The sequence below is a fragment of the Marinobacter sp. CHS3-4 genome, from assembly GCF_030053415.1.
In the GTDB taxonomy this organism is placed as follows: Bacteria; Pseudomonadota; Gammaproteobacteria; order Pseudomonadales; family Oleiphilaceae; genus Marinobacter.
This window is the reverse complement of record NZ_JASGBJ010000001.1, coordinates 1262729-1317055: the sequence shown is the minus strand read 5'-3', so window position 1 is coordinate 1317055 and position 54327 is coordinate 1262729. Positions and strand designations below refer to the sequence as shown.

60 protein-coding genes (2 of these 60 only partly in view) are annotated in these 54327 nt (G+C 55.9%); 29 read left to right on the top strand and 31 right to left on the bottom strand.

Annotated features, from left to right (window positions below; all coding sequences use genetic code 11):
- On the bottom strand, positions 1-294 hold the 5' end (the start) of the coding sequence (locus tag QLQ17_RS06160; RefSeq protein WP_283208666.1) for an alpha/beta hydrolase. It extends 732 nt beyond the left edge of the window; 294 of the gene's 1026 nt are visible here — the first part of the coding sequence; it begins with the start codon at positions 292-294; its stop codon lies beyond the left edge, outside the window.
- Between the two features lie 105 nt (positions 295-399).
- Here QLQ17_RS06160 and QLQ17_RS06155 point away from each other — a divergent pair, with 105 nt between their 5' ends.
- Positions 400-1314: an alpha/beta hydrolase gene (locus QLQ17_RS06155; protein ID WP_283208665.1), complete on the top strand. Its 915-nt coding sequence runs from the start codon at positions 400-402 to the stop codon at positions 1312-1314.
- On the opposite strand, the gene QLQ17_RS06150 is transcribed toward QLQ17_RS06155, so the two are convergent.
- The 3 genes from QLQ17_RS06150 to QLQ17_RS06140 are packed head-to-tail and all read right to left on the bottom strand — an operon-like array spanning position 1268 to position 3325.
- Positions 1268-1555 (bottom strand): GIY-YIG nuclease family protein, encoded by a 288-nt coding sequence (locus QLQ17_RS06150; RefSeq protein ID WP_283208664.1) that lies wholly within the window; start codon positions 1553-1555, stop codon positions 1268-1270. The genes QLQ17_RS06155 and QLQ17_RS06150 overlap by 47 nt on opposite strands.
- Positions 1552-2454 carry a DMT family transporter gene (locus QLQ17_RS06145; RefSeq protein WP_283208663.1) on the bottom strand — a complete coding sequence of 301 codons (903 nt, stop codon included), beginning with the start codon at positions 2452-2454 and terminating at the stop codon, positions 1552-1554. The genes QLQ17_RS06150 and QLQ17_RS06145 overlap by 4 nt, the downstream gene beginning before the upstream one ends.
- A gap of 22 nt (positions 2455-2476) precedes the next feature.
- Positions 2477-3325: a 23S rRNA (adenine(2030)-N(6))-methyltransferase RlmJ gene (locus tag QLQ17_RS06140; protein WP_283208662.1), complete on the bottom strand. Its 849-nt coding sequence runs from the start codon at positions 3323-3325 to the stop codon at positions 2477-2479.
- Between the two features lie 175 nt (positions 3326-3500).
- Between QLQ17_RS06140 and QLQ17_RS06135 the strand changes: the two genes are divergently transcribed.
- Entirely contained in the window at positions 3501-4814 is a 1314-nt protein-coding gene (locus tag QLQ17_RS06135) for an MFS transporter (RefSeq protein WP_283208661.1), read from the top strand.
- Here the strand turns inward: QLQ17_RS06135 and QLQ17_RS06130 are convergent, their stop codons facing one another.
- From QLQ17_RS06130 to QLQ17_RS06115, 4 genes are all read right to left on the bottom strand, one after another.
- Positions 4815-5186 (bottom strand): DUF4870 family protein, encoded by a 372-nt coding sequence (locus QLQ17_RS06130; protein WP_283208660.1) that lies wholly within the window; start codon positions 5184-5186, stop codon positions 4815-4817.
- Between the two features lie 45 nt (positions 5187-5231).
- Positions 5232-6887: a methyl-accepting chemotaxis protein gene (locus QLQ17_RS06125; RefSeq protein ID WP_283208659.1), complete on the bottom strand. Its 1656-nt coding sequence runs from the start codon at positions 6885-6887 to the stop codon at positions 5232-5234.
- A 142-nt stretch (positions 6888-7029) separates the two neighbouring features.
- A complete protein-coding gene (locus tag QLQ17_RS06120) occupies positions 7030-7290 on the bottom strand; it encodes a hypothetical protein (protein ID WP_283208658.1) in 261 nt (86 codons plus the stop codon).
- Positions 7291-7356: 66 nt separating this feature from the next.
- On the bottom strand, positions 7357-9159 hold the full coding sequence (locus QLQ17_RS06115; protein WP_283208657.1) for an acyl-CoA dehydrogenase: 1803 nt from the start codon (positions 9157-9159) through the stop codon (positions 7357-7359).
- A 107-nt stretch (positions 9160-9266) separates the two neighbouring features.
- Here QLQ17_RS06115 and QLQ17_RS06110 point away from each other — a divergent pair, with 107 nt between their 5' ends.
- Positions 9267-10268: a GlxA family transcriptional regulator gene (locus QLQ17_RS06110; RefSeq protein WP_283208656.1), complete on the top strand. Its 1002-nt coding sequence runs from the start codon at positions 9267-9269 to the stop codon at positions 10266-10268.
- 128 nt (positions 10269-10396) lie between these two features.
- Complete coding sequence (locus QLQ17_RS06105) at positions 10397-10561, top strand: hypothetical protein (RefSeq protein WP_283208655.1); 165 nt, start codon at positions 10397-10399, stop codon at positions 10559-10561.
- Here QLQ17_RS06105 and QLQ17_RS06100 read toward each other — a convergent pair.
- Both QLQ17_RS06100 and QLQ17_RS06095 read right to left on the bottom strand, forming a co-directional pair.
- The gene (locus tag QLQ17_RS06100; protein ID WP_283208654.1) at positions 10545-11570 is read right to left on the bottom strand and encodes a CNNM domain-containing protein; all 1026 of its coding nucleotides are present in this window, start codon (positions 11568-11570) and stop codon (positions 10545-10547) included. The genes QLQ17_RS06105 and QLQ17_RS06100 overlap by 17 nt on opposite strands.
- Before the next feature lie 9 nt (positions 11571-11579).
- Positions 11580-13634: an NADPH-dependent 2,4-dienoyl-CoA reductase gene (locus tag QLQ17_RS06095; RefSeq protein WP_283208653.1), complete on the bottom strand. Its 2055-nt coding sequence runs from the start codon at positions 13632-13634 to the stop codon at positions 11580-11582.
- Positions 13635-13743: 109 nt separating this feature from the next.
- Between QLQ17_RS06095 and QLQ17_RS06090 the strand changes: the two genes are divergently transcribed.
- The 9 genes from QLQ17_RS06090 to QLQ17_RS06050 all read left to right on the top strand — a co-directional run bounded on the left by QLQ17_RS06090 (position 13744) and on the right by QLQ17_RS06050 (position 22589).
- On the top strand, positions 13744-14556 hold the full coding sequence (locus QLQ17_RS06090) for a crotonase/enoyl-CoA hydratase family protein (protein ID WP_283208652.1): 813 nt from the start codon (positions 13744-13746) through the stop codon (positions 14554-14556).
- Positions 14557-14684: 128 nt separating this feature from the next.
- Positions 14685-17531, top strand: coding sequence for a monovalent cation/H+ antiporter subunit A (locus QLQ17_RS06085; protein ID WP_283208651.1), 2847 nt, complete (start codon positions 14685-14687; stop codon positions 17529-17531).
- Complete coding sequence (locus tag QLQ17_RS06080; RefSeq protein WP_283208650.1) at positions 17531-17896, top strand: Na+/H+ antiporter subunit C; 366 nt, start codon at positions 17531-17533, stop codon at positions 17894-17896. The genes QLQ17_RS06085 and QLQ17_RS06080 overlap by 1 nt, the downstream gene beginning before the upstream one ends.
- On the top strand, positions 17893-19410 hold the full coding sequence (locus QLQ17_RS06075; RefSeq protein ID WP_283208649.1) for a monovalent cation/H+ antiporter subunit D: 1518 nt from the start codon (positions 17893-17895) through the stop codon (positions 19408-19410). The genes QLQ17_RS06080 and QLQ17_RS06075 overlap by 4 nt, the downstream gene beginning before the upstream one ends.
- A complete protein-coding gene (locus tag QLQ17_RS06070) occupies positions 19410-19898 on the top strand; it encodes a Na+/H+ antiporter subunit E (protein WP_283208648.1) in 489 nt (162 codons plus the stop codon). Before QLQ17_RS06075 ends, QLQ17_RS06070 begins: the two co-directional genes overlap by 1 nt.
- Positions 19895-20164 (top strand): K+/H+ antiporter subunit F, encoded by a 270-nt coding sequence (locus tag QLQ17_RS06065; protein ID WP_283208647.1) that lies wholly within the window; start codon positions 19895-19897, stop codon positions 20162-20164. Before QLQ17_RS06070 ends, QLQ17_RS06065 begins: the two co-directional genes overlap by 4 nt.
- A 31-nt stretch (positions 20165-20195) precedes the next feature.
- Positions 20196-20528 carry a Na+/H+ antiporter subunit G gene (locus QLQ17_RS06060; protein ID WP_283208646.1) on the top strand — a complete coding sequence of 111 codons (333 nt, stop codon included), beginning with the start codon at positions 20196-20198 and terminating at the stop codon, positions 20526-20528.
- 65 nt (positions 20529-20593) lie between these two features.
- Positions 20594-20875, top strand: coding sequence for a pyrimidine/purine nucleoside phosphorylase (gene ppnP, locus QLQ17_RS06055; protein WP_283208645.1), 282 nt, complete (start codon positions 20594-20596; stop codon positions 20873-20875).
- A gap of 67 nt (positions 20876-20942) precedes the next feature.
- Positions 20943-22589, top strand: a complete 1647-nt coding sequence (locus tag QLQ17_RS06050) for a fatty acid--CoA ligase (protein ID WP_283208644.1) — start codon at positions 20943-20945, stop codon at positions 22587-22589.
- Here QLQ17_RS06050 and QLQ17_RS06045 read toward each other — a convergent pair.
- The 5 genes from QLQ17_RS06045 to QLQ17_RS06025 all read right to left on the bottom strand — a co-directional run bounded on the left by QLQ17_RS06045 (position 22586) and on the right by QLQ17_RS06025 (position 26351).
- Positions 22586-22942, bottom strand: coding sequence for a translation initiation factor Sui1 (locus QLQ17_RS06045; protein WP_283208643.1), 357 nt, complete (start codon positions 22940-22942; stop codon positions 22586-22588). The genes QLQ17_RS06050 and QLQ17_RS06045 overlap by 4 nt on opposite strands.
- Positions 22943-22944: 2 nt before the next feature.
- On the bottom strand, positions 22945-23478 hold the full coding sequence (locus QLQ17_RS06040) for a DUF4136 domain-containing protein (RefSeq protein ID WP_283209052.1): 534 nt from the start codon (positions 23476-23478) through the stop codon (positions 22945-22947).
- Positions 23479-23559: 81 nt separating this feature from the next.
- Positions 23560-24171: a YigZ family protein gene (locus tag QLQ17_RS06035; RefSeq protein WP_283208642.1), complete on the bottom strand. Its 612-nt coding sequence runs from the start codon at positions 24169-24171 to the stop codon at positions 23560-23562.
- A gap of 174 nt (positions 24172-24345) precedes the next feature.
- Entirely contained in the window at positions 24346-25668 is a 1323-nt protein-coding gene (locus tag QLQ17_RS06030; RefSeq protein WP_283208641.1) for a sensor histidine kinase, read from the bottom strand.
- On the bottom strand, positions 25665-26351 hold the full coding sequence (locus tag QLQ17_RS06025; RefSeq protein ID WP_283208640.1) for a response regulator transcription factor: 687 nt from the start codon (positions 26349-26351) through the stop codon (positions 25665-25667). Before QLQ17_RS06025 ends, QLQ17_RS06030 begins: the two co-directional genes overlap by 4 nt.
- A 165-nt stretch (positions 26352-26516) precedes the next feature.
- Here QLQ17_RS06025 and QLQ17_RS06020 point away from each other — a divergent pair, with 165 nt between their 5' ends.
- Positions 26517-27701: a GNAT family N-acetyltransferase gene (locus QLQ17_RS06020; protein WP_283208639.1), complete on the top strand. Its 1185-nt coding sequence runs from the start codon at positions 26517-26519 to the stop codon at positions 27699-27701.
- 48 nt (positions 27702-27749) lie between these two features.
- The gene (locus QLQ17_RS06015; RefSeq protein ID WP_283208638.1) at positions 27750-28409 is read left to right on the top strand and encodes a hypothetical protein; all 660 of its coding nucleotides are present in this window, start codon (positions 27750-27752) and stop codon (positions 28407-28409) included.
- A 52-nt stretch (positions 28410-28461) separates the two neighbouring features.
- Here the strand turns inward: QLQ17_RS06015 and QLQ17_RS06010 are convergent, their stop codons facing one another.
- Positions 28462-28677: a dodecin gene (locus tag QLQ17_RS06010; protein ID WP_283208637.1), complete on the bottom strand. Its 216-nt coding sequence runs from the start codon at positions 28675-28677 to the stop codon at positions 28462-28464.
- Positions 28678-28849: 172 nt separating this feature from the next.
- Between QLQ17_RS06010 and QLQ17_RS06005 the strand changes: the two genes are divergently transcribed.
- Positions 28850-29623: a DUF3750 domain-containing protein gene (locus tag QLQ17_RS06005; protein WP_283208636.1), complete on the top strand. Its 774-nt coding sequence runs from the start codon at positions 28850-28852 to the stop codon at positions 29621-29623.
- Here the strand turns inward: QLQ17_RS06005 and QLQ17_RS06000 are convergent.
- From QLQ17_RS06000 to QLQ17_RS05990, 3 genes are all read right to left on the bottom strand, one after another.
- Entirely contained in the window at positions 29614-29922 is a 309-nt protein-coding gene (locus QLQ17_RS06000; RefSeq protein WP_283208635.1) for an AzlD family protein, read from the bottom strand. The genes QLQ17_RS06005 and QLQ17_RS06000 overlap by 10 nt on opposite strands.
- Positions 29919-30659 (bottom strand): AzlC family ABC transporter permease, encoded by a 741-nt coding sequence (locus QLQ17_RS05995; RefSeq protein WP_283208634.1) that lies wholly within the window; start codon positions 30657-30659, stop codon positions 29919-29921. Before QLQ17_RS05995 ends, QLQ17_RS06000 begins: the two co-directional genes overlap by 4 nt.
- 68 nt (positions 30660-30727) lie before the next feature.
- A complete protein-coding gene (locus tag QLQ17_RS05990) occupies positions 30728-31582 on the bottom strand; it encodes an NAD-dependent protein deacetylase (protein WP_283209051.1) in 855 nt (284 codons plus the stop codon).
- 187 nt (positions 31583-31769) lie between these two features.
- Here QLQ17_RS05990 and QLQ17_RS05985 point away from each other — a divergent pair, with 187 nt between their 5' ends.
- Together QLQ17_RS05985 and QLQ17_RS05980 are read left to right on the top strand one after the other, a co-directional pair.
- Positions 31770-32219, top strand: coding sequence for a MarR family winged helix-turn-helix transcriptional regulator (locus QLQ17_RS05985; protein ID WP_283208633.1), 450 nt, complete (start codon positions 31770-31772; stop codon positions 32217-32219).
- A 102-nt stretch (positions 32220-32321) separates the two neighbouring features.
- A complete protein-coding gene (locus tag QLQ17_RS05980) occupies positions 32322-32750 on the top strand; it encodes an organic hydroperoxide resistance protein (protein WP_283208632.1) in 429 nt (142 codons plus the stop codon).
- A 60-nt stretch (positions 32751-32810) separates the two neighbouring features.
- On the opposite strand, the gene QLQ17_RS05975 is transcribed toward QLQ17_RS05980, so the two are convergent.
- Together QLQ17_RS05975 and QLQ17_RS17160 are read right to left on the bottom strand one after the other, a co-directional pair.
- The gene (locus QLQ17_RS05975) at positions 32811-33422 is read right to left on the bottom strand and encodes a LysE family translocator (RefSeq protein WP_283208631.1); all 612 of its coding nucleotides are present in this window, start codon (positions 33420-33422) and stop codon (positions 32811-32813) included.
- Between the two features lie 2 nt (positions 33423-33424).
- Positions 33425-33703 (bottom strand): DUF1127 domain-containing protein, encoded by a 279-nt coding sequence (locus QLQ17_RS17160; protein ID WP_502867354.1) that lies wholly within the window; start codon positions 33701-33703, stop codon positions 33425-33427.
- Positions 33704-33860: 157 nt separating this feature from the next.
- Between QLQ17_RS17160 and QLQ17_RS05965 the strand changes: the two genes are divergently transcribed.
- The gene (locus QLQ17_RS05965) at positions 33861-35279 is read left to right on the top strand and encodes an aminotransferase-like domain-containing protein (RefSeq protein ID WP_283208630.1); all 1419 of its coding nucleotides are present in this window, start codon (positions 33861-33863) and stop codon (positions 35277-35279) included.
- Here the strand turns inward: QLQ17_RS05965 and QLQ17_RS05960 are convergent.
- Positions 35243-35794 (bottom strand): DUF1415 domain-containing protein, encoded by a 552-nt coding sequence (locus QLQ17_RS05960; RefSeq protein ID WP_283208629.1) that lies wholly within the window; start codon positions 35792-35794, stop codon positions 35243-35245. The two genes, QLQ17_RS05965 and QLQ17_RS05960, sit on opposite strands and share 37 nt — an antisense overlap.
- A gap of 104 nt (positions 35795-35898) precedes the next feature.
- Here QLQ17_RS05960 and QLQ17_RS05955 point away from each other — a divergent pair, with 104 nt between their 5' ends.
- The gene (locus QLQ17_RS05955) at positions 35899-36804 is read left to right on the top strand and encodes a haloalkane dehalogenase (RefSeq protein ID WP_283208628.1); all 906 of its coding nucleotides are present in this window, start codon (positions 35899-35901) and stop codon (positions 36802-36804) included.
- Between the two features lie 58 nt (positions 36805-36862).
- Here the strand turns inward: QLQ17_RS05955 and QLQ17_RS05950 are convergent, their stop codons facing one another.
- The gene (locus QLQ17_RS05950; RefSeq protein ID WP_283208627.1) at positions 36863-38449 is read right to left on the bottom strand and encodes an ABC-F family ATPase; all 1587 of its coding nucleotides are present in this window, start codon (positions 38447-38449) and stop codon (positions 36863-36865) included.
- 201 nt (positions 38450-38650) lie between these two features.
- On the opposite strand from QLQ17_RS05950, the gene QLQ17_RS05945 reads away from it, so the two are divergent.
- From QLQ17_RS05945 to QLQ17_RS05935, 3 genes are read left to right on the top strand one after another with little or no spacing between them, the layout of a single operon-like run.
- The gene (locus tag QLQ17_RS05945) at positions 38651-38929 is read left to right on the top strand and encodes a peptidylprolyl isomerase (RefSeq protein ID WP_502867353.1); all 279 of its coding nucleotides are present in this window, start codon (positions 38651-38653) and stop codon (positions 38927-38929) included.
- Positions 38929-39921, top strand: coding sequence for a VanZ family protein (locus tag QLQ17_RS05940; RefSeq protein ID WP_283208625.1), 993 nt, complete (start codon positions 38929-38931; stop codon positions 39919-39921). Before QLQ17_RS05945 ends, QLQ17_RS05940 begins: the two co-directional genes overlap by 1 nt.
- Before the next feature lie 10 nt (positions 39922-39931).
- Positions 39932-40777 carry a substrate-binding periplasmic protein gene (locus QLQ17_RS05935; RefSeq protein WP_283208624.1) on the top strand — a complete coding sequence of 282 codons (846 nt, stop codon included), beginning with the start codon at positions 39932-39934 and terminating at the stop codon, positions 40775-40777.
- 10 nt (positions 40778-40787) lie between these two features.
- Here the strand turns inward: QLQ17_RS05935 and QLQ17_RS05930 are convergent, their stop codons facing one another.
- A complete protein-coding gene (locus QLQ17_RS05930; RefSeq protein ID WP_283208623.1) occupies positions 40788-41966 on the bottom strand; it encodes a M24 family metallopeptidase in 1179 nt (392 codons plus the stop codon).
- Positions 41967-42015: 49 nt separating this feature from the next.
- Positions 42016-42834, bottom strand: a complete 819-nt coding sequence (locus QLQ17_RS05925; protein WP_283208622.1) for a DUF2059 domain-containing protein — start codon at positions 42832-42834, stop codon at positions 42016-42018.
- 62 nt (positions 42835-42896) lie between these two features.
- On the opposite strand from QLQ17_RS05925, the gene QLQ17_RS05920 reads away from it, so the two are divergent.
- Positions 42897-43595 carry a transglycosylase SLT domain-containing protein gene (locus QLQ17_RS05920; RefSeq protein ID WP_283208621.1) on the top strand — a complete coding sequence of 233 codons (699 nt, stop codon included), beginning with the start codon at positions 42897-42899 and terminating at the stop codon, positions 43593-43595.
- Positions 43596-43611: 16 nt separating this feature from the next.
- Here the strand turns inward: QLQ17_RS05920 and QLQ17_RS05915 are convergent, their stop codons facing one another.
- A complete protein-coding gene (locus QLQ17_RS05915) occupies positions 43612-44505 on the bottom strand; it encodes a LysR family transcriptional regulator (RefSeq protein WP_283208620.1) in 894 nt (297 codons plus the stop codon).
- 148 nt (positions 44506-44653) lie between these two features.
- On the opposite strand from QLQ17_RS05915, the gene QLQ17_RS05910 reads away from it, so the two are divergent.
- Complete coding sequence (locus QLQ17_RS05910; protein WP_283208619.1) at positions 44654-44839, top strand: hypothetical protein; 186 nt, start codon at positions 44654-44656, stop codon at positions 44837-44839.
- A gap of 105 nt (positions 44840-44944) precedes the next feature.
- On the opposite strand, the gene QLQ17_RS05905 is transcribed toward QLQ17_RS05910, so the two are convergent.
- Positions 44945-46627, bottom strand: a complete 1683-nt coding sequence (locus QLQ17_RS05905; protein ID WP_283208618.1) for an AMP-binding protein — start codon at positions 46625-46627, stop codon at positions 44945-44947.
- 435 nt (positions 46628-47062) lie between these two features.
- Between QLQ17_RS05905 and QLQ17_RS05900 the strand changes: the two genes are divergently transcribed.
- Positions 47063-47986 carry a glutathione S-transferase family protein gene (locus tag QLQ17_RS05900; RefSeq protein WP_283208617.1) on the top strand — a complete coding sequence of 308 codons (924 nt, stop codon included), beginning with the start codon at positions 47063-47065 and terminating at the stop codon, positions 47984-47986.
- On the opposite strand, the gene QLQ17_RS05895 is transcribed toward QLQ17_RS05900, so the two are convergent.
- Positions 47958-49205 carry a DUF5610 domain-containing protein gene (locus tag QLQ17_RS05895; RefSeq protein ID WP_283208616.1) on the bottom strand — a complete coding sequence of 416 codons (1248 nt, stop codon included), beginning with the start codon at positions 49203-49205 and terminating at the stop codon, positions 47958-47960. The genes QLQ17_RS05900 and QLQ17_RS05895 overlap by 29 nt on opposite strands.
- An 84-nt stretch (positions 49206-49289) precedes the next feature.
- A complete protein-coding gene (locus tag QLQ17_RS05890; protein ID WP_283208615.1) occupies positions 49290-49718 on the bottom strand; it encodes an Lrp/AsnC family transcriptional regulator in 429 nt (142 codons plus the stop codon).
- A gap of 114 nt (positions 49719-49832) precedes the next feature.
- Here QLQ17_RS05890 and QLQ17_RS05885 point away from each other — a divergent pair, with 114 nt between their 5' ends.
- From QLQ17_RS05885 to QLQ17_RS05875, 3 genes are all read left to right on the top strand, one after another.
- Positions 49833-50972, top strand: coding sequence for an arginine N-succinyltransferase (locus QLQ17_RS05885; RefSeq protein WP_283208614.1), 1140 nt, complete (start codon positions 49833-49835; stop codon positions 50970-50972).
- Positions 50962-51768, top strand: a complete 807-nt coding sequence (locus QLQ17_RS05880) for a DUF1338 domain-containing protein (protein WP_283208613.1) — start codon at positions 50962-50964, stop codon at positions 51766-51768. The genes QLQ17_RS05885 and QLQ17_RS05880 overlap by 11 nt, the downstream gene beginning before the upstream one ends.
- A 70-nt stretch (positions 51769-51838) precedes the next feature.
- Entirely contained in the window at positions 51839-52624 is a 786-nt protein-coding gene (locus QLQ17_RS05875) for a ZIP family metal transporter (protein WP_283208612.1), read from the top strand.
- Positions 52625-52631: 7 nt separating this feature from the next.
- Here QLQ17_RS05875 and QLQ17_RS05870 read toward each other — a convergent pair whose 3' ends face one another.
- Together QLQ17_RS05870 and QLQ17_RS05865 are read right to left on the bottom strand one after the other, a co-directional pair.
- Positions 52632-53420, bottom strand: coding sequence for a sulfite exporter TauE/SafE family protein (locus QLQ17_RS05870; protein ID WP_283208611.1), 789 nt, complete (start codon positions 53418-53420; stop codon positions 52632-52634).
- 41 nt (positions 53421-53461) lie between these two features.
- Positions 53462-54327, bottom strand: the 3' portion of a protein-coding gene (locus QLQ17_RS05865; RefSeq protein WP_283208610.1) for a peptidoglycan -binding protein. The gene runs 202 nt beyond the window's last position; the window shows 866 of its 1068 coding nt (coding positions 203-1068); its start codon lies beyond the right edge, outside the window — the gene reads right to left on this strand; it ends in the stop codon at positions 53462-53464.

Genomic DNA, 54327 nt, shown 5'->3' with positions numbered 1-54327 from the left:
GACATGGTCAAAGTATCCGTGAAAAATGAACACCGTGCCTTTGTTGCCCTGAGGACTACCCTCTGGAAGTCGAAAATAGTGCACCATTACCTGGTGTTTCTCGGCGGAAATGTAACCCTGATGGTACTCCACGTCCGGATACTCCACCCAGAGATCCAGGCCATAAAACCGGCAGTAAGCCACCAGGTCTTCATCCAGCTCCTGAGTACTGGCCGGGTCGAAATCGGCCACTTTCTCCAACAGGGACGCTCTGTCCCAATTCGGTATTTCTATGGTATCTGTTTTCCAGTACACGTAGAGTAAAACGCCTGTCGAAAGAGAGTAAAAATACGGTAAAGACCCGTAGCACGATCAGGCGATAAGGTTAGCACACCACAACCCGAACGAACGGATAATCTGATGAATCAAGCCGCCCTTGAGTTCTCCCTGCGCCAAACCATGCGATGGGTCGTCAGCCCGATGCTGAATACCTCAATCCCGGTCAAGGTTCAGCGCCAGCTAATCAGCAAAGCCTACCTCACATCAATACCCCCGAAAGCTTGTCAGTTCCAGGACATTCAGGCTGAAGGGATGGCCATCACCCGAGTCAGTTGCTCTGAGGAGCCCCGAGGAATCGTATTGTACCTGCATGGTGGCGGTTACATTGTGGGCTCTCCCACCACTCATCGTGGGCTGACGGGCCATTTGGCGCGAGCCAGCAATACGATGGTGATCGTGCCCGACTACCGGCTGGCGCCAGAGCATCCGTTTCCGGCCGCCCTCGAGGACGCCGAGAATCTCTATCGCGCATTGCTGGACGAAGGACACCCACCCAGCGCCATCTCAGTAGCCGGGGATTCGGCCGGGGCCGGTCTGGCCCTCGCGATGGCCATTCGACTGAGGGACAAGGGCATTCCCTTGCCGGCTTCTTTGTCGCTGCTGTCACCGTGGACAGACCTGTCCAACGATCAGCTGTACTCTCCGGAAAAAGAGCCATTACTCAACAAGCCCTGGATCGACCGGGCGGCGCGCCTTTACTGCGGCCCTGAAAGCCGCTCGAATCCTCTGATATCGCCCGTACATGGAGATCTGTCAGGGCTGCCGCCCATGCTGATTCAAGTGGGCAGTGAAGAAATACTGCTGAACGACTCCATGCGCTTCGCGAACCGCGCAATGGACGCGGGTTGCGATGTAAGGCTCGATATTTACAACGGCCTATGGCATGTGTTCCAGGTGCACGCGGGCCAGCTGGATCGGGCGACCGAGGCTTTGAAGGATGTCGCAGAGTTCATTCAACGCCATCAGACAATTGAGGAAGAGGACGCTCTCCCCTGATCAAGGCTTCCTTGTCTGCGCGGGGCCATTGCTTAATGGCCCATTCCAGCCGCGATGCCACCGCACGATTCATGGCCGGAGCCTGAAATTCCAGGGTCAAAGGCCCCTTCCCTCGAAGACTCCGGGCGCCTTTTGGCGCCCCAGCCTGGTGTTCCGCGAATCGTCGCTCAACGTCCGTGGTGATACCGGTATACAGAGCACCACTGGCCGTCCTTATCAGATAGACATACCAACAGCTCACTGCTGAGCCGCCTCCATTTTCTGTTTGGCCTTGAGCTGTTGAACCCACAACCCGGCCACGATCAACACCAGGCCCACGTAGGTCGAAGGCAAAATGATCTCGCCGAGAATAAAGTAGATAAACACCAACGACAGGAACGGAGAAATAAAGATCAGGTTGCTGACCCTGGACGTGTTCTCGGCTTTTTTCATGGCGAACGACCAGAGCACGAAGGCAATGCCCATTTCGAACACGCCCACGTAAACCGCCGCTCCCAAACTCAGATTAAGGCTGAAATCGAAACCATCGGTTAAGCCGCAAGCTACCGCTATAAACGGCAGACCACAAAGGAAATTCAGGAACAGACCCACAATCGGGTCCCGCTCATCACGGGTGGCGATAATCCAGTAAGACGCCCAGACCACCGTGCTGCCGATGGCATAGGCAACACCCAGTGGATCAGAAAACGTCAGCGACAGCACATCGCCCCGTGTCGCAATGACCACCACACCGCTATAGCAGATCAGCCCGGCTACAATGTCAGCTGCACGCAAACGCTGCCCCAGAAACGGCACAGACATGTATGCCAACACCAGAGCCCAGGTGTAGTTCAACGGCTGAGCTTCCTGCGCAGGCAGGCGATCAAAGGCGCCGAACAGCAGAAAGTAATACAGGCAAGGGTTGATCAATCCCATTCCGACCGACTGCACGTACTGGTATCTGGACAGGGAAAACACCAGATGCCAACGCCCAAGGATCACCAGAATCAACCCCATCACCACAACCGATGCGGTACAGGCGATCAACAGCATCTGCACCGGTGACAGGCCATTAAGCGACAGTTTGAAGGCTGTCGCCACGGTAGACCACAACAGGACGGTGCCGAGACCAAAAAGCATGGCCTGTTTCTGATTTGCCAAAACGTTTACTCCCTAAATCCTGCTATTCCGGAACCAGCCATTCATCCGACACAGACATGTCGGGGGCCTCCGCCCCGGATAATTCACTCATCATCCTGTTCAAGCGTTCATCAAACCCCCAGGGTGGGTTTACAACCAACAACCCGGACCCCTGCATGCCGCGCTCGGGCACTTGTTCAAGCCTGACCTCATGACAATAAACCTTCCGAATCGGGCTGCTTACGATCGCTTGTTTCAACGTGCGATAGGCAGCACTGGGCAGAATCGGATACCAGATCATGAAAACCCCATGGCGGCAGGCCTTCCAGGCGCGGATCAGCGTCTCCGCGACGGATTCGTAGTCCTGCTTGACCTCATAGGACGGATCAATCAGCGCCAGAAGCCTGGGCTGGGCAGGTGGCAGTCGGCCAATCAGGCCGCCAAGGCCATCTTTCTGAATAACTCTTACGCCTTTCCTGTTGGCCGCCCAATCTGCCAGAGACTGCCCCTCGGAGGGATGCAGTTCCCAGGCACAGAGTTGATCCTGCTCTCTCAGGTAATGATGCATCAATGCGGGTGATCCCGGATAGATTTTGACCCGATCTCCGGGGTCACCAGAATTTACCGAGGTAAGAGGTTCGAGCAACCCAGCCCAGTCATCGGACGTCAGCTGCGATCGGAACTGCCACACCTTCTGAATACCACTGTCTGACTCACCTGTTTTGCGAGCCCTTTCATCATCAAGATGGTAGCTGGCACTGCCGGCATGGGTATCAAACATGGCGATGGCAGACGGCTTTACCTGCAGCATCCTGAGCACAAGTGTCAGTGCGGCATGCTTCTGAATGTCTGCAAAATTACCCGCATGAAACCCGTGTAGATAACTCAGCATAGTCGCCTCCGTGAAATGATCGCCCATTGGGCACCAGGCCATCCCATTAGGCAAGCACCCGCGACCATTACGCGCAAACTCGTGCTCTGGCTGGACGGCCTCTGCGTAATTCGGGGTTCAGGGATAGCCAGCCCCACTGTTATCCTTGCTTCAAAAATGCCCTGAGGATACCGGTTTGGCCAACAAGAACCCCGAAACCATTGAACAGCTCTACAACCTCATCGCCAACGAGGAAGACGCTCGTGCCTGCGCGGACATTCCTGAGCAGGCCTGCCGCGAAGTACCCAGGAATTTCTTTCTGATTCTTGCCAGCAACGTACTGACCAAGCTGGGCGACCTTCTGGTCAACCCCAAGACGGTTCTGGCATGGATGGTCAGCGCCGTGGGCGCCCCTGCTCTGGTCGCCTGGCTGGTGCCGATTCGCGAATCCGGCTCGATGATTCCGCAGATGGTCATCGGCGCATGGGTTCGCAAGAAGCCGGTGCGCAAATGGTTCTGGACACTGGGCAGTATCGGCCAGGCTGTGAGTGTACTTGCGATGGCTGCCAGTGTCTGGTTTATGGAGGGCTACCCAGCCGGTGCTGGCGTTGTGGCGGCACTGATTGCTTTCTCGCTGGCGCGTGGATTCTGCTCGGTTTCGATGAAGGATGTACAGGGCAAGTGCATTCCGAAAAAGCGCCGGGGCCGGTTATCCGGGTTGGCTTCCACCATCGGCGGCACTCTCACCGTGATTCTGACGGCCATTCTGTTTTTTGATCGCGGTGATCCAGGCATCGGGTTTTACGCAGTGCTTCTGATACTGGCGGCAAGTCTCTGGGTGATTGCCGGGGTTCTCTTTGCCTCGGTGGACGAATATGCCGGTGAAACCGGGGGCGGTGGCAGTGCATTGACTCAGGCCATTGAAAGCCTCTCGCTGCTGCGTGACGATGCACCCTTTCGACATTTCGTCATCACCCGCGCGCTGTTACTTTGCTCCGCACTGGCGGCACCCTATTTCGTGGTGCTGGCCCAGACATCCAATGACAGTGGTTGGCTGCTCGGAGTGTTTCTGTTGGCCAGCAGCCTGGCCAGTTCGCTCAGTGCCAGTGTCTGGGGCTGGATGGCTGATGCATCCAGCCGCACGGTCATGATTCGCGGCGCGCTGATTGCCAGCGGTGCCTGTCTGGTCGTTGGCATGGTGGCATGGATACTGGGCGACGCAAGCTGGGTGGGTTGGTTCTATCCGTTCGGCTTTTTCGTGCTGAGCATTGCACATGCAGGCGTTCGGCTTGGGCGAAAAACTTACCTGGTCGACATGGCTGGCGGCAACAAGCGAACCGACTACACGTCCGTTAGCAACACGGTCATTGGCGTGATTCTGTTGCTGACCGGTGCCATGACCGCCGCCATTTCTCTGATATCCGAAGTGGCCGTCATCTTCACACTTGGACTGATGGGCCTGGCTGGCGCCATCAGCGCCACACGGCTCAAAGATGTGACCAACGAATGATCAGAGCGGCTCTGGCGGCAACCCGTCGTTCAGGGCCAGCGCGCCTTTTACAATGCGGTAAATGACCCAGATCGAGATGGCAAGCAGTATCAGCCAGCCGATTAGAATAAAGATAGTCATCAAGCCGATCACCCCCCATAGAAGCCCAATCCAGAAGGTGCGAATCTGCCAACGAAAATGGGGTTCAATCCAGGTGTCACGAACATCATCCAGTTTGATGTAGTTAACGATGACGCCCGCAAGTCCGGTAACACCACCGACAAAAAAAGACAGAGCCTGGAGAATATAGACCGCCACCGCCAGATTGCGCATAGGGTCCTTACGGCGGTTTTCGGGATTGCTGTCAGCCGGTATGTACTCATGTTCAGCCAATGTCCTGATCCTCCCAGGCAAATAGGTGCCTGACTATAACGCGTCTCAGTTCTGTACAGAATGTCCCTCTTGAGGACGGTATCCCAATCGGAATCCTCCCCAGTGTTTCCCATTCACGTAAACCGGCACTGACAAATCGTGCATGATTTCTCCGGTGTCCCGGCGATAAGTCTGCAACAGCATATCCTGGGTATGGCTCCCACAGCGTCTGCCTGTGCGGTCATTGAACAGCCGCTTGCTTCGACTCTTGACCAGATCCACCTCCGGATCACCGACTGGGCGATTGGCAAACTCCTTGTTGTGCGTGGGTACATAGCCGTCGGGGCGAGTGGAAATCGCAAACACCATGGATGGATGAAAACGTTTAACAGCTTCCTGAATTTCCGGCAGACGGTGATCCGTGAAGTCATCAAACCGCGAGGAGTACTGCTGTGGATGGGTATTGGGAATCGGAGTGCGGGAATCGTCAAAAAGATCCCGCTCGGTGATTTCACCCGATTCAATGGCGGTCTCGAACAACCGCCCAATATCATCCGCGCCCCGACGGGCCTGTTCATAGAAAGCCCTGTGATAGCTATTGTCACTGTGCAGGGCAAAAGTCGCATTACTTTTTTCGGCCAGTTCCATCAATAGAGCCGACATTTCCGCCAGAGAAGCCAATCGCTCGTCACTCTCACGCATCTGCGCACTCATGGTTTCGATGGCAGAAAACATCTGCTTGAGCTGCTCGCTGTTGGATTCTCCCTTTTCCGCAATCTGAGTGACCTGTTGATTCAACTGGCCGGAATGGTCATAAATCTGGTCCAACTGCTGTCCCACCGATTCCACGGATTCCAGACCCTGTTCAACCACCTCCCCCAGCTGCTCGATGCGTTCGAGAATATGGGTGGTATCTGTTCGCACCTCGGTCAGAGTCGTTTCTACGTCCTTGGTTGCCTCGGCAGTGCGAGCAGCCAGTTGGCGCACTTCATCTGCCACGACCGAGAACCCGCGCCCCTGCTCTCCGGCTCTTGCTGCTTCTATGGCGGCATTCAACGCCAGCAGGTTGGTCTGTTCAGCAATGGTCTGGATAGTGGTAGTAACGTTTTGAATCCGATTCGATTTTTCATTAAGCGCCTGAATCAGGCTAAGGTTCTGCATCGATTCTTCGTGGATATGGCGCACCCGGTCGATGGCACTGCGCAGCGCTTCCCGACCTTGCTCGCTGGCCTGGCTGGTCTCGCTGGCCAGCCGGGAGGCATCACTGGCCTGCTCTGATGACTCTTGCACCGTCTCGGTGATCTGGCCAGCGTAATTACTAATCCGGCTGACCTCTTCAACCTGCTCGTCCAGGCGTTGCTTGAGCTCGTCTGCAGCGAAGGATACCCGGGCCGCCGATACGGCGTTTTCGTCCGCCGTGCCAGACAGCGAGTCCATAAGCACGTCGCCTGCCCTGACCTTTTCCATGGCGGGCTTCAGCGTATCGGCCATGGGGTCGTCAGGCTCAAGGGTGCCGTCGTTCAAGCGTAGAAGAGCATTTTCCAGAGGAATGAGCGCCCGCAGCATCATGCTGCCGCCGGCAACCAGTAGGCCTATCAGGACGCCGATGCTCACCGACACCCAGTCCAGGCCGTAAAAATAGGAAAGCAGTGCGGCAACGACCAAGGTCGCAACGCCAAGCAGGACACCACTCCGGATCATCGACTGACTAAGCAATCCCATCTGCACCTCACTGAATAAATGCATCTTTCAGGAGTTTAGCAGTCTCTGGGCTCAAAACCCGTCCTTTGGATCGCTCCAGGGTCGTACTTTAGTTCAACAGTTTCAGAACGCGATTTACCCGTCATTCAGATTTCAGGTGCTATCAGTAGCCACCGCCAATCAGGCGACCGTCAAGAGTAAGGACATGATCCAGCCGCAGCATTTGTCCACGGCTGAGGTAAATAAAGTCCTGACCCGCCCGACTGAACAGGTCGCGGACAACATCGTGTGTGGTTTGGATCTGTCCGGCATCGTCTCGATAGACAATTTCAGCCAGTTGAGAAGAGGTCAGATATTGCCTGAGCAACGTCTGTATTTCACAGGAAACCGGCTGGCCGGCGCCATCTGAAGACAATGAGGACATGACAAACACCCGCTAGCGACTGGCATGCCCTCAAGTCTGGTTCAGTTTCGGCTGGTTCGCCAGCTATCAGAACCAGTCTGCTTTCATGTTCAGGCAGGTGTCGTCCTCATTCCTCAGCAGCACAAGATCCTGAGCCACCGTTGGAAGCTCCCAGTGGAAGAAGTACTGGGCGGCCTGAAGCTTGCCCTGATAAAAGTTTCGCTCGTCATCGCTGTTGGCCGAGCTCAGCGCCTGCGCTGCTGCGTTAGCCTGGCGCAGCCACATCCACGACACCACAATATGTCCGAACAAATGCAGGTAACAGGAGGCGTTGGCCAACACCCGGTCTGGGTCTTCTGACATCAGTGATTTACCAAGGCCTTGGGTCACCTTCACAGCCTGTTGAAGTGTCTCGCTTAATGACAGAGCCCATTGCTGGCAGCGCTCGCTGGTTGCTGCTTCCAGGTCCACCTGCATTTCCTGCATCAACAGTTGCAAACCGTGGCTCTGATCCTGCCAGATTTTGCGGCCCAGCAGATCCAGGGCCTGGATGCCGTTGGTGCCCTCGTGGATCGGATTCAGGCGGTTGTCACGCCAGCATTGTTCCACCGGATACTCCCGTGTATAGCCAGCGCCGCCATAAACCTGAATAGCCAGATCATTGGCTTTAGGGCCGTACTCGGAAGGCCAGGCCTTGATGACTGGCGTCAGAAGGTCCAGCAGCTTGCCCGCTTCCATGCGCTTCTGTTCGTCTGGATGGGTGTGCTGATCGTCCATCAGACGGGCACCATAAAGGCAAAGCGCCAGACCACCTTCGCTGTAGGCTTTCTGGGCCAGCAACATGCGCCGTACGTCGGCGTGTTCAATGATCGGAATTTGCGGTGCTTCCGGGTTTTTCTCAGACGCTTTGCGCCCCTGCAAACGATCTTTCGCGTACTCCAGGCTGTGCATGTAACCACGATAGCCAATCAGAGCCGCGCCAAAACCTACGCCAACGCGGGCCTCATTCATCATCTGGAACATGTACTTCAGTCCCCGATGAGGCTCCCCCACCAGATAGCCATGGCACGGAGCATCGTCCCCGAAACTCAGCGCGGTGGAGGTGGTGCCACGATAGCCCAGCTTGTGGATCAACCCGGCCAGGTTCACGCCGTTGCGTTCGGTCGGGTTACCATCCTCGTCCACCACATACTTGGGCACGATAAACAGCGAGATACCCTTTACGCCGGCGGGCGCGCCTTTGATCTTGGCCAGGACCATGTGAACGATGTTGTCGGTAATGGACTGCTCGCCACCAGAAATGTAGATCTTGGCGCCCTTGATGAGATAGTCCCCGTCATCGGTCGGCGTCGCGGAGGTGCGAATGTCCGCCAGCGAGGAACCGGCATGGGGTTCGGTGAGCGCCATGGTGCCACTGAAGCGGCCGCTCAGCATGTGCGGCAGGTATGTGGACTTCTGCTGCTCATTGCCAAAAACACGGATCAAGTTAGCGGCGGCCGTGGTCAGGAACGGGTAACCCGCCGTTCCTGGATTGGCTGCAGTAAAGAATCCGTTGCAGGCGGCCATCACGGATTCTGGCAGCTGCATCCCCCCCAATTCATAATCGTAGCGCCCGGCGATAAAGCCCGCGTCTGCGTAAGCGTCGAAGGCTTCTTTCACCTCAGGAAGCATCTCAACCTTGCCATCCACAAATTTTGGTTCGTCTTTGTCGGCCAGGGAGTTGTGGGTGGCGAATTTTTCCCGCGCGATTTTGTCAGCGGTCTCGATAACCGCGTCGAACGTTTCGCGATTATGCTCACTGAAACGCTCTCGCTCGCTCAGGCTCTCGGTATCAAATACTTCATAAAGCTGAAATGCCAGATCACGGCGATCGATCAGAATATCGGTCATGTGGGGTCTCCTGTTGATTGCCGCTAGCCTCTCACAGGTTGTGTTCTCTGCAAACCGGCGTTTATGACATAATCATGGCCAAAATTGACATTTAAGCAGGCAATGCTTTGAATCAGACTATGCAGACAGTCTCCATCATCGGTTTCAACGGCGCTCTGGCCAGCGCCATCACGGGAATCATTGACCTGTTCAGGCTAGCCGGTGTGACCTGGGCTCGCATCCATGGACAGCAACCGGAACCCCGCTTCACCACACGCCTTCTGACCGCTGACGGGCAGCCGTTTCGCTGCATCAACGGCATCACTTTGATGCCAGACGGGGCGCTGGAGGATGCATCACTCGAACGATCCAGCCTAGTCATGATCCCGACCATTGGCGCCCCGATCGGTCAGGTACTGGCGGACAATCAGGCGCTCATCGGTTGGCTCTCTCGATCTGACCTTCAGAATGATGGCTCGGTCAGATTGGCGAGTAACTGCACCGGCGCTTTCCTGCTCGCTGAGGCGGGCCTGCTCGATGGTCGCCAGGCCACCACCCACTGGGGGTTTAGTCAGCAGTTTCGACAGCGCTATCCAGGGGTAAACCTGCAGCCTGAAAAGCTGATGACCGTCGATGAGCCTATCGCCTGTGCAGGCGGGGGCATGGCCTGGTGGGATCTTGGAGTCTATCTGGTCGAGCGCTACGCCGGCACTCAGACGGCCCGGGAATTGGCTAAATCGTTTGTGATTGATGCAGGCCGGACCAGTCAGGCGCCCTACTCGGCGATGCAGTCCCGCCGCTACCATTCGGATCAGGCAGTACTTCAACTGCAGGAATGGCTGGACCAACATTACCCGGAGCCCATCAGCCTGCACTCCCTGGCCGCTTTAAGCGGATTGACCGAGCGATCACTGATTCGCCGTTTCAAGGCCGCGACCGGGGACACGCCCACCAGCTACCTGCAAATTCTCAGAATCGAAGCCGCCAGGCAGGAACTTGAAAAATCCCGGGCGTCGATTGAAACCATTACACAGCGGGTTGGCTACGATGACGTCAGTTCCTTCAGCCGCCTGTTCCGCAAACACACCGGGCTGGCTCCCGGTGCCTATCGTTCCCGTTTCGGAGTTTGAGACCCAGCACACATGGCGTTGGCTCAGGTTATGCATCAAACAGGATAAGAAGGCCGCTAGAGCCTCAAAGTGTAAAGAACATCGACAGGTTTATGCGACGTATACCGTTTTTCGGTGGAGAGAAAGCCATGAACGCACCCATTCAGCAGAGCCAAGCCGACATTCTGAGTCGTCTGTACGACATGAAACAGAAGCAGCTTGAACGCGCCATTCAGCAGGATAATCCTTTTCGGTGTCAGGTGCTTACAGCAGAAGCTGACGCCATTTCAAACGCGCTCAAGAGTCTGCGCTGAGTTTTCTGAGTCGTCGACTCCAGCGCTGCTTCGCATAACGTCGAAGATTGGACACATTGTCGGTCTCGTCCATGATTTCGGTGCCCAAAAGTGTCTCTAATATGTCCTCCAGCGTCACTATTCCCATCCAGGTGCCCAGTTCGTCATAGACAACGGCCAGATGCTGCCGCTCTCGCAGCATATCGGCAAACACAAACTCGATGTTGGAATTGCCTTTAACCCGCTTAACTTCCCGAAGTATGTCGCTAAGCCGGGTATCGTCGGAGATGCCGATCAGGTCACTGCGATGAATGTAGCCCAGAGTCTCGCCTTCTTCGTCCAGCATGGGATACCGGGAAAAAGGCCCCGACTTCACCATTTCCCGAAAAGCCTCCACCGAGGTATCAGGGGATATGGTTTTGCAGACGGTGCGGGGCGTCATCACACTACTTACTTTGATTTCGTGAAACCTGAGTACGTTCTGGATCATCCGGCGTTCATCATTATCCAACGCCTGCTGGTCTCTTCCGATTTCTGCCAGCGCACTGATTTCCGCCCGAATGTCCGTATCCGGCTCACTCGAACCGATCCTGCGGGTAACCTGCTTCGATAGCCAGATAAAGGGCAGCAATGCCTTGATCATGACCCCCAGAATGGTGGGTAAAGAGGGAGCAATGCCGCGCCAGTATTTAGCACCGATGGTCTTCGGGATGATCTCTGAAAAAATCAGAATGGCCAGGGTCATAAGACCGGAGGCAAGCCCCAGCCACGCTTCACCGAAGACGACCGCAACCTGAGCCCCAACGCCCGTTGCGCCGATGGTGTGGGCAATGGTGTTGAGGGTCAGTATCGCCGACAGCGGATCATCAATGTCGTCCTTCAGTTTTCTGAGCCGCGCAAACAGTTTCGGCCGCTCTTTTTTAAGCGACGCAATATAACTGGGTGTGATTGACAGCAGAGATGCTTCAAGCACCGAGCACAGAAACGAAAAGCCAATTGATAAAACCGCAAAGGCGATCAGTAGCGCCATAAATCCTTCTTAAACCCCTGCTGCCACTTCGGTGCCCTGGCGAATCGCTCGTTTGGCGTCCAATTCTTCGGCAACGTCGGCACCACCGATCAGATGCGTTTTCACACCCTGGGCGGCAAGGTCATCAAACAGCTCCCGGAAGGGTTCCTGTCCTGCACAGATCACCACGTTGTCGACGTCCAGAACTCTGGACTCAATTACCTTACCCTCTTTGTCCGACAGCGTAATGTGGAGCCCCTGATCATCGATGCGGTCATAGCTGCATCCCCCGATCATCTCTACGTCACGATGCTTCAGGCTGTTGCGATGCACCCAACCTGACGTTTTCCCGAGGCCGCCGCCTACTTTGCTGGTTTTCCGCTGCATCAGGTAAATCTTGCGCGGCGTCGAAGTCGGCTTGCGCTCGGCAAGTCCACCGGGCCCTTCATAATCTGGCTGGACACCCCACTCGGCCTTCCAGTCTTCGAAGTCCGCCTGCTGACCTTCAGGATGATGGCTGAAATCGTGTGTCAGGAACTCGCTGACATCAAAGCCGATACCTCCGGCACCAATAACGGCCACGGAGTTGCCGACCGGTTTGTTGTGCCGAAGAACATCCAGATATCCCAACACCTTGGGATGATCGATACCGTCAATGCCGGGCGTCCTTGGTTTGACACCGGTGGCAATAATCACGTCATCGAAGCCATCCTGCTTCAGTCGATCAGCATCCACCCGGGTGTTCAGTTGCAGATCAATGTCCAACAGTTCGATCTGGCGCTGGTAATAACGCAGAGTTTCGTAAAACTCTTCCTTCCCTGGGATGCGCTTGGCGTAGTTGAACTGACCGCCGATCTTGTCGTCTGCTTCGAACAGAGTGACATTATGGCCGCGCTTCGCCGCGGTTGTGGCTGCAGCCAAACCTGCGGGGCCAGCACCGACCACGGCAACGCGACGGCTGACCGGGGCGACGGTAAGCACCAGCTCGGTCTCATGGCAGGCTCTGGGGTTGACCAGGCACGACGCCCGCTTCAACTGGAACACGTGATCCAGGCAGGCCTGGTTGCAGGCGATGCAGGTATTGATTTCGTCGCTGCGGTTTTCCTGGGCCTTGCGGACAAATTCGGAATCCGCCAGCAGGGGCCTTGCCATGGACACCATGTCGGCTTTGCCACCCGACAGAATTTCTTCGCCTTTTTCGGGCGTGTTGATCCGGTTAGTGGTGCACACCGGTATGTCCACCTCGCCATAAAATTTGGCCGTCACTTCTGAGAAGCCGCCGCGAGGCACAGACGTCACGATGGTCGGCACCCTTGCTTCGTGCCAGCCAATACCGGTATTGATGATGGTCGCGCCTGCCTTTTCGATAGCCTTGCCGAGCTTGACCACTTCGTCCCAGGTCTGGCCGCCTTCCACCAGATCCAGCATCGACAGACGATAGATAATAATGAAATCTGGCCCAACGGCCTCACGCATACGGCGCACGATCTCCACCGGCAACTGCATCCGGTTCTCAAACGGGCCACCCCACTTGTCCTTGCGCTTGTTGGTGCGTTCGCACAGGAACTGGTTGATGAAGTAACCTTCCGAGCCCATCACCTCAACGCCATCGTACCGCGCCATTTTTGCCAGCTTGGCGGCACTGACGAAATCGTCGATCTGCTTATCGACCGCTTTGGTAGACAGCGCCTTGGCCTTGAACGGAGTAATGGGCGCCTTGGTCGCTGACGCCGATACGCTGAACGGATGATAGCTGTACCGGCCGGCGTGGAGCAGCTGCAGGCAGATTTTGCCGCCAGCATCGTGTACTTCGCTGGTTACGTGCCGGTGCAGCATGGCCGTTCCGCGATTGTTCATGGTGGAAGCAAAGGGCGACAGCTGACCCACCATATTGGGTGAAAACCCGCCGGTGACCATCAGGCCTATACCGCCTTCGGCGCGTTCGGCAAAATACCGGGCCAGTTTGTGGATATTCCAGAAACGATCTTCCAGGCCCGTGTGCATGGACCCCATCAACACGCGGTTTTTCAGTTCCGTAAAACCAAGATCCAGTGGTTTGAGAAGATTGGGATAGGCTTGCGACATGTTGGTCTCTCTTGTCCTTTTTTCCATTCAGTGGAGCGGGCGTTCTCATCAGGGTTCAACATGGTAGCATAGCGGGCTTAGACCAATGTATGACGCGGAAACGATACTTATGAGCAGCTCCAACTCCGACCGGGTAAAGATCAGTATTGAAAATGGCATTGCCATGGTTACGCTCAATCGCCCGGAAAAGTACAACGGTCTGGACATGCCCATGTTCAGGGCCATTGCCGACGCCGCCAAAACCCTTAAGAAAGATCGCAGTGTGCGGGCCATTATTCTCAGCGGCGCTGGCGAAGCCTTCTGCTCAGGCCTGGATGTAAAAACCGTATCCAAGAACCCCACCAACTTCCTGAAGCTTCTGTTCAAGCCAGGCCGAAAGATCAGCAACCTGGCCCAGGACGTGGGCTATCTGTGGCGCGACGTTCCCGCCCCGGTGATCGCTGTTACCCACGGCTATTGTTTCGGCGGCGGTTTTCAGATTGCTCTGGGCGCGGATTTCCGATTCTCTACCGCAAGCTGCGAGTTTTCGATTATGGAAAGCAAATGGGGGCTGATCCCGGACATGAGCCTGGGCGTTACCCTGCGGGAACTGATCCCCATCGATCTGGCCAAGGAGCTGACGATGACGGCCCGAAGATTTACCGGCGCCGAAGCCCGTGAGATGGGGCTGGTCAGCCGAGTTTGTGATGATCCCATGGCCGAAGCCAAAGCCTTTGCCGAAGAACTGGCCAATCGCTCCCCCGATGCGGTGGCAGCTAGCAAACTGTTGTTCAACCGAACCTGGACAGCCACCGACAAGGTCGCCCTGGACTGGGAAACCCGACTCCAGAAAAAAGTGATCGGCCGCGCCAATCAACGCATCGCCATCGCCCGCAATTCCGGCGAGCCAGAGAAGCCCTATCAGGATCGCAGAAGTCTTTGATCTGCCCGCAAGCTCACGACGGCTTGCAGCTGGCTACATGGCAGTCTTGACCTGTTCCGCCGGCCACGTATGATCAGATCGTTGATCGCCTCTCCATCCATGAAAGAAAAACGAATAAAGAGGTTGCGATGTCGCTACCGCTGGTTGTTTTACTGCCTTTTCTGGGTGCTCTGGCAGCACCATTGTTTGCGCAAGGTGGCCGCACGGCGATTGCCATAGCATCGTCCACGCCAGCCATCATCGGCCTGGCAGCACTGTTCCCTCATTGGAAGACCCTGGCCAGCGGCGGCATCGTTGAGAACAGTTTCGCCTGGATGCCCTCTCTGGGGCTTTCCTTCAGTTTCAGGCTTGATGGCCTGTCGCTGCTGTTCGCATTGCTGATCCTGATCATCGGCATACTGATCATCGTGTATGCGCGCTATTACCTGAAGCCCCATGAAAACATAGGCAAGTTCTACGCGATGCTGCTGTGTTTTAAAGGCTCAATGCTGGGGATCGTATTGTCCAGCAACCTGCTGCTTATGCTGATTTTCTGGGAATTGACCAGCCTGACTTCGTTCCTGCTGATCAGTTTCTGGAACCATAAACAGGATGCCAGACGCGGTGCGCGTATGGCCCTGGCCGTCACCGGAGGCGGTGGCTTGGCCCTGCTGGCTGGCATACTGCTGATCGGGGACATTGTCGGCAGCTTTGAACTGGCCGATGTGCTCGCGTCGGGCGAGCTGATCAAAAACCACAGCATGTACCCTGTCGCTCTCACGCTGATTCTACTGGGCGCATTCACCAAATCCGCCCAGTTCCCGTTCCACTTCTGGCTCCCCCACGCCATGCAGGCACCGACACCCGTCTCGGCTTACCTGCACTCTGCCACCATGGTGAAAGCCGGTATTTTTCTGATGGCGCGTCTTTACCCGGCGCTGGCCGGCACCGAGCAATGGTTCTACATGGTCAGCTTCACCGGCATGGCCACCCTGTTGATCGGCGCCTACGTGGCCATGTTCAAACACGACCTGAAAGGCCTGCTGGCCCATTCCACCGTCAGTCACCTCGGCCTGATCACTCTGCTTTTTGGTATGGGTACCGAATTGGCGGCGGTGGCGGCCGTCTTCCACGTGATTAACCACGCCACGTTTAAGGCATCTTTGTTTATGGCGGCCGGTATCATTGATCACGAAACCGGCACCCGGGACATGCGACGGATCAACGGCCTTTGGCGTTACATGCCCCATACGGCCACGCTTGCCATGGTGGCCGCTGGCTCGATGGCTGGTGTGCCACTACTGAATGGCTTCCTGAGTAAGGAAATGTTCTTTGCCGAGGCCCTCGAACTCAACTTGCCTGGCATCTGGGCGTACCTTCCACCGCTGGTGGCGACCCTGGCCGGCATATTTGCGGTGGCCTATTCGGCACGTTTTATCCACGACGTTTTCTTTAACGGCAGACCCAAGAATCTACCGATCTTCCCGCCTCATGAACCTCCCCGGTACATGAAAATTCCGGTGGAGATTCTGGTATTCGCCTGTCTGGCGGTGGGTATGTTCCCAGCATTTTCCGTTGGTCCGCTGTTGTATGCTGCAGCGTCAGCTACTCTGGGCGGCAACGTTCCCGATTACACCCTCGCCGTAGCCCATGGTTTCAATTTGCCCCTGCTGATGAGCTTTGTTGCCTTCGCCGGTGGCCTGTTCATGTACACCCAACGTAAGAAATTCTTCGCCTTTCACGAACGGTTCAAAGAAATCGATGAGAAGGCCATTTTCGAGGCGTTTGTCAGCCGGACATCCGACATCGCCAACCGCATGACCGGCGCCATTGAAAACGGTTCTTTGCAGCGCTACGCCATGTTGCTGGTAGTCAGTGTTATCGCTGTCGCGATCGTGCCGATGGCCTCTCTGGGCATTTCCATTGGTGAGAACGGGCTGTCGCCTATCGACTGGCCAACGCTAATCGGCATTGGCGTGTTGATCGTCTGCGCATTCGCTACCGCAGCCATGCACAGAAACCGTTTTTACGCGTTGATTCTGCTCAGCGTGGTTGGCCTTATGGTGTCTCTAGGGTTCGCCCGTTTCTCAGCGCCAGATCTGGCCATGACCCAATTATCCGTTGAAGTCGTGACCATTGTCCTGCTGATGTTGGCGCTGTATTACATGCCTTCGTGGACACCCGTCGAATCGTCTGCGGGACGTCGATTCCGCGACATCGTGCTGGCCGGGTTGGCCGGTATCGGCATGACACTGGTCACCCTGGCCATGCTGACCCAGCCTTTCAGTTCGATTTCCGAATTCTTCCTGCAGAACAGTAAGCCCGGCGGCGGTGGCACCAACGTGGTCAACGTGATTCTGGTGGACTTCCGTGGTTTCGATACCCTGGGCGAGATCACCGTGCTCGGCATCGCCGCACTGGGCATCTACGCCATGCTGAGAAACACTGTTCTGACGCCGCCACCCAGCGACGGCCTGGGCAATCGCTGGTCTCGGGACGCCCACCCACTGATGCTTCAGCAGATCGCACGGCCCATGCTGCCCCTGGCTCTGATGGTGTCTGTCTACATTTTCCTTCGCGGCCACAACCTGCCGGGTGGTGGTTTCATTGCGGGCCTGATCACTGCGATTGCGCTGATACTGCAGTACGTTTCCCACGGTATGTCCTGGACTCAGGACCGGATTTCCGTGAAATACCACAATGTGATCGGCCTCGGCCTGCTGTTTGCCGTGATCGCCGGTGCAGCCAGTTTTGCCTTCAGCTATCCGTTCCTTACTTCAACGTTCGATTACATCAAATGGCCGGTTGTCGGCAAGTTTGAAGTGGCTTCGGCGCTGGTGTTCGATCTTGGCGTCTATCTGGCTGTTATTGGTGCCACTTTGCTGGCACTTGTCAGCATCGGCCGCCTGTCGCCCCATTCTGCAATCAAGTCACGATCAGATGCACCGCTGGAGACGGAGCCGTCAGCAGCCAACAACAAAGAGGAGGGCCAGTAATGGAGTTGGCATTCGCACTCGTTATCGGCGCCCTGACCGCATCAGGTGTCTACCTCATCCTCAGGGCAAGAACCTTTCCCGTGGTGGTTGGACTGACTCTGCTTTCCTACGGCGTCAACCTCTTCCTGTTTTCCAGTGGACGACTCGCCACCGGCGGGCAGCCCATCATTGGTACCGCAGACACTTATTCCGACCCACTGCCGCAGGCTTTGGTACTTACGGCGATCGTTATCGGCTTTGCCATGACCGCCTTCGTGGTGGTGTTGTCGCTCCGGAGTCTGGCCGACCACAGTGACGACCATGTGGACGGGCAAGTATCAGCTTCCTCGGACAAAGAGAACGGGCAGGAGGACGCCAAATCATGAATCATTGGCTTACCGCGCCCATTCTTGTTCCTCTGCTTGGTGGCATCCTGCAAGCCTTCATGGGCTATGCCCCGGTAGCCCTTCGACGAACGCTGGGCATTGCCACGACAGCCCTGACCCTGGCGTCAGCAATTACGCTGCTGGCGCTTGCAGACGACGGCGCCTATCGTCTGTATGCGTTCGGCAACTGGGAACCCCCGTTTGGCATCGTGTTGGTGCTGGACCGGCTGGCCGCTCTGATGCTGGTGCTAACAGGGATACTTGCCCTGTTTTGTCATATCTATTCGCTTGGCGGTTCGGATGAGAATCACCGTCAGTTCCACGGCCTGTTCCTGTTCCAGCTACTAGGCCTGAACATTGCCTTCCTGACCGGCGACCTGTTTAACCTTTTCGTGGCCTTTGAAGTGCTGCTGATCGCCTCTTACGGCCTGTTAATGCATGGCGAGGGGACGAATCGGACGACGCCCGGTCTGCACTACGTCGTGTTGAACCTCGCGGGCTCCGCCATCTTTCTGATCAGCGTCGGCATGATCTACAGCGTCACCGGCACCCTGAACATGGCGGATCTGGCGCTGAAGATTCCTCAGGTTGCTGCCGAAAACCAACCGATTGTAAAGGCTGGCGGCATGATGCTGCTGGTGGTATTCGGCTTGAAAGCCGCCATACTGCCCCTGTGCTTCTGGCTGCCGAAAGCCTACGCCAACGCCACCGCGCCCGTGGCGGCGTTGTTTGCGATCATGACCAAAGTGGGCATCTACGCCATTCTGCGGGTGTATAACCTGATTTTCGGATCTGAGGCTGGCGACCTGGCAGGGCTGGGCATGGACTGGTTGTTCCCGCTGGCTCTGATCACTCTGGCAATGGGCGTCATCGGCGCGTTGGGAGCGGCGAACCTGCGCAAGTTATTTGCCTGGCAGGTCATCATTTCCGTCGGTACGCTGCTGGCCGCGATTTCATTCAGCACCGAGAAAGGCACCTCGGCCGCCCTGTTTTACCTGTTAAACACCACATGGGTGGTTGGTGGCTTGTTCCTGTTGGCGGACCTGATCGCGGGCCAGCGTGGCAGTGTTCAGGATCAGATCGTTACCGCTCCCCGCATGCGCAACCGCACCTTTTTAAGCACCCTGTTCATGATCGGTGCGGTGGCAGCCGCAGGCCTTCCACCTCTGAGCGGCTTCTTTGCCAAGCTGATGATTCTGGAATCGGCGTCACCGGGCGCGGACCGCACCTGGCTCTGGTTCGTGCTACTGATCGGCAGCTTTTTCACGCTGATTGCCTACAGCCGAGCAGGAAGCATTGTCTTCTGGCGCAACGTGGAAGGCCATTTGGCGGAAACCCGCAAACTCACCGGTACAGTCACTGTGTCTGCCAGTGCCCTGATTGCAATGAGCGTGGTGATTGTCATTCTGGCCGAACCCATAAGTCGCTATGTGGACGACACGGCCGCCCAGCTTCACAACCCCTCTGCGTATACTGAGGTTCTGAAAACTCCTATGATCGGGGAGGAAGAATAATGCTGGACAAACTGACGTTCCCTCAGCCCTATCTCAGCCTGCTGCTATTCGTGGTGTGGCAGTTCCTCAGTGATGGCGTTTCCGGTGCGAGCGTAGTCATGGGCTTGGTTCTGGCGTGGACCATCCCCCTGATCACCCACGGTTTCTGGCCTGAGCGACCTGCCTTCATCCGTGCCTGGAAGCTTCCAGGGTATATGGGCATCGTACTGATGGACATCGTGCTGGCCAGCGTTAGCGTGGCCAAACTGATCTTGAGCGGACGAAACCCTAAGCCTGCTTTCGTGTCCTATCCACTGACTCTGGATCACCCACTGGCCATTACCATTCTGGCCAGCACCATTTCCCTGACCCCGGGCACAGTCAGCGCTGATGTCAGCGACGATCAGAAACTACTGCTCATCCATGCATTAGACGCGGAAAGCGATGATGAGGTCATAAAAGACATTCACGAACGCTACGAGCGCCGCCTGCTGGAGATGTTCAAATGATTACCATTGCGCTTCAAATCACTATCGCCATGGTCGTGGTGGCGGCTTTGCTGAACGTCTATCGACTGATCAAGGGCCCCGATGCGCCTGATCGCGTGTTGGCACTGGATACCCTGTACATCAACGCCATTGGCCTGATCATTCTATTGGGTATATCCCTCGGAACCCGAATGTACCTGGAGGCGGCACTGCTAATTGCGGTCATGGGCTTCATTGGTACGGTGGCCCTGGCAAAATATCTCAAACGCGGCAGCGTCATCGAGTAACCGCCATGAATAGCCCGGACGGAGAGACATCATGAGTCAGATTGCAGAATACGCCGTGGTCTTCCTGTTGCTGACCGGCGGCTTTTTCACTCTGGTCGGAGCCATTGGCCTGGCACGACTTCCGGATTTCTACACCCGGCTTCACGGCCCAACCAAGGCCACGACCGTCGGCATTGGCGCAATCGTTCTAGCATCGGTGGTGTATTTCAGTACTCGCGGCGAAGGCATTGCTATTGCCGAGATGTTGATCATGGTTTTCCTGTTCATCACGGCGCCTATTAGTGCCAACATGATCGCCAAAGCAGCCATGCACATGCAGATTGAACCGACGGAAGGAACCCGTGGCCGAACCTGGGATCAGTAATTTGTCATTGGAAGTGCATAAAATTCCCGTATAGTAGGCCACCCAAATTTTCGAGGAGCCCACCCATGCTAAAAGTGAACGAATACTTCGATGGCAAAGCAAAGTCTATTGGCTTTCAGGCGGACACCCTGCCCGCTACCGTTGGCGTAATCAGCCCGGGCGAATACGAATTCGGTACTACCAAGCGTGAAACCATGACCGTGCTCAGCGGCGCTCTGACCGTTCTGCTTCCAGGCATGAAAGACTGGATGACCTATGGTGCGGGCGAATATTTCGAAGTAGCCGGGCAAGCAAGCTTTAAAGCCAAGGCCGACGTTGACGTGGCGTATCTCTGCACCTATCAGTAAGCCAGAATCTGTGGCAGATTAGTCCCTCTTCTCCAACAAAACCAATAAGCGAGAACGAGGGACAAGCATGGCCAACACCCGTATTCTGCCGCCGGCAGACAACGCCTACCAATACCCCCTGCTGATTAAACAACTGCTGCTGTCTGCACCGCGCTACGCGCCAGATCAGGAAATTGTCTACGCTGACAAAAGCAAGTACACCTATACCGATCTGGTGGAGCGCATCCACCGCCTGGCCCATGCCCTGACGGACGCGGGTATCAAACCGGGCGACACTGTGGCGGTGATGGATTGGGATACGCCTCGCTACCTGGAATGCTTTTTTGCGATCCCCATGATTGGTGCGGTGCTCCATACCATCAACGTGCGCCTGTCACCCGAGCAGATCGTTTACACCATGAACCACGCTGAGGACGACATGGTGCTGATCCATGACGACTTCCTGCCCCTGCTCGAAGGCGTGAAAGACGACATCAAAACCGTAAAGCAGTATGTCCAGCTGACCGACGAAGCAGAGGCCAAATCGACGAATCTGCCCACGACTGGGGAATACGAAGCCTTGCTGAAAAAGTCCGGTACCGAATTCGATTTCCCGGATTTTGACGAAAACAGCATCGCGACCACCTTCTACACCACCGGCACCACCGGCAACCCGAAAGGCGTTTTCTTCAGCCACCGCCAACTGGTGCTGCACACACTGGCCATGACCGGCTCTCTATCGGCCTTCGATGAGATGCCCATGCTACGCTCATCCTCGGTGTACATGCCGGTGACGCCGATGTTCCACGTGCATGCCTGGGGCGTGCCCTATGCCGCGACCTTGCTTGGCATCAAGCAGGTTTACCCGGGCCGGTATGAACCGGAACTGCTAGTAGACCTGCTGAAGGAGCACAAAGTGACCTTCTCTCACTGCGTACCGACCGTGATGCAGATGATGATGGCCACCAAGTCGATCAAGACGGCAGACCTCAGCAACTGGCACGTTTTGATTGGCGGCAGTGCCTTGACCCGTGGCCTGTGTGACGCAGCCGCCGGCCTTGGCATCAAGATGTACACCGGCTACGGGATGTCTGAGACTTGCCCGCTGCTGTCCACCACCTATCTGAAACCGGAAGATCTGGAGCTGCCGCTTGACCAGCAGACGTCCAAGCGCATCAAAACCGGCGTCGCCGTGCCAATGGTGCAACTTGAGGTGGTTGATCCAGATGGCAATCCGGTGCCCCACGATGGTGAAGCCAAAGGCGAAGTGGTGGCCCGCTCGCCCTGGCTGACCCAGAGCTACTTCAAAGAGCCTGAAAAAGGTGAGGAGCTGTGGCAGGGCGGCTGGCTGCACACGGGCGATGTGGCCTCCATGGAGCCCAACAGCACCCTGGTCATCAAGGATCGCATCAAGGACGTGATCAAGACTGGCGGTGAATGGCTGTCATCACTGGAGCTGGAAAACCTGATCAGCCAGCATTCGGCAGTTGCAGGTGCAGCGGTAGTAGGCGTTCCAGATGAGAAATGGGGCGAACGGCCTCACGCACTGGTCGTCCTCAAACCAGGCGAACAGGCAACGCTGGAAGACCTTCAGGAGCACCTGAAGCAGTTCGTGGAATCCGGTGAAATCAACAAATGGGCGATTCCCAGCAAGATTGATTTCGTGGAGGACATTCCCAAGACCAGCGTTGGCAAGATCAACAAGAAGCTGATTCGTGACCAGCTGGGAGGCTAGCCGCCGGCTTTCTTGACCGTCCAGCCCTTTTCTTTCAATAGCGGGATAAGGATGTCCCGCTGATCCCCCTGAATCTCTACCACCCCATCTTTTACGGTGCCGCCAGTGCCACACTTCGCTTTCAGGGTTTTGGCGTAAGCTTTCAGGTCAGAACCGGCCATTGGGATGCCTGTAATCAGGGTAACGCCCTTGCCTTTCCGGCCCTTGGTTTCCCGGCTGACCCGCACCACGCCGTCACCGGCGGGCGCTTGCTCCTGACTGCACACGCATTCATCAACAGGATGGCGGCATTCCGGGCACATACGGCCCTGTTCTGTGGAAAAGACCAGTCCGCCGCCTGAGCGCTTTTTCATTATCAAACTCCTGGTGGGTATTCATCGAACATGTCGGCCACGATTTCATCGATCAGCTCACGGCGGTATTCAGAGGACTGCTCGTCGTTAAGGTATCGACGGCTTGCGGCGCGCCACACTACCTGCTTGGTGTCCGTATCTACCAGCTCAATCACCAGCTTGCCTTCCTCCACCTTTTCTACCGGTGGTGCGGTGGATATGCCCCAGCCGAAGTTACCTCTGCCAAATCCGAGACCGAAACCGAAACCTGAGCCCCCTCTTTCCAGACGCTCCTCGGTCACGATCTGCCAGGTAACGAAAAGGTCGGCTTCACTGACGTCTACCTTACGCATGGCTTCAAGCTTCATTTCCCGCTCGATGGCACTGTTAATGCGCTTGCCGTCCAGTGATAGGAAACCATCGTTGCCATTCGGTCTTGGCGCAAAATTCCACGAACTGTAGTTCCCGAACACAGCCGCCGAATCGTAATCGGTGATGACGTTGCTGGCGCAACCTGTCATCGCCAGCGCGAACACGGATATCAGTAGTAATCTGATCAAGCTACTCACCTCTCTGTTCATTCAGCATTGCTGCAATACCATTCTGACAGATATTACGCCTGTCAGGCCGAATAGGTTTCAAGCCCGATGCGGCGACTCAACCTTAAGCCCTCGCGCGTCGCAGAAGGCTTTTAGCTCTCCCCGCATTTCCTCGGCCAGCTCAAGGAATACGGTCACTTCAGTGCCGTAATCAACCCGCGTTATCACGGCATCGTGTCCTTCACACCAATGCCGCAAAGGTTGCTCGTCTGAAAAATCCAACGTGACTGACACGGTTTCCAGTGGCTTCTGCACAACCCGGCCCACATCAGACAACACGCTTTCTGCCGCACCGGCATAAGCCCGGACCAGCCCTCCGGCCCCCAGCTTGACGCCGCCAAAGTACCGGATCACCATCACCAGCACATCGCCCATATCTTTGTGCTGAATGACACCGAGTATCGGCTTACCGGCCGTTCCGGACGGCTCGCCATCATCATTCATTCCGGCTTCTGCCGCAGCGCCTGGTTGACCGATCTGATAGGCCCAGCAGATGTGCCTTGCGTCGGGATGATCCTGATGCGCCGACGCGAGCCAGGCTTTCACCTCATCGCGCGAGCCGACGGGCGCTACCCGGGCGATGAAACGGCTTTTCTTCACTTCGGTTTCCCGCTCGAGGTATCCTGCGGGTACCGGGTAATGTTTTTGCATGGACACTGACCTATGGCCACTGATGATGAATACAACAGCCCTGGAACGGCAAAACCCGCCAAGACACAAAAAGCCGCCTGCGGGATTCGGTTCCAGGAGGACGAACTGCAGGAAGGCATCGACTTTTCTGGCGCAGCACGGCTGCTGACCAAACAGTCAAAGGCATCGTCACCCTCACCCGCTGACAAACAACGGAAGACGAAGCGTCACTCTTAGGCCCCCGGATTCGGCCGTGGCGGCCTCAATCTGACCGTCGTGAGCGGTTACGATATCCCGGGCTATGGCCAGGCCCAAGCCCCAGCCTGCGCCGCTGCGGGATTTATCAGCCCGGAAAAACGGCTCGAACAACTGTCCAAGGTTTTCTTCCGGCACACCCGTACCTTCGTCTTCAATCGCCAGACTAATCCAGCCCCCAGCATTGGATACCGCAAGATGCACTGCCTTACCCGGCGGCGTATGATCCAGCGCATTCTGGAGAATATTATCAATGGCTCTTTGCAACAGTCCCTCGTTGCCAGCCACCTTGATGTGACGACTGTCAGGCGAGACGACCAGTTTGCAGTCGACTCGCTGATGCTCGGCATAATCGGCTGCGTCCCGCAGCACCCGATTCACAATAGTCACCGGCTCAACTGGCTCGCGCTCAATATCGGCGCCAGCTTCCGTGACCCGGTAAAGGGTCAGTATCTGCCCGGTCATTGCTTCAAGCCGTTCATTCTGGCGAAGAATGCTGGCCATCAGATCGTCATCGATGCCGCCTTCACTGGCCAGCTCAATGGCCACACGCTGCCGTGTCAGTGGCGTTCGAAGATCGTGGGAGATATCCCTCATCAGGTGCTTCTGCCGATCCAGCAGATAACACAGCCGTTCGGTCATCTCATTGAACGCGGTCGCCAGGGCGCCGATTTCGTCTTGCCTGGAAGCAATACGGCCACTAACCCGCAGGTCGGTTTGACCGGCCGCGATGTCGCGGGCTGCAGATTCCATGTGTTTCAGTGGCCGGGAAACCAGCCTTGCGACCCACCAGCACGCCAGAGTGATGATGACGAAAGCCACGGCCAACTCAAGCCAGCGATATATTCGGGCATCCAGCCAGCCCTCAGCGCCCTTGCGGGGCCAGGCGACGAGCTGATAGTCGTCTTCGACGGGAATCACTGCCGGTTTCAGGTTGTACCAGCCGCTTGTTTCCAGCCGCTCTCGAATGTTCTGTGGCAAGCCTTTGTCGTCACGGTCGGTCTCAATCAGGCGAAGATGCAGGTCCAGCCGCTGCCCCTCCGAACGCAGATAACGCCACATACTGCCGCCGTCATCGTCTCGACGGTAAGCCAGTGCCTGTCGCGCGACGTCCCGAAGTCCGGCCTGTCGTTCAATAGCAGCCCGTTCACGATCCTGCAGAGTGTGAGTCACTACATTACCGGCTAACGCGGTAATCACCATCGCCACCCAGATAGAGATAAACACTCGCCAGAACAGCGTGATCCTGAATCCGGTTTTCATGCAGGCACCCGATAGCTGTATCCCAGCCCTCTGATGGTTTCTATCCGGGGCGGATCGTCGTTGCCCAACTTTTTACGAAGGTTACTGATGTGCATGTCCAGAGTGCGGTCATAGGCCTCAAGCCGACGACCAAGTGCCCATTGCATCAAGTCGGTCTTGCGCACAACACTGCCAGCGTGTGCCAGCAAAACCTGTAGCACTTCGTATTCCGTCGCGGTCAGATCCAGGGCTTCATTGTTCTGGTAGATGCGACGCTGCACCGGTTCGACACGAAGGTCGCCGTAGTGTCTGGACTCGTCCACGCCGACCTCCTGATCCCAGGCGATTCGACGAAGCAGAGCCTGCAGTCGCGCGATGAGCTCTCTGGGGTTGCATGGTTTGGGGATGTAATCGTCGGCCCCCACTTCAAAGCCCACGATGCGATCGGTCTCATCGCCTCTGGCCGTCAGCAATACCACTGGCAGGTGTGTTTTTGCCCGAAGCTGGCGAAGCACGTCCAGGCCGCTGATGTCGGGCAGCATAATATCCAGCACAACAATGTCACAATCCTGGCCCATCGCCAGCGACAGGCCATCGTTGCCGTTAGCGGCTTCCCGAACTGTAAAACCCTGATTGGTCAGGTAGCGCGACAGCAAGGAGCGAAGTTCGTCATCATCTTCAACCAGCAACACGCGGTTTTGCATAGAAACTCTCCTGAAATCTGCCAGAAGTCTACCATGCCGGAAAACACCACCGCCTGACCCGCCGCGCTTTTGCAAAACCTTTACACGATGGTAACGGCGGAAGTCAGTGATCAGCCCACGGTTTCTGGCGTATGGTATGAAGGATCAACTGGAACAGGAAAAACAATGCCGGACACGGACCATCCAGAACTTTCTGACGCCCCCTCCCTCACCATCTCGACCTGCGAGTCCATAACAGACATCGGGCAGGAACAATGGGAAGCACTGGCGGGCAGGGGCAACCCCTTTCTTCGCTTCGAGTTTTTTGAAGCTCTGGAGGACACCGGCTGCACCACGCCGGAAACAGGGTGGCAACCGCAGCATCTGGTCATAAAGTCCGGCGACAGCATTGTGGGCGTTGCGCCCGGCTATCTGAAGTCACACTCCATGGGCGAGTACGTGTTCGATTTTGCCTGGGCCGAAGCTTTTCAGCGCTATGGCATTCATTACTATCCAAAACTGCTGATTGCGGTGCCGTTCACGCCGTCTCGTGGGCCCAGACTGCTGATCACTCCTGAAGTGAGGAACAAGCTAGCGCCCGGTGACATTCCCGATTTGCTCAACGATCTAATCGAGGAGCTGAACGTTCAGTCGTGGCACCTGCTGTTTCCAGACGAAGCTGATCAGGCCTTGCTGAGCCAGGACTCTGAACTGCACCGAATTGGCTGTCAGTTTCACTGGCAAAATCGTGACTACCAGAACTTCGATGACTTTCTGGGGGAATTGACGTCCCGCAAGCGCAAAGCCATTCGCAAGGAGCGAAAACAGGTGGTGGAACAGGGAATCACCTTTGTCAGATACCACGGCCGGGATATATCCGACTCGGTGTTGTCGACCTTCTATATTTTTTACCAGGCCACCTATCTCAAGCGGGGCCAACGGCCCTATCTCAACAAGGCATTCTTCGAACAGCTACGGGAGCGACTGCCGGAACATCTGAGCCTGATAATGGCGGTTCAAGACGGACGAATGATTGCCGGGGCACTGTTCATGAGCGGGGAAAATACGCTGTATGGGCGCTATTGGGGATGTCTGGATGAGTACAACTTTCTGCATTTCGAAACCTGCTATTACCAGGGCATCGAATTGGCGATAGAACGAGGACTGTCACGCTTTGATGCGGGTGCTCAGGGCGAACACAAACTCATTCGTGGTTTTGAACCGGCGATTACCCATTCATGGCATGGCATTGCCCACCCCGGTTTTCGGGAGGCCATCGAAGCCTTTACGCAGGACGAAGCAAAGCAGGTCCAGAACTATTTTGACGAGGCCTATTCTGTCTTGCCATTCAAGCAAGCGACGGACGGTTAGCCTCTATACTGAAAATCGAGAACGGACTTTCACTGAGGAGCATATGCTATGGATGCGGATTCACTCCTGGACTGGCTATTCACGCTCAATCTTCCTGTCTGGCTTTCCGGACTGGCCTTGCTTGTCGCGCTGATTGCGCTGGCGCTTTCCAATGGCATCAAACAGCGCGCAAAACAGGAAGCAGAATCTCTGCGACAACGGGTCGGTATTCTGGGTCGCGAAATGGACGACTTTCGCATTAGGCAGTTCAACGAACCGAATCAGCCAGGCTCTACCGCCAAATCGTCAAAAGCTGAAACAGCGAGCTATTTGTTGGAAAAAGAAGCATACCAGCAACTCTGGCCCCAGGTCTGGCTTCTTCATGATCGGCTGGGCGTCTTTCTGCGGGCTATCGAATCCGGGGAAGCCGTTGGTGAGCATCGGCGAGACGCAAGGAACGCAGCGCTCGAAGCCCGCTCCCTGCTCAACCGTTACCGACCTTTCTGTTTTGAAGCGGTGGATAAACTTGTGACTCAACTGATCGACACTGAAATCAAAGCTCACTTATCCGCGTGCCAATACCTGGATTTGATGAAAGAGGCTCCGCCATCGGACCACGATCGAAGAATCCACCACGACAAGTGCCACGCCCTCTATGAAACAGATGCGAAGGATATGCTGGACCAACTAGTTGTAGTAATCCGGGAGCGGATGCTGACCTCGCGCTGAACACAGGCGAGGATCAGATTATGAATGCCATAATGCTGCAGATCCCCGGATATCAGCTTCCTTCGATTCTGAAGCCAATCTTGAGCACGACCTGGTAATGCCCGACTTTGCCGTCGACGACGTGGCCCCGGGTTTCCTGCACTTCGAACCATTCGATGTTGCGCAGGTTTTTGCTGCATTCGGAGATCGCGTTTTCGATGGCGTCCTCAATGCTCGTTTTCGAGGAGCCAACCACTTCTACTTTCTTATAAACATGATGATCAGACATAACACCTCCGTTACCAGGGCCGCGTTGAACCGGATACCGTCCGGTTACCGATCATTTCAACGTAACCTAGTAACCGAGATCCATCAAACAGCCAGGGAACTTTCCCCAACCCCTGAACTCTGAGGTTTCCGGTGTCGTATTTCTTTCCAAACCTTTCGAACGTATTCCCACTATGAAGAAGCTCAAACGGTGTTTCGCCGGTTTCGCCATGATGCTCGTTCTGCTGCTGTCCGGCCCTCTTTTCCTGGCCGCCTGTGCAGGCTTTCAGGATTCATCCAGCTGGCGTACTGCAGACCGATCCAGCGCCGGCATAGCGCCCAAACCAGCCCAGGAAACCGGCGCCGTTGTGCAGGTATACGGCGCACGAGCCTACAGTTGGCGAGGGTACTTCGCCGTTCATACATGGATCAGCACCAAGGAAGCCGGTGCGAACCAATATTACGTCCATCAGGTAACCGGGTGGCGACACTACGTTGTTCAATCCCGGCCCGGCGAGCCCGACCGTGCCTGGTACGGATCGAAACCAGACCTGATCGCTGATTTTCGTGGAGAACGGGCCGAAAAGATCATCGAACAACTGGATGACGTCATTTCGCGCTATCCTTATCCGACCACCTACAAAGCTTGGCCCGGGCCTAACAGCAACACCTTTATTGCCTGGGTGATTCGACAAATACCGGAAATGGATGTGGCCCTGCCCAATCACGCAATCGGCAAGGATTACCTGGGTGACGATTTTGTTGCAGAAGTTCCCGGTGGCGCTGGCTATCAGCTTTCTCTGGGCGGTTACCTGGGACTTCTGGCAGGCGTCAGAGAAGGCGTTGAACTCAACATTCTGGGTCTGTCTCTGGGCGTGAATCCAGCCGCTCTGGGCATCAAATTACCGGGCGTAGGAGAACTGGCACTGAGAAATGCTAATCCGATGCCGGATGTCAGTCACAAGTAGCGCACTAACCCAGCAGCTGCGATACCGGCGGCAATAGCGGGCAGGGGCTTTCGTGTTGCGAGCATGATGACAGCCGTGACTGACAAAGCCGCCACTGACCCGGCATCGCCACTGAAAGCCATGGGTACAATGATGGCGATCAACACCGAACTGGCCATGGTGTTGATAAAGCTTTCGATGCGGGGATTTATGGTCACGAAAGACATCAGGAAGACGCCACCGAACCGCGTTACCACAGTCACCAGGGTAATCACCGCGATCAGTGCAAGAATGCCCAGAGTCGTCGTTTCAACGCTCATGCCGCCCCCTCCTCATCCGGGCTGGCGCGTTCAGATTTCTTATCCAGCCAGAAAAAACCAATAGCGCCACCAGCGAGGGCGCCGACGACCACGTGAGTATTGGGTGGCAGCCACTTCCAGGCGGCCAATGAAGACAGCGCAGCGATGGAACAGGCTACCAGGATTCTAGGGGATTTCTTGCCCCCCAGCGCCATGGCCAGCAGGAAGCAACCGAGCACCATATCCAGCCCCAGAGTCTTGGGATTCTGCAGCAGGCCGCCAAAATAAACCCCCAGCCAGGTACCGAATATCCAGGCCACCCAGAGAACCAGGCCACCACCAAGGATGACTTCCAGATTTCGTTTACCGCTCTGATATTCCTGAGCAGACACCGCCCAGTTGGCATCCGTGAGTAGAAGCAACAGACTGTAGCGACGACCGGGCGACAGATCCCTCAACATGGGATACAGGGACGCACCCATCAGCAAATGGCGTGAATTGATGGCGAAGACCACAGCGATCAGTGGAATCAGGGAGACTTCGCTGCCCCACATATCAACGGCCGCAAACTGGGAGGCACCTGCAAACACCGTGGTGCTCATCAGGATAGCCTGAAGAGGCTCCAATCCTTTCTGGACGGCTGCCAGGCCAAAGGCAGCACCAAACGCCACCACGAAAAGCGAGATGGGCAAAAGCCGAATGAACTCGGCGCGCACCTTTCGGGCGCTCAACTGATAGGGGTAAGTGGCGTTCGTCATTTTAGCAAGCTAATGAAAATCAGCACTCAACCCCATAGGTAGATGCCGAAGACCCGACCAACGTAGTATCAAAGCAGGCTAAGAGCGCGCTCCAGAGTAGCGTCGATCGAGGCATTGAGTTTCAGGTCCACCAGCGAATCCGCCCGTGTGCGGCCCAGATTCAACGTTACCATGGGCCGCGACCATTCGGTGGCGTAACGGCAGAAACGGAAGCCGGAATAAACCATCAGCGATGACCCGATGACCAGCAGGCCGTCACTGTCTTTCAGCGCGTCCAGGGCCGAGTAGACTCTCTGCTTCGGGACATAATCTCCGAAAAACACCACGTCTGGCTTCAGGATGCCGCCACAATGTTCACAATCGGCTACCTCGAAACGATCAAAATCCAGTTCAAGATCGGCATCACCGTCAGGGGCAACGGCCACGGAGTAATCGCCAAACCCGGGATTCAGTTGCGCGCAGCGATCGTGCACTTGATCCCTTCTGGACCGCTCACCGCAGCTCATGCAGATCACCTCGTCTGCCCTACCATGCAGATCCATTGCCAGCGAACTGCCCGCTTTCTGGTGAAGTCGATCCACGTTCTGGGTGACCAGCAAGCGGCTGTGACCGCGCTTCTCAAGCTCCGCAATGTAACCGTGAGACGGGTTTGGCGTGGCGTTGCGTATCACCGGCCAACCAATCAGGCTTCGTCCCCAGTACCGCCGCCGCGCGTGCAGGCTGGACATGAACTCGTCATGCTGAACCGGCGGTTTCCGCTTCCAACTGCCTTCGCCGTCACGATAATCCGGAATGCCCGATCCGGTACTGACGCCCGCCCCGGTCAGAATCATCAGGCGTGGATTACGGTGGATGAAGTCTGCCAGTCGCTCGCCAGCCTCCTGTGGGTCATGAGCTTCCAGCGGACGCTCGCAGCCAGGCATGACAACGCCTTTGGTAGGATTTCGAATCGCTGACATGAATCGCACTTCTTATGAATGACCCCTCTACTTTAGGGTCAGTGATCGGCTGTGCCAATGTTGATTCTGGCCATTTACCCGGTTGTGGTCTTAAAATTGAGCACTAAATGTTTGCGCGACGGTTTTTATTGCCGTCAGAACGGAGTATTTCATGGCCGACGACTCTTCCTGCTCAGAGCTATTGCTGGATAATCAACTTTGCTTTGCGCTCTATTCCACGTCGCTAATGATGACCAAAACCTATAAACCCATACTGAAAGCGCTGGATCTGACCTACCCGCAATATCTGGCCATGCTGGTGCTATGGGAAGAAGACGGCATTACCGTCAGCCACATCAGCAAGCGGCTACTGACGGACCCAGGTTCCGTGACGCCTCTGCTCAAACGCCTGGAAGCCGACGGGCTGTTGAGCCGAAAGCGTCGGACGGATGACGAGCGGGTCGTCGAGCTTTTCCTGACTGACAAAGGCAAAGCCCTTCAAGACAAAGCACGTGGTATTCCCGGGTGCATTGTGGAAGCCAGCGGGCAGTCCCTGCCCGACCTGATGGAACTGAAACGCCAGCTCATTAAACTCCGGAGTCACCTGAAGCCAAACCTGTAAGGCTTGTCGACTCGTCACAACGTGTGATTTTGGAATTTAACTTGCGCGCCAACCTTTTGTGCGCTAAGTTAATCGCCACACTCAAGATCAAGGAGTAATTCCATGGCTATCGAAGAAGTTCTCTATCGCGCATCCGCAGAAGCCACAGGCGGCCGCGACGGGCGTGCCATTTCATCAGATGGCATTCTGGACGTAGAACTGAAAACGCCCCAAGCGCTTGGTGGCGCAGGCGGCAAGGGCACTAACCCGGAACAATTGTTTGCCGCGGGATACTCGGCATGTTTCATTGGCGCCATGAAATTCGTCGCCGGCGAGGCCAAGCTTCCGATGCCGGAAGATGCGTCGATCGAGGGCGTTGTGGGCATTGGCAAAATCCCGCAGGGTTTCGGCATCGAGGTTGAACTGAAAATCTCGCTGCCAGGCATGGACGATGCCCAGGCCGATAAGCTTATTGAGGAAGCGCACAAAGTGTGCCCCTACTCCAATGCCACCCGTGGCAACATCGATGTCAAACTGACGCGCGTCGAGTAAGCGGCAGTATCAGTCAACAAAAAAGGCAGCGGTTCAACCGCTGCCTTTTTTTATTCAGTTTCATAGCACTTCGGCAAGTTCCACTGACACCATGGGAATCACCGACAGCGCCAGCAGTAATCCCATTATCCAGTTGAACCAGCGCCTGTATGCGGGCTTCTGCAACAACCTGCGAAGGCCTGCTCCGCCCAGCATCCAGCTGCCGACGCTGGGGATGGCCACCACCATGAATGCCGCCGCAATCCAGAAGGCTTGGTACACCACCTCACCACTCACTGTGGTGAATGTGGCCAGTGCCCCCACCGCCATAACCCAGGCTTTCGGGTTTACCCACTGAAAAGCGGCGGCCTGCCAGAACGACAGTGGACGACTGGTATCGTCCTGCGTTACTTCCGTTGCAGTGGTCGCGATTCGCCAGGCCAGGTACATCAGATAGCTGATTCCCAGAACCTTGATCAACTGATGCATTACCGGTACCGCTTCGAACAGTGTCCCCAGGCCAAGGCTTACTCCCAACACCATCGCAGGGAATCCGATACAGATCCCCAAGTAATGCGGCAACGTTCGCCAAACCCCAAAATTCATACCCGACGTCATTACCATGATGTTATTCGGGCCGGGAGTGGCCGTAGACACCAGCGCGAACAGCAACACACTCAATAGTATCTCCATGGTCATCTTCCCGGCCCCTGCAGTTTCCAAAGCGGTTTGCGCAGACAGGCCTGTCGCTGGGCCTCACTGATACCGATATCTTCCAGCAGGCGTGAGTCCAGGCGCGCAAGCTGTTGGCGGCTGCGATGATTGCGGTGCAGCTTCATCAGCCATCTCACAATAGAAGGCAACATAATGACGCGACGCACCTTTGCCAGCTGAATTGCTGTGGTAACGATGACCGCTTTCACCGCACCGGTGGTGCCGCCGTGAGTCAACGAATGAATGCGTACAGTTGTCATGAGCCTTCTCCTTGCTTTCCGTTTATGAGCCTGTTCATCCTAAAAGGCTTTTTGCAATGGTTACAGATTCAGTTTTTTGGTATTTTGACCAGCACAGATTCATATAACCCCCATCTGTGATGGTCTTAATTCTTTCATCTGTACTGGTCGAGGATTCATGGAAACCAATCTGTATGCACAACTGGCGGACTCACTCAGCCAGCAGATTCAGGAAGGACTGTTTAAAACCGGGGATAAGATGCCCTCGGTTCGGCGCCTGGCCAAACGTGAAGAGGTGAGTATCTCAACGGTCACTACCGCCTACAGTTTGCTTGAACAGTGGGGCTGGGTAGAGGCCCGCCCTAAGTCCGGTTATTTTGTCTCCCATCGCCAGGACGACAAGCTCGCGATTCCGCGCCAGGTGAAGATGAAGCCGAGGCCCAGGGCCGCAACCACATCGGAATTGGTCATGGAGGTACAGCGGGATTCCGCTCGACAGAAAGGCGTGAGCATGTCAGCAGCCATTCCGGCGCTGGACTTCCCCATTCTTTCAAACGTCCAGCGCGCGTTTACCCGACTTTCCAGAACCCGAAAGTTTCTTGGCGTGGGATACGATGCTCCGGAGGGCTTGCCGGAATTCCGCCAGCAGATTGCACGCCGTGCAGTCGACGCGGGCGTGCATGTATCCCCGGACGAAATAGTCAGTACGGCAGGCTGCCAGAATGCCATGGCTCTTGGACTACGAGTGTTGACCAAACCCGGCGATATCATTGCGGTGGAGTCGCCGTGTTATTACGGCCTGATTCAGATGGCCGAAGCGTTCGGCCTTCAAGTCATCGAGATACCCGCCCATCACGATACGGGTATTGGCATCGAAGCCTTAAAACTGGCGCTGGAGAAATGGCCCATCAAAGCGCTGGTATCCGTAGCGACGTTTTCCAACCCGCTGGGTTCGATCATCCCTGATGAGCGGAAGCAGGAACTGATGGAACTGCTGGAAAAATACGATGTGCCGATGATCGAAGACGACATCTACGGCGATCTGTACTTCGGTGACCGGCGTCCCAAGTCCGTCAAAGCCTTTGATCGTGACGGTCGGGTATTGCTGTGCTCATCGGTGTCTAAAACCATCGACCCGCAGCTGCGGGTCGGCTGGATCATGCCCGGCCGTTATCTGGAACAGGTAACCCATCAGAAGTTCATTCAGCAGGTGTCTGGCTCCACCCTGCCGCAGATGGTCACCGCAGAAATCATGGCCCAGGGCGCCTATGACAGGCACCTGCGCCAGGCGCGGGAAACCTACCGCATGAGGAGCCAGCAGCTGGTGAATCTGGTCAGCCAGCATTTTCCCGAACAGACCCGGCTTTCACGACCCAAAGGCGGCCTGGTGGCCTGGATAGAGCTACCTGACAGCGTGAACACAACCGAACTCTATCACCGTGGCCGCAGCCAGAATCTCACCATTGCCCCTGGCGAGATTTTTTCCGCGTCCGGTCAGTACAAATGCTGTTTCCGGATCAATTTCGCCCAGGGCTGGAGCCAGGAACGCGTGCGGGCCGTTCAAACCTTCGGGGAGTGGATTCGGGAGAGTCTCTGACGCATTTCATCCGCGCCCAGTTCTTTCATCAGGGCGATGTTGCGTTCAGGGATAGCATCGGGATCTGGATAGCTCTCCAATGCCTTTTCAACGCTGGACTCTCTCAACAGATGCAGCATTGGGTAGGGCGAGCGATTGGTATAATTCTCGGCATCCTCCGGTTGGGTTCCGGCAAAGCGGTAGTCGGGATGAAAGCTGGCAATCTGGTAAATCCCCGTCAGCTCCAGATAGTCGAGCAACCCATCCGCAGCATCGAGAAACTCGTTGTACAGATCAAAATCGGCCAGCACACCGGGATGAATCAGAAGCGTGGTTTCGACCGCCGGATTTTCGTGTAGAAACCGTAGCTCTCCCTGCAGCGCCATCAGCAAAGCATCTTCTGAATCCGCCGGTGACACCTCGAACCGAATCCGGCCTTTCATCAGCTCTTTGCGCGCAAACGGACAGAGATTCAGCCCGATAACCACTTCTTCCAACCATTGGCGCGTAGCCTTTTCAACTCCCGACGTATTCAAGTTTGCTCCTTTCCAAAGTTTAAATCTGGCCCTACATGCCGGTCGAAGTCATGGTATGTTGAGCATGCTTATAATAATCCAAAAGCGCCACAGGAGATTCCAACATGGACGCCCTACGCACCCCCGACGAACGATTCAACCGCCTGCTGGACTACCCCTTTGAGCCTAACTACATCGATGTGGAGGGCCTGCGAATGCACTACGTGGACGAGGGCCCCACTGATGCCAAACCGGTGCTTATGATGCACGGCGAGCCGTCCTGGTCTTACCTTTATCGACACATGATTCCCATTTGTGCGGCTGCGGGCCACCGGGTGATTGCGCCGGATCTGATCGGATTCGGAAAATCCGACAAACCGACAAACATAGACGATTACAGCTACCAGCAGCACATGGACTGGATGCAGAGCTTTCTGGACCAGACCGGCCTGACCGATATTACCCTCGTTTGCCAGGACTGGGGCTCGCTGCTCGGCCTGCGCCTGGCTGCCGAAAACCCGGACCGCTTCCGTGCCATCGTGCTGGGAAACGGCATGCTTCCCACGGGCGACCAGGCGTTGCCCAAAGCCTTCAAAATATGGAAGAACTTTGCCGTACACAGCCCCTGGTTTCCCATTGCCCGCATCATCGACACAGGCAGTTTCCGAAAGCTGGGGCCCGATGAGAAGCGCGCCTACGATGCACCTTTCCCCAGCAAGAAGTACAAAGCCGGAGCCCGGGCTTTTCCAAAGCTCGTGCCCGCTACGCCAAATGACCCGGCCACCGAAGCCAACCGAGCGGCCTGGAAAGTATTCGAGAAATGGGAAAAACCTTTCCTGACCACCTTTAGCAACGGCGACCCGGTCACACGTGGCGGCGACAAATATGTCCAGGAACGCGTTCCCGGCGCCAAAGACCAGCCTCACGTCACCCTGACCGGCGGCCACTTTCTACAGGAAGACTCGCCGGTGCAGTTTGCGAATGCGGTAAACCAACTGATTGCGCGAATGGATGGCGCTAAACACGAATGACTGACAAAGCCACCGGACAGGTTGCAACTGAACCGTTGCCAACAGACCCCGGTGGTTTTCAGTAATAACCCTGGCTGCGCAAATACTCGTCGTAGTTGCCACTGAAATCAGTCACGCCATCGGCTGAAAGATCCAGAATGCGCGTGGCCAGTGACGATACAAACTCCCGGTCATGACTGACAAAAATCAGCGTGCCCGGGTAGTTCTCAAGCGCCAGGTTCAGCGCCTCGATGGACTCCATATCCAGGTGGTTGGTAGGTTCATCCATCAACAACACGTTCGGCTTTTGCAGGATGAGTTTGCCGAACAGCATCCGCCCTTCTTCACCACCCGAAATCACTTTGACAGACTTACTGATTTCATCCCCTGAAAACAGCATCCGCCCGAGCGTGCCACGAACCATCTGCTCACCTTCCTGGGTCCACTGGGCCATCCAGTCGGTCAGATTCATGTCCTCTGCAAACTCATGAGAATGATCCTGGGCGTAATAGCCCACCTGTGCGCTGTCGGTCCATTTGACCTCGCCGCTATCAGGCTCATAATTTCCTGCCAGACACTGCATCAAAGTGGTTTTACCGATACCGTTGGGACCAATGATCGCGACTCGCTCACCCGCCTCCACTTTCAGATCCAGATTTTCAAACAATGGCTTTCCGTCAAAACCCTTGGTCAAGCCATTCAGAGTAACAGCCTGACGATGCAGTTTTTTGGTCTGCTCGAAGCGAATAAAGGGGCTGACCCGACTGGACGGCTTTACCTCTTCCAGCTGAATCTTGTCGATCTGCCGGGCCCTTGAGGTTGCCTGCTTGGCTTTGGAGGCATTGGCCGAGAAACGGCTGACAAACTGCTGCAGTTCGGCGATCTCCTTTTTCTTCTTGGCGTTGTCTGCCAGCAAGCGTTCCCGCGCCTGGGTGGCTGCGGTCATATACTCGTCGTAATTGCCGGGGAACAGGCGTAGCTCACCGTAATCCAGGTCCGCCATGTGGGTGCAAACACTGTTCAGAAAATGGCGGTCGTGGGAGATAATAATCATGGTGCTGTTGCGGGCCACCAGAATATTTTCCAGCCAACGGATGGTGTTGATGTCCAGATGGTTGGTTGGCTCGTCCAGCAACAGAATGTCCGGGTCGGAAAACAATGCCTGGGCCAGCAGCACACGCAATTTCCAACCCGGTGCCACTTCGCTCATCAGGCCGTTGTGCTGATGCTCCGGAATATCCAGGCCCAGCAGCAGCTCTCCGGCTCTTGCCTCGGCGGTATAGCCGTCCAGTTCGGCAAACTGCACTTCCAGATCGGCAACCGCCATGCCGTCTTCCTCGCTCATTTCCGCCAGCGAATAGATGCGATCTCTTTCCGCCTTCACCTGCCACAACTGTTCATGGCCCATGATGACGGTATCCAGTACCGTGCAGTCTTCATAGGCGTACTGATCCTGGCGCAGCTTACCCAGCCGCTGGTTGTGGTCCACCATCACCTGGCCGGCTGAGGGTTCAAGGTCACCGCCCAGGATTTTCATAAAGGTGGACTTGCCGCAACCGTTGGCGCCAATCAGACCATAACGGTTGCCGTTGCCAAATTTGACCGACACATTTTCAAACAGGGGCCGGGCACCAAACTGCATGGTGATGTTCGCGGTGGAAATCAAAGGAGGAATCCGTATCTTGGTGAATGCCCGGTAATAACACCGGCGCGAAAAGCGCGCATTGTACAGATTTCAGGCACAAACCGTGAGACCGCAAAAACACGGATAAAAACCGCTTGCCTGAGAGCGCTCTGGCGGGCAGCATTTCAGGCTCAGACAAAGCCTTTGGCTTTTCCTCCAAACCTTCAAAAGGAAACTTCTAACATGGCACAGGCAACAGCCCGTCATATCCTTGTAGACAGCGAAGCGAAGTGCAACGAACTCAAAGCAGCCATTGAAGGCGGCCAGGACTTCGCCGAGGTCGCCAAGCAGCATTCTTCCTGCCCTTCCGGCCGCAACGGCGGCGACCTGGGCTCATTCGGCCCCGGCCAGATGGTTCCTGAATTCGACAAAGTGGTCTTCAGTGGCGAAGTCAACAAAGTACTTGGCCCGGTACAAACCCAGTTCGGCTATCACCTCCTGGAAGTCACCAGCCGGAGTTGATGGGCTTCGACTCTCTATTGGCTAACTCAACCCGCCGAGGCCGTATCCTCTTCTGGATGGCCCTGGCGGGCCTGCTCTGCCTTCTTCCGCTGTTTTTCGTCGGTGGTCCGGGCTGGAGCGACGGCCCTCTCATCAAGTCGGCGTGGAATCTTGGGCATCCGCTTTTCTTTGCACTGCTGGCGCTCGTGGTTCAGCCCTGGCGCTATCTGACCGGATTGGCACTCTGGCTGGCGAGCAGTATTGTGGTCCTGCTGATAGGCATTGGCATAGAGTACGCCCAGTCTTTCAACCACCAACGCAACATCGATTCAGTTGATTTATTACGAAACCTGACGGGGCTCTGGCTGGTGCTTGCGCTACTCCCTTGCGCCGGATTCCTGTCTTTACGACCCTTTGTACGCTGGCTAGTGCGACTGAGTGTTTTCGCGTTGCTTGCCGCAGACGTTACGGCGGTCTGCAAGATTGCTTACCAGCAGTACCAGGTCAGCCAATGGCTGCCCGACCTTTACAATTTTAACCAACAGAGCCCGGAAACCTTCTGGAAAGGGGACGTCCGCATCGCAGGCAGCAAAGAATGCGGCGAGCTCACTGACCATGGACTGTCTATTGGCCTGAAGACTCACCGTTACTCAGGGGCATCCCTGCGCAACCCGCCTGCCGACTGGCACGCATATGATTCGCTCAGAATGGTTATCTGGAACCCTCAACATCAGGATATTGCGCTAACTCTGCGCATTAATGACCGGGAGCATGAGGATAGGGGCATCCATTTTCAGGATCGTTTTAACCATACTTTTCAGATACAACCCGGTGTCAATCGAGTGGATCAGGACCTCAGCATGGTGGCGAATGCGCCAGTGGAAAGAACCATGAACATGGACAACATCCGACGGCTAATGTTATTTACGTCAAATCTGGAAAAACCCGCCCGCCTCTGCCTGGTAGCTCTCAAGCTCACAAAGGTTCATGACGCCACCGAAGGTTTGGACTAAACTGTCGACTATGCGAAACGATGTCTGCCGGGGCGCAGTTCGCCCCACCTGCCCCAACCGCCGCGTGGCCAAAGGCTTATTACGCGGCCTGGGGATGGTTTTGTTTGTCTGGGCAAGCGCGCTCTGGGCAGATGAGATGAAACCACTGACCATCAGTGTTGGTGACTGGCCTCCGTTTTTCGTCGAAAACGAGCCCGGCCAGGGCAGCGTTGCCAGACTGGTTCGCGACGTTTTTGCCGACCAGGGCTATGATGTCACCTTTGATTTTCTCCCCTGGAAGCGAGCCTATCGCGAAGCCGCCATCGGTAAACACAGCGCCACGGCAATATGGATGCACAAGGAAGAGCGCGAAAAAGACTTCATTTACAGCGACGCGGTGATGAAAGAACGATTTGTACTTTTCCATCGCAAGGATAAGCCGCTGACGTGGGACACCATGAAAGACCTGTCCGGGCTAAAACTGGGCGCCAGCATTGGTTACAGTTACGGCCCGGAGTTTGACGAAGCGCTGGAACAGGGCGTTATTTCCGTGGAGCGGGCGTCGTCTACGGAACTGAATTTCAAAAAACTGCTATATGACCGGATTGACGCCTTCCCCGAAGAGATCAACGTCGGTTACTACATATTGCGGCGTGAAACTGACAAACCGGACACCAATGCGATCACTCACCATCCCAAATCCATATCGGAAAACGAAAGCTTTTTGCTGTTCCCTCGCAATGACCCGGACACAAAAGAACTTCTGAGCGCCTTCAATGAAGGTTTAAAGAAATTCCGTGAAAGTGGCCAATACACACGCTACTTCGACATCCGACCGCAGGCATCCCTCGAAAAAGGCTCTGCGTCAGCCCTTTAGCACGCTTCTTTCAGTCCAGGACCCAGGGATTCGAAGTCAACGCTTCCGCACCGTTTTCCGCGACCACAACGGTATCGCTGAAGCCCATACCCCACTGCCCCGGAATCCTCAGGCATATCGGAAGATGAAATACCATGCCGGTTTCGAACACGGCGGTTTCTCCCCGCGCGATAAACCCCGAGCCTTCCACCCAGGACGGAGGAAACTGGGCACCGACGGTATACCCGAACACACCAGAGAAAAACACCTTTCCTGCCAGCGGCGCCAACGCTGTTTCCGCCGCCTTTGCAGCGGAATCAAAGGTCTGGCCGGGTATCATGGTTCGCTGCAGGGCATCCACAATTCGACGGCATCCATCAAATACTTCGCGCATTTCGGCTGTCGGTGTGCCGGCGATGACCGTCCGCATCATGGGCGCCGTGTAGCGCTGGAAAACTGCCCCGAATTCCAGAAACACCGGCTCGCCTTCGTTGATGGTTACTCGCTTGTGATTGGTATGAATCACACTGCTTCGTTTGCCGGTGGTTACGATCGGCTGCATGCTCATAAATTCGCTGCCACAGGCAAGCAGCGTCTGGGCGCCGATAGCGGCAATGTCATTGTCTGTCTTCCCCGGGCTCACCGCCGACGCTGCTGCCTCCATGCCCTGGCCAGTCATCTGGGCGCTGCGCCTCAAGCATTCTATCTCGGCCGCTGATTTCACAATACGAATGGGCTTCAGCAAACCGGAGGCATCCACCAGCTGAATGCCGGGCAACCGGGCGCGAAGCCCCTCAACAACCCCGGTGCGCAATGAACCATGCCAGGAGTCAATGCCCAGACGATCCCCATGACCTTTCACTTCATCCGCAAGGGGGTCCAGTACCGCTTCAATACTCTCCCATCGGTATCCGATCACCTTTGCCAGCCGCGTCGTGATGGTGGCGGGGCCCGTCTCAATGGAAGGCACCTGAAGCACGAGCGAATCCGCGGTTACAACCAGGGCAATGTGTACTGATACCTCAAAGGTGCTGTAACCCGTCAGGTAGAACACATCGGACGGATCGGTCAACAACAGTGCTCCGAGGCCATTGGACGCCATTCTGGCGCGAGTGGCCTGCAGTCGGCGATCAAATTCTTCTACCGTAAACGGGCATTCCTGCCCACGAAATTCTTCGGCCAGTGCAGCCTGATAGGCGTGAAAGTCCATAGCGCACCTCACATGAAGGTTCTTGCCGAACCATGGTTGGCCTGATTGATCAGGATGGATTCAGAAACCTTGCCAACTGACGCCCGACCGATTTTACGGGGCGGGTAATTGCGTCCTGGATACCCGCCGTGACGACTCTGGTAAAACGGGTGCCAGCATCACTTTCCAGAAAACGGATGTACTCGTTCAGCTCGTCATTGGAAAGGTCCTGATAGGTATAAAGGTAGATATCATAGACCTGTTGCGCCACCATCGCCCGAACCTGGTCCCGTTGGCTTTCGATCATCTGTTCCATCTGATCGAAACCGGGGCCTTTGCCACCCTGAAACGCAGCCATCGCCGTCGCCAGGCCCAATTGTACGGCTACGGTGGTATCGACGGCACTTTCGGTAGCACGGGCCGCTTTATCATAGCGGGTGAAGAGTTGTGCTCGCTCGCTGCCCCGATACTCAGCCTGCAGCTCTGGTGCGCCTTGTTGAATGCTGAGCCACGCATCGGTACTGGACGCTTTGATCTCGGCCCTGGAGATACGTTCTGCCAATGGCGTGCGGTACCATTGCCCTACCGAGTTCAGTTGCTCTTCACTCAATGAGGCCGACAGGTCTGCGACCAGTTTGTTCTCGATATTGGCAGACTGGAATGCACCGCGCACAACCGTGACAATGGTCGAGACCATCATTGGGTCTAACCGACCGCTCTGGCTCAACCCCTGACGAACGCCCTCACTCATCATATCCGGATACGTCGCCACAATATCGTCCACCGGTGAGGCTTCCAGCACGGATTTTGCCAGCGTGCTGGCCTGCACCGATCCGGAAAGGAACAGAAGCAAACATAAAACCGGTTTAACTTGGGAAAGAGACGGCATCAACCTAGTATCCTCAGTAGGAAAACTCCGTTATGCCATGGGCCGAGTAACCGACGCAAGATATGGTCAAACAAAGAAAGCGGCACTGGCTGTCCGCAACCTGGTCCTCACGCCTGACATGGGTCGTTCTGCCTGCCACAGGCGTGATTATTACCATTCTGATAACCATACGGTTCAGCCTGCTCGAGCCTGATTCACCGGCGGATCCAGACAATATCTGCAGCGTCTTTCGTGAGCACCCCGTGTGGTATGACTACGCAAAAGACGCCCAGCAAAAATGGGGCACCCCGATTGCTACCCAACTTGCCTTTGTCTACTACGAGTCGTCGTTTCGCAGTCATGCCCGGCCACCCCGGAAATTGCTGCTCGGATTCATTCCGTGGCTCCGCCCTACGTCAGCCTTCGGCTACGCTCAGGCGCTTGACCCCGCCTGGGGAGAATATCTGGAAGCAAACGGCGACGGCCTGGCAGTGGTTAGAACCAATATGAAATACGCTCTGGACTTTGTTGGCTGGTACAACCATCTGACCCGTCGTGAGGTTGGCGTGCCTTTGAATCAGCCCCGAAATCTCTACCTGGCGTACCATGAAGGACGAACTGGCTATCAGAGAAAAAACTACAGCCGGAAACCAGACATCGTAAAACTGGCAGATCGAGTGCAGAACCGGGCGTTCCGCTACGACAATCAGCTCAAAACCTGCGAACAGGAATTTCAGTGTTGGCGTTTCTATCAGTTCTGGCCCTTTTGCGGAGACTGGTAAACCTATATGCAGAAGGCTACTGACGCGCCTCGATACGATTGGTCAGGGCCATCAATTGTTGCTTGAGAAACTCCATCACCAGCCGAACCCGGGCCATCTGCCGGGTGTCCTGATTAACCATCAGCCACAAATCCACGCCTTCTCCTTCCAGAGGCGGGGTCAAACGCCGCAGATCCTGTGTAACGTCGCCCAGATAGCAGGGCAACACCGCCAGGCCACTGCCAGCGCGGGCCAGGGAGAACATCGCCTGAAGACTGTTACAGCGCACCACTGACCGCGCATTTTTCAGCATCTTCCGGTACCAGCGTCCGGTTGCCAGGTGACTGAAGCTTTCGTCGGGTAGAATCCAGCTGCACAGCTCCGGGGTGTGGCCCAGATCCATATCCGGATTGCGGTCACAATAGTCCTTTGAGCCATACACGGCCGACTCAATGGTACCAATGCGTTCGCCTTCCAGGGTTGCTTGCGGCCGATTGACGGGCCGAAGGGTGAGGTCCGCCTCACGGTGGCTCAAATTGAGCACGTCATTGTCTGTCAGCACTTCCAGCTCAATGTCAGGATAGGCCTGCAACAACTCTGACACCATCGGGCCGATCAGCGCATTCACCATGGTATCAGTGGCGGCCAGCCTGACTTTCCCTACCGGGGCCGAATCCTGACCAATTAACTGACGCTCCAGATTTTCCATGTCCGTGGCCAGGCGATCGGCTTCCCGAAAGGCCGTTTCACCAACCGGCGTCAGGTGAAGGCCTTCACGGTCACGCTCGAAGAACTGAACGCCCATTTGCTCTTCCATCTGGTCCAGACGACGGAGAACGGTGGTCTGATGGACCCCCAGAATCTCACCCGCTTTGGCAAGTGTGCCGCCGGTGGCGAGGGCGTGGATGTAGCGAAGGTAATCCCAATCCATAAAATAACTGCATATTTGCAAGGCTTGTACGGATTTTAACGTATTCACGCTGCAAAAACGAATCCGTATACTTCAACACATAGTCAGCTAACCAATATCTTGTTAGTCATCTTAGCAATCAATACACCGGAATTAAGGAGGAGGCGCTATGACCCAAATCCATAACGTATCTCATCATCCGCTGCCATCCAGCATCCTCCATAATGGAAACGATGTCAGGCGCCAGTACACCCGTGCAGCGGCACAGCAGGCATTCCAGGTAATCAGTCGTAAAATCGCTGTCTGGAGAAAGCGTGCACCAAGCGTTACCCCGGATTACCAGCCAGGCATCTGAGGCTGGTTTTCAGAAGCACGCTGGATCGAACACGAAAACGCCGGCCCCTGTCCACAGGGATGCCGGCGTTTTTTGTTGTGTGGCCTGAACAAGGCCGGAATCGCATTAGAATTCCCAGACGATCTTTTTCTTCTGAGAAAACCAGTCATCCATTTTGCTGTTGTAGTAATTCTCAAGCACGTTCCGCTTGATCTTCATGGTTGGCGTCAGCATGCCGTTTTCCATGGTCCAGGGTTCCTTGACTACCACGGCAAATGCGAGCTTCTCGTGGGCCTCACACGCTGCGTTTACCTCGTCCAGCTCTGCGGCCAGCTCCTGTTCGAGCTCCTCACGGCTACCACCCGATTCCAGCTCTTCCCTTGCCTCTTCCGAAAGCAGGATCATCAGGCAGGGCTGCGGCTGATTGGCACCCGCCACGCAGACCACCTCGGCCTTGGGATGGTTAAAGCGGTTTTCGATCGGTACCGGCACCACGTACTTGCCTTTTGATGTCTTAAACAGGTCTTTCACCCGACCGGTGATGCGCAGGTATCCGTCAGCGTCGATTTCACCCATATCACCGGTTTTCAGGAAGCCGTCTTCTGTAATGTCCTCGCGGGTTTTCTCCTCGTTCTTGAAATAGCCCAGCATCTGGCTGGGGCTGCGCACCTGCACTTCCTCGCCCTCGGCCAGCCGATGTTCGACTCCCGGGTTGGTCACGCCCACGGTGCCCACCTTGGCCTGCCCCGGCCGATTGGCGTGGGAATAGCCGAAGTTTTCCGACATGCCGTAGACCTCCAGCAACTCCAAACCCAGGTTGCGATACCAACCGATGATGTCTGAAGACAACGGCGCTGCCCCGGTCAATGCGGCCCGGCAGTGTTCCAGGCCCAACTGCTTCAGGACTTTCTTCTTCACCAGTCTGTTCAACAGCGGAATATTGAACAGTACTTTCTGTTTTTTGGGCGGCAGCTTGCTGTTGATGGCCAAATAGAACTTCATCCACAGACGCGGGACCGAGAAGAACAGCGTGGGGCGAGCGCGCTGGAGGTCTTCCTGAAAGGTATCGAGGGAATTGGCGAAATACAGATGAAAACCGTAATACAGCGACTGGGTTTCCACAGCGGCCCGCTCGGCCACGTGTGCCAGTGGCAGATAGGACAGCATGCGCTCTTCGTTGGTTACCGGGAAGATTTTCTGCAGACCATCGGCCGCCGCAATCATGGTTCGGAAACTGTGCATCACGCCTTTGGGGCGTCCGGTGCTACCAGAGGTGTATACGATCGTTGCCAGATCGTCGGGTTCCGGCAACTGGGGATCAATCGGCTCATAATGTTCTATCAATTCCACCCACTTTGGGGTGTCGTCCCTGGGCGACATGGGCAAAGACACGATGGGAAGATCGTCCGGAAGGTGCCCTTTGATGTCGTTCCAGCCGTCTGCCTTGCCATCCAGTTTACCCAGGAACAATAACTTGGCTTCACTGTGCTCAAGCACATACCCGGCAGTGTCGCCATTGAGAGTGGGATATAGAGGAACGGATACGTGGCCTGCTGCCCAGATGGCCAGATCGCTCAGAATCCAGTGAGCACTGTTCTTGCCCAGAATCGCGATGTTACTGCGCTCGGGATATTGCTGGGCCTTTAGATAGGCTGCCATTCGCAAAACCTGATCCGATGCCTGCTTCCAGGTGATGTCCTCGGTCGAGCCGTCCTGGAATGGCTGGGTCAGGTAGACTTTGTCTGGCGTGGTTTTCGCCCAGTAAAATAGGCAATGCAGCGAGGTCTGTTTCTGGCTTTCATCGGCCATCGAACGCTCCTTTTTGTTTTGTGATTATTTTCGTCCGGTCCGGATTCTATACCCATCAATTTACTCTTCGCAAAGACCGGGTGGGACATCGCTAAAATAGTACACTGCGACTTACAGCACACTTTTTAAGTGACAATGCCACTTAATCGTCTAGAGTGTTTTTTTGGCTGGGTTAAGAACAGCCATCAACATCGACTCCATGACAGAGACACCAATGAAAACAACAACTCGCTCGTCACTGATTTTCCCCGCCTGGCTCTTGATCTGTTCAGGCGCTGTTGCCTTCCTGTATTGCGCGTCTGCTGGTTTGCTTACCGTCTAAGTGGCCCAGCCGGACAATCTCAGGACTTCCTAGATTCAAGCTCTCGGGGTACCCTCCCTGCTCACGAACGCTTTGCAGCGACTGTTTTCGTTGCATCATGACAGGGGTACCCCATGCAGGATCTGATTCTTTACCACTATTCCATGTCGCCTTTCTCCGAAAAGATTCGCGCCATGCTGGGCTATTCCGGGGTGCCCTGGCAGTCAATCACGGTGCGAGAAATGCCGCCGCGCAAAGTGCTATCCATTCTGGCGGGTGGCTACCGCAAAGTGCCGGTTGCCCAGATCGGCGCTGACATATTCTGCGACACCCGCACCATTTCGGATGAGCTGGCACGTATCGGCAACAAGCCGGAACTGAGCCTGGCCAATCAACCGCAGGACGTGCACGATTTCGTTAAGAAAACGGATCTGGAGATATTCTTTGCCTGCGTGCTATCCGCCAGTGATAAAAGCATGCTCAAGAAACTGGTCAAAGAGACTTCTCTGTGGAATACGTTCCTGTTTCTCCGGGATCGTATCGCGATGGGCAAATCCTCACGGGTCAGAACAGCGCGGCGGCCCAAGGCCAAAGCCATGGTGCTGGAACACATGGCCAATATGGAGCAAATGCTGACGCAGGATTTCCTGTTTGGCGACAAGCCCTGCATCGCGGACTTTTCTGCCTATCACGGTCTATGGTTTGTCAGCGATCTGGGCGAGAAGAAATGGGTGGAGGAATACCCGAAGGTCAAAGCCTGGCTTGCGCGAATGAAAACGTTCGGTCACGGCGATCCTAAAACCATCAAAGACAAACAGGGTCTGGACGAAGCAAAGGCAGCCAGCCCACGACCAACCCCATCAGAAAGCACCGACGGGCTCACCGGCCATCAGGTGACCGTCGCTCCTGACGATTATGCCCGCGACCCCGTCACCGGCACCCTGGTGTTTGCAGACGATCAGCGGATCATTATCTCGCGGACCCACAAGCGGGTTGGCGAGGTACACGTCCATTTCCCACGTCAGGGTTTTACACTTGAAGCTGTGAATCCTGCTTAGGGTTTAGTGAACGAATAACAGCGCTCATGAAATCGTTCATGAGCGTTTCATCACCACGTTCAGCGATGTCTGCACGCTCTACCTGCCATTGCCGGATATCCTCAAGCAGTGCGTTCATCAACCCCTTAAAAGCAGGCTCCGAGGCGCCTCGTTCGAAGGCTGACTGGGCCACGCCCCGAAGATCACGAGCCAGATTGCCCAGGGGCCTGAGTTCCGCATTCGCCGACGGCTGTTGCGAAATGGATTCATAAGCGGCCGCCGACACAATGCGGGTTGAAGTGAGGCTGAGGCTGAAGCTCGCCAGCTCCTCACCGCCAAGACCAAGGCTCTTCGCCTTGCGAAAGGCCCCCTGAATATCGCCGTCAAAAAACCGGTTCGAAACCTTCTCTACCCGGCTGAACAGATCCGCCAGCGCCTTCCGCTCCCCGGCATTCAGGTCGCCTTCCACGCTGAAGGAATAGCGCCCGGAGAAACCGCTTTCAAAGGACATGCTTAACGACTGCCCCAGTTCGTTCTGACGACTTTCAACAGTGGAACCGGCGTATCGCTGCTCGGCCATTTGCACCGTCACTCGGTCGCCCTCCTCGGTGGTCACTTCAAAGGAAAACAGGGATTCGGACGCTCTTTCCAGGCGATACCCGGAGGCACCAACCGACTCAACAGACGATTGGTTTTCAGCGGGCTGCACGAACTGGCTCTCCAGATCATCCAGGCCTGCCTGAATGCGGTTAAAGCTGTCATCAATATCGGCGTTGAGCTGCTCATCCATCATGCCGATCGCTTCGATCTGTTCTCTTGCCTCGGCAAACCCCTGCGTCACTCCTGCTCTGGCGTCTGAAAGCAAGCCCGCCAGTCGCTCTGTGTCGGCTCCGGAACTCGCCTCGGCCTGCAGCCGCTGCTGCACGAATCCCAGCACTCGTTGCGCAACCTGCTCCGCCGAAGGCGCCTCGAACGTCGACGGAGTAAATCGCGACGCTCCCTGAGCGGGCGCCTTTCCCAGCTGCTGCTCAAGACGCTGGGCCAACCTGGCTTTCAGAACATTGATTGCATCTTCGGCGGTTCGGATGGGGGCACGGGCTGCCTCGGACACCTTGTTATTCTCTGGTGTGCCCTGCCCCGCAGGACCGATGGCATTCGGCACAGATCCGGAAAGCGAGTCGGCAACAACAGGAGAGCGACCGCTCTGGGCGTTGCCGGAAATGATAACGGGAGAAACCATGGCCTGAACCTCGTAACCTGATACACAGGTTATCGGCCGAGGCCCCGGCACCATTAAGAACATTTGGGTATTAAGACGAAGCCGCTAGCGCCTGAAACGGGTTTCAAGCACCACGGCGGAATTGGTTCGTTCAACCCCTTCCAGATTGCCAATCTCGTCCAGCACCGCACTAAGCTGCTCGAGAGACTGGGCCTGAACGATAGCGATCAGATCGTACTCGCCGCTCACGGAATAAAGCTGGGAGACCTGGCTAATGCCCTCCAGAGCGCGGTTGGTTCGTGCCGTCAGTTTCTGGAATACCTTGATGGACACATGAGCTTCAACCTGACTGGCGGCGTAATCAGTGCCCAATTCCACCGAATAGCCTCTGATAACGCCAGATTCTTCCAGGCGGGCAAGCCGATTCTGCACCGTGGACCGAGACAGATCCATCTGGCGTGCCAGATCAGATACGCTGATACGGGCGTTCTGGCGCAGGTGCAGCAACAGCTTTTGATCCTGAATACTCAGCATATTGACCGTAGGCTTGGTTATTTTGCCATAATTTAGCGTCAATCTAACATTTTTGCCACTACATTCTGTCACTCGGTGTGTTCATACTGGCGAAAACGACTTGAGGACTGCGCCATGATCATTCGCCCCGTCGCCATGAAGGATTTGCCCGACCTGAAGGCCATTGCCATCGAGTCCGGCCCCGGCTTTACGTCGTTGGCTAACGACCATGATTTTCTTGTGCAGAAAATTGAACGCTCTATCGCCAGTTTTGCCAATGACGTACGGCACGCCGGAGACCAGAGCTACCTGTTTGTACTGGTAGACCCGGTCGAAGGCCACATCATGGGCACCACCGGCATTGAGGCATCGGTTGGCACACGGCGCCCGCTTTACCACTACCGCGTAGGCGACGCCGTAAAACAGTCTCGCCAGCTTGGCCTTACCCGGCGCCAGCAGACGCTGACCCTCGGCACCCACTACGCCGGCTGCAGCGAGATCTGCACTCTGTTCCTGCGCCCGGACTACCGCCGGGCCTGGGCCGGAAAACTGCTGTCCCGGGTGCGTTTTCTATTCATGGCGCAACACCCGGAACGCTTCGCGGACACGGTGATTGCAGAAATGCGCGGTGTCTGTGATGACGCGGGTCAGTCGCCCTTCTGGCGCTGGCTTCAGGCCCACTTTATTGATCTGGATTTCGCCACCGTCAGCCAGATGGTCGGTACCGGTGACAACGGGTTTATCGCCGACCTGATGCCGGAACATCCGCTGTATACCCACCTGATGGACAAGGATGCCCAGGCAGTGATTGGTGAAGTTCACCCGCAAACCCGGCCGGCACTGCACATGCTCAAATCTGAAGGGTTCCGGTTTAACGGTTACATTGATCCTTTCGACGGCGGCCCAACTGTGGAAGCCCGTCTGTCGGACATCCGTTCGGTGAACCAGTCCAATCGCTGTCAGGTTCATATCCGCCCGGACTCTATCGAGGACACAGGCTCCACCAACAGCGCATGGACAAAAGGCGGTCAGGGTAAGACACTGATGGTTGCCAACACCAAAACCGACGGGTTTCGCGCGACCGTGACCCAGGCTGCTCGCTATTTGCCTGCGCATCAGATGCTTGAGGTCCCGGCCTCTGTCGCTCAACATCTTGGCCTGAGTAGCGGCGCGGAAGTCTGGTTCTCTGATCTGGAAAAACAACGCAACAGCAACCCGTTCTTTGCAGACGCTCAAACAACCACCCCGCTCCTGGAGGCGAATCGTGCACACTGACAGAGACACCCTCTTTGCCAACTTATGGGATAACTATTGCCAGGTGACGCCCTCTGCGCAGCGCATTCATAAGCTGCTCGACAACAGTCAGGGCCAGGCCATCGTCAATGACCACATTGCCCTGCGTACCTTTAACCTGGACAAGCTCAATCTGGACAAACTGGCGGCTCACTTTCTGGCGCTTGGCTATCAGCAGGGCGGTGAATACGACTTCGAAGCCAAGAAGCTGTACGCCCGGCATTACGAGCACCCGGACCCTACCGCTCCCAAAGTGTTTATTTCTGAACTGCTGGTCGAGCGTTGCTCCGAAAGCCTTCAGTCCGTGGTTCATGACCTGGTTGAAGCGGTTGATCCGGCCGTGGTAGCTGAGGACAACTTTTTATACTCCGGTCGGCATTGGGATCTCGACTACGGCACCTACCAGACATTGCTGGAGGAAAGTGAATACGCCGCCTGGCTGGCAGCATGGGGCTATCGCGCCAATCACTTTACGGTCAGTGTGAATCAGCTGAGCCAATTTACGACCCTGGCAGAGGTGAATCAGCGTCTGAAAGACGAAGGGTTCCGGTTGAACACCTCCGGTGGAGAGATCAAAGGATCGCCGGAAGAGCTGCTGGAACAGTCGTCCACGATGGCCGATCGGGCAGAAGTCCAGTTCACCGATCGCACCGCCAGCATTCCCAGCTGCTTTTATGAGTTCGCGTTGCGTTATCCGAAAGCAGATGGTCAGCTATACAGCGGCTTTGTTGCCGCTTCCGCGGATAAAATCTTCGAAAGCACAGACAGCAAAGCCTGATAGAAAGACAATCCTGCAAACGTTTCGTAGACCAACCAGCACGAAACGCATTGTGAGATAAGGGTTTTTAATGTTGGGGGATATAGGTGTCGTCTGGTTGGGTTCACTGGCCAGCCTTCTGGCAGGACTTGGAACCGGAGTCGGTGCACTGGGGGTTTTCGGCGTCAGAAAGCTGACCCCCCAGCTGCAGGACGGCATGCTCAGCGCCGCCGCTGGCGTAATGCTGGCCGCGTCGTTTTTCTCCCTGTTATTGCCCGGTATCGAGTACGGCGAGGAACTGACAGGCGCCACCTGGATCGCCGCCAGCATCGTTATTGTCGGCCTGCTGATGGGCGCCACCCTGCTCTATCTGATTCACCAGCGATTGCCCCACGAACACTTCCAATTGGGTCGCGAAGGGCCCGACAGCGCCCGCATTCGGCGAATCTGGCTGTTTATCATTGCCATTGCCCTGCACAATTTTCCCGAGGGTATGGCGGTAGGCGTCGGCTTCGGTGGCGGCGATATCGGTAACGGTGTCGCGCTGGCCATCGGTATAGGCCTCCAGAACATACCGGAAGGCCTTGCCGTGGCGGTGTCGCTGCTGGCCATTGAGCATTCCCGCCTGAAAGCCTTCACCATTGCCCTGCTGACAGGGCTTCTGGAGCCCATCGGCGGCGTGTTTGGCAGCACCATGGTTTGGCTGGCCGAACCACTGATGCCCTGGACGCTTGGCTTCGCAGCCGGCGCCATGCTCTTCATTATCAGCGACGAAATCATTCCCGAAACCCATCGTGGCGAATTCAAGACATTGGCCACTTTTTCCCTGCTGGGCGGCTTCGTGGTGATGATGTTTCTGGACGCAACGTTGGGCTAATACCGGGCTAGCCCGCGGCCACAACCTGATAAACGCCAATGCCACTCACGATCAGGAGAACCGAACCCAGAACCCGGAAAAACACCGGCGTTTCGGCCCTCAATATGCGATCGTGGGCCTTCAGGCCAATGACATGTCCGATTGCGGCACAAGGTAGTAACCAGAGGTGGTGAATCAGTTGCAAATCCACGCCCACCCATACAAACGCCGCCATCTTGATAACAACCAGAATGAACCACAGGGCAAACAGCGTGTCCCGCAGTTTTTCCTTGGGCAGATGCTGAGCCACCACGGCAATGATCAGCGGCGCTCCAATAAGAGAGGTCCCGCTGACATAACCGCCGAGCATCAGAAACGCCACGTCCACCCAACGGCTGCCGCTGCGAAATGGCCGATTCAGGATGTAGGAAACCGAGTACACAGCCACAATCACGAAAATGATCAGGCTCATGATGTCGGATGGCAGTGTAATCAGGCCGAAAACCCCGATCAGCTTCGGAACGATCATGATGCCCAGAATGCGCCATAGGTAAGGCCAATCGACGGTCGCAACCGCGCCCTGGCCATCATCAACATTCGACACGCTCTTACGGTTGTTTAGCCAGATGGTCAAAGACGAGAACACCAGCAGGTGGACGGCAATCAGTGGCAGGAAAATCAGCGGGTCATCAACAACAAGCAGCAAAAAAGGCAGAGACAGTACGGCGCCACCAAAACCAAGACCGGAGCGAACAAAACCGCTCCAGATAAAGATCAGACCAATCAGAACGTATTGGTACAACGCCAATTCAGACATAGGTTAAGCGAGCCGGGCTGTTGAGTTTCAGACACAAAAGACTAGCGGTCGGTAAGTTTCACTTCGATACGGCGGTTGCGCTGTAACGCTTCGGGGGTGTTTCCAGTAGCCACCGGGAAAAATTCGCCAAACCCGGCCGCCGCCATTCGACGCTCCGGTACGCCTTTTGACGCCAGATACCGCACCACCGACACTGCCCTGGCCGTCGACAGCTCCCAGTTAGAGGGGAACTCCGCCGTGTTGATAGGTATTCGATCCGTGTGTCCGTCGATGCGGAGAATCCAGTCAATGTCTTCGGGAATTTCGGCGACCACATCCAGCAGCACACCAGCGAGCTTGTCCAGCTCTGCCTTGCCGCTGGGGCCAAGACTGGCTGAACCTGAGGCAAACAACAACTCTGAAGGCAGCAGGAACCTGTCTCCGACAACCCTGATATTTTCATTGTCCTGAAGAATATCCCTCAGGCGCGCGAAGAATTCCGACTGATATTGCTCCAGTTCATTCACCCGCTCTGCCAAAAGGGTGTTCAAGCGCTTGCCGACTTCTTTCAGTTCAGCTTCTTTTTTCGCGGTCAGGTTTTCCTGAAGTTTAAGTGCCGCACTGATCCGGCTGAGCTGATCCTGCAATGCATTAATCTGACGCGACAACTGGGCAATGATCGCCCTCTGGGACGCGGAGAGGTCCCGCTGCTGTTCCAGGTCTGCCTGGCGCTCTTCGAGGGTCTGCTCGAGCTGCTCAACCCTTTGAGATTGAGCCTCGGCGTTGAACTTTTGCGCCAAGCGCCCTTTTCGCTCTTCCTCTAATGCCTGCGAAAGCTCATCGTTGATGGCCAGGGTCTCGCCATAAGCAGCCTGCAATTCCGCCATGGCTTCTTCCATCGCCTGGTTCTGTTCTTCCTCAAGACCCA

What these genes read in the sequence shown, in the direction of transcription:
- QLQ17_RS06155 (WP_283208665.1), top strand. Translation starts at nt 400, where the DNA reads ATGAATCAAGCCGCCCTTGAGTTCTCCCTGCGCCAAACCATGCGATGG.
- QLQ17_RS06140 (WP_283208662.1), bottom strand. Translation starts at nt 3,325, where the DNA reads ATGCTGAGTTATCTACACGGGTTTCATGCGGGTAATTTTGCAGACATT.
- QLQ17_RS06125 (WP_283208659.1), bottom strand. Translation starts at nt 6,887, where the DNA reads ATGGGATTGCTTAGTCAGTCGATGATCCGGAGTGGTGTCCTGCTTGGC.
- QLQ17_RS06120 (WP_283208658.1), bottom strand. Translation starts at nt 7,290, where the DNA reads ATGTCCTCATTGTCTTCAGATGGCGCCGGCCAGCCGGTTTCCTGTGAA.
- QLQ17_RS06115 (WP_283208657.1), bottom strand. Translation starts at nt 9,159, where the DNA reads ATGACCGATATTCTGATCGATCGCCGTGATCTGGCATTTCAGCTTTAT.
- QLQ17_RS06105 (WP_283208655.1), top strand. Translation starts at nt 10,397, where the DNA reads ATGAACGCACCCATTCAGCAGAGCCAAGCCGACATTCTGAGTCGTCTG.
- QLQ17_RS06100 (WP_283208654.1), bottom strand. Translation starts at nt 11,570, where the DNA reads ATGGCGCTACTGATCGCCTTTGCGGTTTTATCAATTGGCTTTTCGTTT.
- QLQ17_RS06095 (WP_283208653.1), bottom strand. Translation starts at nt 13,634, where the DNA reads ATGTCGCAAGCCTATCCCAATCTTCTCAAACCACTGGATCTTGGTTTT.
- QLQ17_RS06090 (WP_283208652.1), top strand. Translation starts at nt 13,744, where the DNA reads ATGAGCAGCTCCAACTCCGACCGGGTAAAGATCAGTATTGAAAATGGC.
- QLQ17_RS06085 (WP_283208651.1), top strand. Translation starts at nt 14,685, where the DNA reads ATGTCGCTACCGCTGGTTGTTTTACTGCCTTTTCTGGGTGCTCTGGCA.
- QLQ17_RS06080 (WP_283208650.1), top strand. Translation starts at nt 17,531, where the DNA reads ATGGAGTTGGCATTCGCACTCGTTATCGGCGCCCTGACCGCATCAGGT.
- QLQ17_RS06075 (WP_283208649.1), top strand. Translation starts at nt 17,893, where the DNA reads ATGAATCATTGGCTTACCGCGCCCATTCTTGTTCCTCTGCTTGGTGGC.
- QLQ17_RS06070 (WP_283208648.1), top strand. Translation starts at nt 19,410, where the DNA reads ATGCTGGACAAACTGACGTTCCCTCAGCCCTATCTCAGCCTGCTGCTA.
- QLQ17_RS06065 (WP_283208647.1), top strand. Translation starts at nt 19,895, where the DNA reads ATGATTACCATTGCGCTTCAAATCACTATCGCCATGGTCGTGGTGGCG.
- QLQ17_RS06060 (WP_283208646.1), top strand. Translation starts at nt 20,196, where the DNA reads ATGAGTCAGATTGCAGAATACGCCGTGGTCTTCCTGTTGCTGACCGGC.
- ppnP (WP_283208645.1), top strand. Translation starts at nt 20,594, where the DNA reads ATGCTAAAAGTGAACGAATACTTCGATGGCAAAGCAAAGTCTATTGGC.
- QLQ17_RS06050 (WP_283208644.1), top strand. Translation starts at nt 20,943, where the DNA reads ATGGCCAACACCCGTATTCTGCCGCCGGCAGACAACGCCTACCAATAC.
- QLQ17_RS06045 (WP_283208643.1), bottom strand. Translation starts at nt 22,942, where the DNA reads ATGAAAAAGCGCTCAGGCGGCGGACTGGTCTTTTCCACAGAACAGGGC.
- QLQ17_RS06035 (WP_283208642.1), bottom strand. Translation starts at nt 24,171, where the DNA reads ATGCAAAAACATTACCCGGTACCCGCAGGATACCTCGAGCGGGAAACC.
- QLQ17_RS06030 (WP_283208641.1), bottom strand. Translation starts at nt 25,668, where the DNA reads ATGAAAACCGGATTCAGGATCACGCTGTTCTGGCGAGTGTTTATCTCT.
- QLQ17_RS06025 (WP_283208640.1), bottom strand. Translation starts at nt 26,351, where the DNA reads ATGCAAAACCGCGTGTTGCTGGTTGAAGATGATGACGAACTTCGCTCC.
- QLQ17_RS06020 (WP_283208639.1), top strand. Translation starts at nt 26,517, where the DNA reads ATGCCGGACACGGACCATCCAGAACTTTCTGACGCCCCCTCCCTCACC.
- QLQ17_RS06015 (WP_283208638.1), top strand. Translation starts at nt 27,750, where the DNA reads ATGGATGCGGATTCACTCCTGGACTGGCTATTCACGCTCAATCTTCCT.
- QLQ17_RS06010 (WP_283208637.1), bottom strand. Translation starts at nt 28,677, where the DNA reads ATGTCTGATCATCATGTTTATAAGAAAGTAGAAGTGGTTGGCTCCTCG.
- QLQ17_RS06005 (WP_283208636.1), top strand. Translation starts at nt 28,850, where the DNA reads ATGAAGAAGCTCAAACGGTGTTTCGCCGGTTTCGCCATGATGCTCGTT.
- QLQ17_RS06000 (WP_283208635.1), bottom strand. Translation starts at nt 29,922, where the DNA reads ATGAGCGTTGAAACGACGACTCTGGGCATTCTTGCACTGATCGCGGTG.
- QLQ17_RS05995 (WP_283208634.1), bottom strand. Translation starts at nt 30,659, where the DNA reads ATGACGAACGCCACTTACCCCTATCAGTTGAGCGCCCGAAAGGTGCGC.
- QLQ17_RS05990 (WP_283209051.1), bottom strand. Translation starts at nt 31,582, where the DNA reads ATGCCTGGCTGCGAGCGTCCGCTGGAAGCTCATGACCCACAGGAGGCT.
- QLQ17_RS05985 (WP_283208633.1), top strand. Translation starts at nt 31,770, where the DNA reads ATGGCCGACGACTCTTCCTGCTCAGAGCTATTGCTGGATAATCAACTT.
- QLQ17_RS05980 (WP_283208632.1), top strand. Translation starts at nt 32,322, where the DNA reads ATGGCTATCGAAGAAGTTCTCTATCGCGCATCCGCAGAAGCCACAGGC.
- QLQ17_RS05975 (WP_283208631.1), bottom strand. Translation starts at nt 33,422, where the DNA reads ATGGAGATACTATTGAGTGTGTTGCTGTTCGCGCTGGTGTCTACGGCC.
- QLQ17_RS17160 (WP_502867354.1), bottom strand. Translation starts at nt 33,703, where the DNA reads ATGACAACTGTACGCATTCATTCGTTGACTCACGGCGGCACCACCGGT.
- QLQ17_RS05965 (WP_283208630.1), top strand. Translation starts at nt 33,861, where the DNA reads ATGGAAACCAATCTGTATGCACAACTGGCGGACTCACTCAGCCAGCAG.
- QLQ17_RS05955 (WP_283208628.1), top strand. Translation starts at nt 35,899, where the DNA reads ATGGACGCCCTACGCACCCCCGACGAACGATTCAACCGCCTGCTGGAC.
- QLQ17_RS05945 (WP_502867353.1), top strand. Translation starts at nt 38,651, where the DNA reads ATGGCACAGGCAACAGCCCGTCATATCCTTGTAGACAGCGAAGCGAAG.
- QLQ17_RS05940 (WP_283208625.1), top strand. Translation starts at nt 38,929, where the DNA reads ATGGGCTTCGACTCTCTATTGGCTAACTCAACCCGCCGAGGCCGTATC.
- QLQ17_RS05935 (WP_283208624.1), top strand. Translation starts at nt 39,932, where the DNA reads ATGCGAAACGATGTCTGCCGGGGCGCAGTTCGCCCCACCTGCCCCAAC.
- QLQ17_RS05930 (WP_283208623.1), bottom strand. Translation starts at nt 41,966, where the DNA reads ATGGACTTTCACGCCTATCAGGCTGCACTGGCCGAAGAATTTCGTGGG.
- QLQ17_RS05925 (WP_283208622.1), bottom strand. Translation starts at nt 42,834, where the DNA reads ATGCCGTCTCTTTCCCAAGTTAAACCGGTTTTATGTTTGCTTCTGTTC.
- QLQ17_RS05920 (WP_283208621.1), top strand. Translation starts at nt 42,897, where the DNA reads ATGGTCAAACAAAGAAAGCGGCACTGGCTGTCCGCAACCTGGTCCTCA.
- QLQ17_RS05915 (WP_283208620.1), bottom strand. Translation starts at nt 44,505, where the DNA reads ATGGATTGGGATTACCTTCGCTACATCCACGCCCTCGCCACCGGCGGC.
- QLQ17_RS05910 (WP_283208619.1), top strand. Translation starts at nt 44,654, where the DNA reads ATGACCCAAATCCATAACGTATCTCATCATCCGCTGCCATCCAGCATC.
- QLQ17_RS05905 (WP_283208618.1), bottom strand. Translation starts at nt 46,627, where the DNA reads ATGGCCGATGAAAGCCAGAAACAGACCTCGCTGCATTGCCTATTTTAC.
- QLQ17_RS05900 (WP_283208617.1), top strand. Translation starts at nt 47,063, where the DNA reads ATGCAGGATCTGATTCTTTACCACTATTCCATGTCGCCTTTCTCCGAA.
- QLQ17_RS05895 (WP_283208616.1), bottom strand. Translation starts at nt 49,205, where the DNA reads ATGGTTTCTCCCGTTATCATTTCCGGCAACGCCCAGAGCGGTCGCTCT.
- QLQ17_RS05890 (WP_283208615.1), bottom strand. Translation starts at nt 49,718, where the DNA reads ATGCTGAGTATTCAGGATCAAAAGCTGTTGCTGCACCTGCGCCAGAAC.
- QLQ17_RS05885 (WP_283208614.1), top strand. Translation starts at nt 49,833, where the DNA reads ATGATCATTCGCCCCGTCGCCATGAAGGATTTGCCCGACCTGAAGGCC.
- QLQ17_RS05875 (WP_283208612.1), top strand. Translation starts at nt 51,839, where the DNA reads ATGTTGGGGGATATAGGTGTCGTCTGGTTGGGTTCACTGGCCAGCCTT.
- QLQ17_RS05870 (WP_283208611.1), bottom strand. Translation starts at nt 53,420, where the DNA reads ATGTCTGAATTGGCGTTGTACCAATACGTTCTGATTGGTCTGATCTTT.